The organism is Nonomuraea sp. NPDC004186 (assembly GCF_053603495.1).
This window is the reverse complement of record NZ_JBSGFQ010000050.1, coordinates 1-55052: the sequence shown is the minus strand read 5'-3', so window position 1 is coordinate 55052 and position 55052 is coordinate 1. Positions and strand designations below refer to the sequence as shown.

The following is a 55052-nucleotide window of genomic DNA, read 5'->3' as shown; positions in this document are numbered from 1 at the left end:
CTGCGGGCGGGTGGCGTGGCGGCGGAGCGTTTCCTCGAAGGAGATGTCGAGGTAGAAGAAGCGGCTGCGGCCGGGGAAGTCCTCGCGCAGGGACTGGAGCATCGGGGCGTACCTGCCGGCCGTGAGGATGCCCTCGAGGATGACGTGGTGGCCGTGGCCGAGCGCGTAGCGGGTGACGGTGTCGATGAGGCCGATGTTGACGCCGTCCGGGACGTCGAGTTCGCGGAGGATGTCGCGGCGCAGCACGTCCTGGCTCACCACCGCGAGGCCGCGCCTGCCGTACGCCTTGCGGAGGGCTCGGGCGACGCTCGTCTTGCCCGAGCCGGAGTTGCCGCGCAGGACGATCAATTGTGTGAGCATCGCGGCCAGCGTAGCCGCTGCTCACGGGTTCGTGCCGCGAATCTGATGGGTACGGTCGTCATATGCTTGAGCGCATTCACGAGATATCGGGAGTCTTGCTAAGTGCGGACGGATATCTTGACGATTTCTGGCCGAATTTCCGGAACATTGATGACGTGTTCTGGAAACTCCAGCGTATTCAGCGCTTCGAGGCCGGGGAGCCGAGCTGGCTCGCGATGATGGACTGCGACTGGGAACGCTCGCTCAAGCTGGTCGACGACACGGGTGACGGAGGCCGGAGCAGGGCCTATCCCTGCCGGCGGATCCGGATCGTCGAGCAACCCGTCACGCCGTACCTGCAGTGGGAGATGCACGTGCTGGCGCTGCGGGTGGGGGTGGCCGAGCAGGTGCGGGTGCTCGACGCGGCGGAGGTGTCCGACCTCGAGATCGACCGGCGCCTGCCGGAGCTCGTCGTGCTGGGGTCGTCCGTCATGTACGAGGTGACGTACGACGCCTGCGGGACCCACAGCGGCGCGAGGCGGATCGACGACCCTGATGTGATCGCGGCGTGCCGGGGCGAGCTCGACAAGCTGTTCGCGGCCGGGGAGGACTTCCGGGCCTATTACGAGCGGGAGATCGTGACGATGCCGGCTCCCCGGGTGACGACCGTCTGAAGCCGCCCCGGGTGACGACCGCCCGTCACAGGGGGAGGCCGCCGGTGGCGGAGTTGGTGGAGCCGGTGGCCCGGTAGGCGGCGATGGTGCGTTCGGCGATGCGCATCTGGTGGATCTCGTCGGCGCCGTCGGCGAAGCGGGCCCAGCGGGCGTGCTGGAACATGCCGGCCAGCGGCGTGTCCGTCGAGTAGCCGAGCGCGCCATGCACCTGGATCGCCCGGTCCACGATCCGGTTGAGGCTGTTGGCCACGAAGTGCTTGGCCATCGACACCTCCGTACGGAAGTCCTCACCCTTGTCGATCTTGGACGCGGCGTGCAGGACCATCAGCTTGCACTGGTACAGCTCCATGGCCGAGTCGGCGATCATCCACTGGATGCCCTGCTTCTCGGCCAGCAGCGAGCCGTGGCTGTAGCGGTTGAGCGCGCGCTCGACCATCATGTCCAGGGCCGTCTCCGCCTGGGAGATCCAGCGCATGCAGTGGGCGAGCCGGGCCGGGCCCAGACGGTACTGGCCGAGGCGGTGGCCGTTGCCGCGTCCGCCGAGGATCTGGCTGTCGGGCACGCGGAGATCGGTGATGACGATCTCGCTGTGGCCCGTGGAGCCGTGCATCGTCTCGACCTCGCGCACGTCGTTCCAGCCCGGGTCGGGCAGGTCGACGAGGAAGGCGGTGTTGGCGCCGCGCGAGCCCTCCGGCACGTCCGGCTCCGTCCGCGCGATGAGGATCGCGAAGTTGGCCCGGCGCGCGTTGGAGATGAACCATTTGTGGCCGTTGATCAGCCACTCGTCCCCGTCCCGGACGGCCGTGGTGCGGATCAGGGTGGGGTCGGAGCCCGCCACCTCCGGCTCCGTCATGGCGAAGCAGGACATCTGCGTGCCCTCCAGCAGCGGCCGCAGGTACTTCTCCTTCTGCTCGTCCGTCGCCCAGTGCAGGAGGGTGTGCATGTTGCCCTCGTCCGGGGCCATGCAGTTGAGCACCCAGGGCCCGACGCGGGTCTTGGCCGCCTCCGACTGCACCATGGCCAGCTCGACGTGGCCCAGCCCCATGCCGCCCCACTCCTTCGGCATGTGGGGCAGCCACAGCCCCTCGGCCTGGGCCTGGGAGCGGAGCCGGAAGATCGTACGCAGGTAGTTGTCCCGGTCGGCCTCCTTCACCTCCTCCACGGCGGGAATGACGGTCCCCTGGATGAAGGCGCGGACCCGCTTGCGGATCTCCTCGTGCTCGGGAGCGAGGGTGAAGTCGATGGCCATACCCGCCACCGTGTCACGGCCGGCGGAGCGGCGTGAAGGCCCAGGACATGCGCGGCTCCACGGCCCAGTGGAAGAGCTTGCGCACCGGCGGCGTGCAGAGCAGGGTGGCGGCGGCCACGCCGAGCAGGATCGACAAAGGCACGCCCAGCTCGAACCGCTCGGCGACCTTGACCACGAATCCGTGGAGCAGGTACGCGTACATGGTGGCCGAGCCCAGATCGCTGAACCACGTGTGCCGCGCCGGGGTCACCGCGAGAAACGCCGCCACCAGCACCGCCCCGGCCACCAGCAGGCCCAGCCGCACGGCCGTGCCGGTGAGGTCGTCCACGTGCAGCGCGGAGTTGGACAGCCGCCATCGGATCCACTCCGTCGGCACCTGGTCGTGCACGAGCAGCGCCGCCGCCAGCCCCAGCCCGAGCGTCAGGAAGCCGGTCAGCCGCATGTACGGCCTGCGCAGCCACGCGAAGTGCTCCGGCTTGAGCATCAGCCCGAGCACGTAGAACGGCAGCAGCGCGAACGTCCGGTTCATGGCCAGCTCGTCGGGCAGCGCGCTCATCCCGGTCAGCAGCGACAGCACGACCGCGACCGCCAGCGGCCACCTGAGCTGCTGCCACACCGGCGTCGACAGCCGCCACAGGAACAACGACAGCAGGAACCAGGTCAGGTAGTACGGATCAAGCAGGGTCAGCTCGAACTTCCCGTAAAGGATCAGCCGCGGCAACGAGTACGCCACCTCGAAGATCAGGTACGGCACCGCCAGCGTGGAGATGAGCTTGCGCGCCTTCCCCGCCGAGAACGTGAACCGGCGCGACAGATAGCCGCTCAGCACGATGAACAGCGGCATGTGGAAGACGTAGACGTAGAAGTAGAGCGCGTGGGCGATGGGGTGGTCCCGCTGGTCCTCGATGAGGTGACCGCACACCACGAGCAGGATGGCCAGGTATTTGGCGTTGTCGAAGAACGGGTCCCTGGCGGTCACGGGCCGGGTGTCCACAGTGGCGGCTGCACTCACAGATCACGCACCCTAGCCACCGAACGCGTAACCGCCAGGAAACGCCGAGTGAGGGCTTACCGAAGGGCCGGTGTCGCTTCGCGTACCGTGTCCGCCAGCGCGGACGCGGCGGCGGCGTCGAGCCTGCCGTCCACCACCGCCGTCACGACCCGCCTGGTCAGCGTGTCCTCGACGACGAGCGGCCGGTCCCAGGCCAGCGCCTGCCCGACCCCCGGATAGTGCTCGACCCGCACGAACCACGGGTCGCCGTCCGACTGCACGAAGACGAGCGTCCAGTCCCGCCCCTCCGGTGTGGTGCCGGCCAGGGCGACCCAGGGGTCGCGGCTGCCGTGCACGGCCTCCTCGTCCCCGGGGAGCGCGATCCGGGCGGTGGAGGTGCCGGGGGCGCGCCAGAAGAAGCCGCCGTACCCCGCGCCCACGCGCCCCTTGGTGGCCGAGCTCCGGACCTCCAGCGGCGCGCCGGTGAGGTTGGTGAGCGTGAACGCGAAGTCCAGCGCCCAGAAGTCCCCGAACGGCCGGGCCGTCACGGTCCGCTCCTCGCGCGCCACCAGCCGCCCGCCGGGCCCCGCCCACTCCAGGTGCTCGACGAAGCCGGAGTCGTCGAGCCGGGAGAACGACAGGTGCCGCTGAATGCCGTGATCGTCCAGCCAGGCGGGCCCCTGGTCCTTGACGTACGTGCGGCCGCCCCAGAAGTTCGCCCCGCCCAGGTCGGAGATCGCCACCCCGACCCCGAGGTGGTGCACGTGGTCCTCGGGACGCACCTCGGTGACCTCGACGCCGCCCAGCGTCCGCACCCCGTGGAGGTAGGGCCGCGGGGAGTCGGTCGCCGGCAGGTCGGGCCGCAGCTCGTACGAGGCCACCGCCCGCCCGGAGGCCAGCAGCTCCACCCGGGTCCAGGGGACGTCCAGCTCCGAGTAGAGCGACAGCGTCTCGGCGCTGCGGGCCGTCAGGTCGGCGACACCCGGCAGGAACCGGTGCGTGACCTCGCCCGACGCGGCGTCCCGCCTGACGTCCTGGTAGCGCTCCGGGATCGGCAGCGGCTCGGGAGCCAGCCGCACCGCGTCCAGCACCTGCGTGAACGTCTCCGTGGCGGACAGCGGCACCATCAGCTCGGCGCCCGTGCGGACATGGTCGATGAGGTTCTCCAGCAGGTCGGTGCGCTCGTACGCGGTCGTCGTGACCGTGCCGTCCGGCAGCTCGACCTTGAGCCGGTCCTGCGTGTAGACGAGCGTGGCGCGGCCCGCGTCGCCGTGCACGACCAGGTACGGCTCGCTCCGGCCGGTCGCGCAGAGCGTCACCGCGATCGTGATCACGAAGCCGTCGTCGAGACGGATCCGCAGGCAGGACGTGTCGTCCGACTCGATCGGATGGGCGTGGTAGAGCTCGGCCTCGATCTCCGCGACAGGGCCGTCCACCAGGGCGAGGGCGGTCGCGACGGCGTGCGCGAACGGGTTCGTCAGCGCGCCGTCCACCACGTCCACGCCGTCGAGCCGGCGCTTGCCCGACCAGGCCGACCTGGTGAAGTAGGACGAGGGCCGCTCCCAGGCGCCCGCGCCGCCGATGCCGCGCACGCGCCCGATGGTGCCGTCGGCGATCAGCGAGCGCAGCGCGGGGACCGCCGCCGAGCCCAGCGACTGGAAGCCGACCTGGCAGGCCAGCCCCGTCTCCGCCACCGCCGCGGCGATCCGGGCGTGCGCGGAGGGGCTCGCCGCGGGCGGCTTCTCCAGCAGCACGTGGGATCCCGCGTGCAGGGCGGTCACCGCGAGGTCGGCGTGCGTGTGGATCGGCGTGCAGATGACCGTGATCTCCGCGCCGGTCTTCGCGAGCAGCTCGCCCAGGTCGGGCGACTGCAGCGGCGAGCCGAAGTCCACTTCGACGGGCACCACGTCGCAGATCCCGGCCAGCTCGATCAGCCCCTGGTCGGCCAGCCTGCGCAGATTGCCCAGATGGTGCCGCCCATGGCCGTGCGCACCAGCGAGTACCACCTTCATCGCGACCACCTCAGTCCGAGCCCCGCGTGCGCGCCCGCCCGCAGGACCCCGTCGGAAATCTGCACCGGGTACGGCTCCGCCAGCAGCCCGAGGGCCGCGAACGAGGCGTCCTCCACGTCCTCCGCCATGACCGGCAGCGGCAGGGCCAGCGCGAGCTGCCCGGACACCTCGCTCAGCAGATGCGGATAGACCGGCACGTCGTACGTCCTGGCCAGCTCCACGATCCGCAGGAACGGCGTGATCCCGCCGACCCGCACCACGTTCGGCTGGACGATGTCGCACGCCCCGGCCGCGAGCAGGTCACGGAAGCCGTAGGTGGTGTAGACGTTCTCCCCGACCGCCACCGGCACGTCGATGGAGCGCCGCAGCTCCACGTGCGCGGCCACGTCGTCGGCGGGCAGCGGCTCCTCGATCCAGTGCAGCCCGAACTCCCGCAACGCGGAAAGAGCCCGCCTGGCCCGGTGCAGGTCCCACCGCTGGTTGGCGTCGATCATCAGCAGCCGGTCGGGCCCGATCACCTCGCGCACGGCGGCCACCCTGGCCACGTCCTCCGCCAGGTCGGGCCGGCCCACCTTGATCTTGACCCCCCGGTACCCGGCCGCCACCCAGCGCCGCGCCTGCTCCACCAGCTCCTCCAGCGGGTAGTGCAGGTTGACGCCGCTGCCGTAGACCGGGACCTCGTCACGCCGGCGGCCCAGCACGTCGGTCAGGCCGCTGTCACCGCAGCGCAGGTCCCACAACGCCAGGTCGATCCCGGCCAGCGCGATCGTCGTGATCCCGCCGGGCCCCGCCTCGCGCAGGTGCCGCCACAGCCGGTCCCACACCACCTCGGGGTGCGCGGGCAGCCCGATCAGCGCCTCCCGCAGGTCGTGGTCGAGCAGCGCCCGCACGGCGTGCGCCCCGATCTGCGGCGTCCACGAGAACCCGGTGCCGGTCCGCCCGTCCTCCAGCGTGACCTCGCACACGACCACGTGGTTGGCCGGCACGTCCGCGCCCCAGGGCCGCGGCAGCGGGGCCGTCCGCAGCGAGGTACGCAGGTCGGCGATCGTCATGACGCGGCCAGCTCCAGCCCCGTCTTGATCAGCGCCTCCAGCTCCTCCAGGTGCTCGTCGGTCGGCTCGACCAGCGGCGGGCGGACGGCGCCCACGTCCAGGCCGCGCAGCCGGACCCCGGCCTTGACCAGGGCGACCGGGTAGCCGGGGACCTTGCCGCGCAGCCGTACGAGCGGGGCGTAGAACCCGGTGAGCAGCCGCTCGTCACCGTTCAGATAGGCCAGCGCGATCTCCGGCGCGAACGCGAACACCGCGCTGGAGTACAGCTCGACGCCGATGCCCCGGTAGGCGGGCATGGTCAGCTCGGCCGTCGGCAGCCCGTTGAAGAACAGGAAGTCCGGGTACGCCTCCCGCACCGCCAGCACGATCCGCTGCATCCGGTCGATGTCGCCGACGCCGTCCTTGAGCCCGATCACCCCGGGGATCCCGGCCAGCTCCACCACGGACTCCGGCTCCAGCACCACGGAGCCCCGCTGGTAGACGATCACCGGCAGCTCCGCGGCCACCGCGGCCACGTAGGCGGCGAAGCCGTGCCCCGGCCCCTGGGCCAGGTACGGCGGCATGAGCAGCAGCCCGTCGGCGCCCGCCTCGCGAGCCGCCCGCGCCTGGTTCAGCGCCGTGCCGAGCGGGCCGCCCGCGCCCGCGAACACCGGCACCCGCCCGCCCACGACCTCGGCCGCCACCCGCACCGCCCGCGCGTGCTCGGCCTCCGACAGCGCCGAGAACTCGCCGGTGCCGCACGCCACGAACACGCCGCCGGGGCCGTGCTCCATGCCCTGCCGGATGTGCTCGGCCAGCACCTCCTCGGCGAGCCGGCCGTCGGCGTCGAAGGGGGTCACGGGGAAGAACAGCACACCGCTCAGGTTCATTCAGCTTCCTTCAGTTCGGTACGCCAGCTCCGCTTGGGCTGCCAGCCGAGCAGGCGCTCTGCCTTGGTGATCGAGAAGGCGGGGGTGGTGCCGGTGAGACCGGCGGCGAACGGTGCGGTGCCGGGCACGACCTGGGGCAGCAGGTCGGCGAGCGGCTTGCGGGCCAGCGCGTCCGCGGCCCCGGCGAAGAACACCTCGCCGTTGGGCAGCTCGGGCAGCGCCGCGGCCAGCACCGTGATCATGTCGGCGCAGTCGCGGGCGTCGATGTAGTTGAACAGCGAGACCCCGCCCAGCTCCGGCCGGTCGAGGCGCTCGCGCACCGTGTGGCCCGACTGGGTGGGCGCGCCCGCCCACTCCTCGGGCGGGATGACGAAGCACGGCCTGATCGCGGCCATCTTGGTCGTCCCGGCCAGCGCGAACGCCTTCATGGTCTGCTCTGCCGTGACCTTGGACAGGTTGTACGCGTTCCACGGGCGCACCGGGTGGTCCTCGTCGATCGGCAGGTACGCGGGCGCCCAGCCGCCGGGGGCGCCGTACCCGATGACGGTGGGGCTGCTGGCCACCACCACGCCCGGCACGCCCAGCGCGACGGACGCCTCGCAGACGTTGAACGCGAGCTGGGTGTTGACCTTGAAGATCACCGATTCCGGGAGGCTGAACGGGGTCGCGATCGCGGCCAGATGGATCACGGTTTCGGGCCGGAACCTGGCGATGACCTCGAAGGTCTCGCCCGTGTCCGTGAGATCGGCCGGTAAGGCCATCGCGGCCTCGGATGGCGTGCCGGGCGTTCGGTCGACGCCGATGACCTCGTGCCCGGCCGCCGCGAGCGTGGTGACCACGCTACGGCCGAGGCGTCCTGCGCTTCCGGTGACGAGGACTCTGCTCACCGTGAGGGCTCCTTCAAGACTGCAAACAGTTGCACTAAACCTTTGTGTCCTCAGGCCGAGGTCGTCAAGGGGTGATTTCGCCCCCCTCGCTGGAGCAGGGGTTTCCTGATGCAACGGGGCGGCAAGCGCTTTCATGGTACTCAGGGATTCTGCAAGCGGTTGCGTTAGGGTGGGCGACTGTGACAGTGACGATTCGTGATGTGGCCCGGGCTTCCGGTGTCCATGTATCGACCGTGTCGCGGACGTTCTCCGCACCGCACATGGTGAACGCGGCCACCCGTACCAGGGTGCTCACGGTGGCCGAGGAGCTGGGATACCGCCCCAACCGGGCGGCCAGGGCGCTCACGACGGGCCGCACCCACAACCTCGGCCTGATCGTGGCCGACATCGCCAATCCGTTCTTCCCCCCGCTGATCAAGGCGGCCCACTCGGCGGCCCGGCAGCGCGACTACCACCTGTTCGTGGCCGACACCGACGAGGAGGCGGCCACCGAGGAGGAGCTGGTGCAGGCGTTCTCCAAACAGGTGGACGGCCTGGTGCTGTGCAGCCCGCGCTCGTCCAACAAGGCGCTGGAACGGCTGGCCGCGCGGGTGCCGTTCGTGGTGATCAACCGGCGGCTGCGCGGCGCCGCCACGGTCCTGATGGACGTCGGCCACGGGGCCAGGCTGGCGGTCGAGCACCTGACCGGGCTCGGGCACCGCCGCGTGGCGCTCGTGTCGGGCCCGGCCGGCTCGTGGACCAGCGCGGAGATCCGTACGGCCGCCGAACAGGTGGAGGGCGTCGAGCTGGTCGCCATCGGCCCCAACGCGCCCACCGAGCGGGGCGGGCTCGCCGCCGCGCGGCGGGTGCGGGACTCCGGGGCGACCGGCGTGCTCGCCTACAACGACCTGGTGGCGATCGGGCTCATCGAAGGGCTCGGTGACCTGGGGCTGAGCGTGCCGCGGGACGTCAGCGTGGTCGGGATCGACGACATCGTCTCCGGACGGCTGAACCGCCCCAAGCTCACCACTGTCGCCATGCCCACCGCCGCGGCCGGCCGGCTCGCCGTGGATCTGCTCATCCAGGAGGTCACGGCCACCACCTCGCTGGAGACGCGCCTGGTGATCAGGGACTCCACCGCTCCGCCACGGTAGCGGGTCGGCTGCAAACGGTTGTACTAACTGAGCAGCGAATTCATCTGACTTCTCGGACAGGCAGGCTCTCTACCTGGGAAAACGTCGTAACGATATATCGGTAACGGCTATGTAACGTCTGCAAAGGGTTGACGTAACTTTCCCGCCAGCTATAGGAAAGCGCTATCCATTCACATCTCGCCGGAAGGTCCGTGAATGACGAATGAGTTCCGTCATGGCTGACACGGTGGCGGTGAAGACCCGAGCCCCGCGCGAACCGGCCACGCAGGCCGGCGGAGGCGGACCCCGCTCCCTACGCGCCCGCCGCGAGGCCAGGGCCGCCTACCTGTTCCTGGCGCCCTGGTTCGTCGGCCTGCTTGTCATCACGGTCGGCCCGATCATCGCCTCGCTCTACCTGTCCTTCACCGACTACAGCCTCCTCAAGGAGGCCAAGTGGGTCGGGCTGGACAACTACGTCAAGATGTTCACCGAGGACGAGAGGTTCATGTCCTCGCTGAAGGTGACCACGATCTACGTGGTCGTGTCGGTCCCGCTGCAGCTGGCCTTCGCGCTGGGGCTGGCCCTGGTGCTCGACCGGGGGCTGCGCGGGCTGTCGTTCTACCGTTCGATCTTCTACCTGCCCTCGCTGCTGGGCGGCAGCGTCGCGATCGCGATCCTCTGGCGCAAGGTCTTCGGCGCCGACGGCCTGGTCAACGCGGCGCTGTCGATCTTCGGCATCCAGGGGCCCGGCTGGGTCGGCGACCCCGACACGGCGCTGGGCACGCTGATCCTCCTGCACGTGTGGACGTTCGGCGCCCCGATGATCATCTTCCTCGCCGGGTTGCGCCAGATCCCCAGCAGCTACTACGAGGCGGCGGCGGTGGACGGCGCCGGGACCCTGCGCCAGTTCCGCTCGATCACGCTGCCGCTGCTGACGCCGATCATCTTCTTCAACCTCGTGCTCGAGGTGATCAAGTCGTTCCAGTCGTTCACGCAGGCGTTCATCGTCAGCAACGGCAAGGGCGGCCCGGCCGACTCCACCCTCTTCTACACGCTCTACCTCTATCTGAAGGGGTTCAAGAGCTACGACATGGGCTACGCCGCGGCGATGGCGTGGATCCTGCTGCTCATCATCGCCGCCCTGACCGGAGTGAACTTCCTCGCGTCTAAGTATTGGGTCTTCTATGGCGACACCAAGTAGGCCGCTCCCGGTGCTGTTCCGCCCCCTCAAGGGCGGGCCGGTGGTCAAGCACATCCTGCTGATCGGCTTCGGCCTGGTCATGCTCTATCCGCTGCTCTGGATGATCTCCAGCTCGCTCAAGCCGGAGGAGCTGATCTTCCGGGAGCCGGGGCTGTGGCCCAGCCAGGTCACCTTCGACAACTACACCGAGGGCTGGACGGCGCTGAAGCACCCCTTCGGCTACTACCTGTGGAACTCCGCGGTCGTCACCGCGCTGTCCGTGGTGGCCAACCTGGTGGCCTGCTCGCTGGCGGCCTACGCCTTCGCCCGGCTGAACTTCCCGCTGAAGAAGCTCTGGTTCGCCATCATGCTGGGCACGATCATGCTGCCCCACCACGTCGTGATCGTGCCGCAGTACATCATGTTCTCGAAGCTCGACCTGATCAACACGATCTGGCCGCTGGTGATGCCCAAGGTGCTGGCGACGGACGCGTTCTTCGTCTTCCTCATGGTGCAGTTCATCCGTACGCTGCCGAGGGAGCTGGACGAGGCGGCCGAGATCGACGGAGCGGGCTATTGGCGCATCTTCATCAGAGTGGTCATGCCGCTCTGCCTGCCCGCGCTGGCCACGACCGCGATCTTCACGTTCATCTGGACGTGGAACGACTTCCTCAGCCAGCTCCTTTACCTCAACAACCCGGACAACTTCACCGTCCCGGTCGCGCTGCGCACGTTCCTGGACGCCAGCAGCGACTCGCAATGGGGACCCATGTTCGCCATGTCGATCATCGCGCTCGGTCCCATCTTCGGCTTCTTCCTGGCCGGCCAGAAGTACCTGATCCGTGGCGTGGCCACGACGGGGCTGAAGTAGCTCCATCCACCCCCCAACAAGAGGAAACCCCTAGGAGGTAGAGCCGTGAGCTCTGGCAAGAAGGTGTGGTCGGCGGCATTGCTCGCCACCGCGATGCTGGCGGTCACCGCGGCCTGCGGCAGCGGCAGCGGCGGCGAAAGCGCCGATGGCAAGGTCAAGCTGCGCTTCTCCTACTGGGGTAGCGCCGCGCGGCAGCAGATGACCGAAGAGGCGATCAAGAAGTTCGAGGCCAAGAACCCGACCATCGACGTCGAGGGCGAGTTCTCCGACTTCGCGGCATACTACGAGTCGCTGTCCACCAAGGTCGCGGCCAGTGACGCGCCGGACGTCATCACCCTCGAGATCCGCGGCCTGCGCGAGTACGCCGACCGCGGCACGCTGGCCGACCTGGCCAGCTCGGTCAACACCGGCGACATCGACCCCAAGGTGCTGGCCACCGGCGCCATCGACGGCAAGCAGTTCGCCATCCCCACCGGCGTCAACGCCTTCTCCCTGGTCGTCAGCCCGACCGAGCTGGAGGCCGCGGGGCAGAAGCTCCCCGACGACACCAAGTGGACGTGGGACGACTACGTCAACCTGGCGTCGAAGGTCAGCGAGAAGAGCGCCGGGAAGATCTACGGCACGCAGCAGAGCTTCAACCCGGCCTACCTGCAGATCTTCGCCGCGCAGAAGGGCGAGCCCTTCTACAACGGCAACAAGATCGGCGTCTCGCCCGAGACGATCAAAGCCTGGTGGGCCACTCACCAGAACCTGATCAAGACCAAGGGCTCGCCCGACGCCGCCAAGACCGCCGAGATCGGCGCCCAGAGCGTGGACCAGTCGCTGCTGGCCACCGGCACCGGCGCGATGGGCATGTGGTGGAGCAACCAGCTCGGCGGCATCGCCAAGAAGTCCGGCAAGGACGTGGACCTGCTCCGGATGCCGAAGCTGCCGGGCGCCACCACCGGCGGCATGTTCCTGCAGCCCGCGATGTTCTACACCGCCTCGTCGAAGTCCGAGCACGCGGCCGAGGCCGCCAAGTTCATCGACTTCATGATCAACGACCCTGAGGCGGGCGGGATCATCCTCAGCGACCGCGGCCTGCCGGCCAGCTCCAAGGTGCTGGCGGCGGTCAAGGACAAGCTGCCGCCCACGGACAAGAAGACGCTGGAGTTCCTCGACAAGGTCAAGGGCGAGCTGGCCGACCCGCCGGCCGCTCCGCCGAAGGGCGCCAGCGCCATGGAAGACATCCTCACGCGCTACTCCGAGGAGGTCCTGTTCGGCAGGATGACCCCCGACGACGCCGCGCAGAAGTTCATCACCGAGGCCAACGCCTCGATCGCAGGCTAAAGGAGAGACATGAAGTACGCGTTCGTCGGGCTCGGGCATCGTGCGCAGATGTATGTCGACGCGCTGCTCGGGGAGTGGCGCGACGCCGGCACCATCGTCGCCCTGTGCGACACGAACCGGACCCGCATGGACTACTACGTCGAGCGGATCGGTCACGAGGTGCCGCGCTTCGCGCCCGATGAGTTCGACAAGGTGCTCGAGCTCGCCGACGCGGTCATTGTCACCACCGTCGACGCCACGCACGCCCGGTACGTGTGCGCGGCGCTCGACGCCGGGCGTGACGTCATCGTGGAGAAGCCGCTCACCATCGACGCCGAGGACTGCGCGGCCATCGCCGAGGCGGCCGAGCGCAGCAGCGGCAAGCTGATCGTCACGTTCAACTACCGCTACTCGCCGCGTAACTCGGCCGTGCGCCGCCTGCTGCAGGAGGGCGCGATCGGCCGGGTGACGTCCGTGCACTTCGAGTGGACGCTCGACACCATCCACGGCGCCGACTACTTCCGCCGCTGGCACCGCGAGCGGATCAACTCGGGCGGGCTGCTCGTCCACAAGTCCACCCACCACTTCGACCTGGTCAACTGGTGGCTGGCCGCCGCCCCGCAGACCGTCTTCGCCCAGGCCGACCTGCGCTTCTACGGCTCGGAGAACGCCCGCGAGCGCGGCGTCACCGACCGTCCGGTGCGGGGCCAGGGCGCCCCAGGTCTCGGCACGGACCCGTTCATCCTGGACATCTCCAAGGACCCCCGGCTCAAGCGGCTCTACCTGGACGCCGAGCACGAGGACGGCTACCTCCGCGACCAGGACGTCTTCAGCGACGGGATCACCATCGACGACACCATGTCGGTGATGGTCCGCTACACCAACGGCGCCGTGCTCACCTACGCGCTGAACGCCTACGCGCCCGCCGAGGGCTACCGGGTGGCGTTCAACGGCACGGGCGGGCGGCTGGAGCTGGAGGTCGTCGAGCGGGCGTGGACCCCGCCGCACGCGGCCATCGACCCGAGCTCCGCCTCCAAGAAGCACAAGGCCGACTCCTGGGAGAAGCTCACCCTGCACCGCCACTGGAGCGAGGCGGAGGAGGTGCCGATCGAGAGCGGCGCCGGCGGCCACGGCGGCGGCGACCGGCTGCTGCTGAACGACGTCTTCCGCGGCCCCGGCGACGACCCGCTGGCCCGGCAGGCCGGCTACCGCGACGGGATCCGCAGCGTGCTGACCGGCCACTCGGCCAACGTGTCGGCCGCGACCGGCGAGCCGGTGCACCTGGTGGACGACGGCACGCGTGTTCGCTGAGCTGGCCGAGGTCGCCGCCGCGCAGCTTGGGCCGTACCCGTCTCTTCCGGGGCCCGAGCTGCGGCGGGCTGCGCGCGCCGCGATGGGGGTGCTCGACCTGGCCGCCGGTGACGTGCGGGTCGAGCGCTCGTGGACGGACGGGGATCTCGCCGGGGAGGAGCTCTCCTGGTCGGTGGGGTTCGGGCCGCGCACCCACGCCTACCTCCTGCGCCCCAGGGACGCGGCCGGGCCGCTGCCCGGGGTCGTGGCGCTGCACTGCCACGGCGGGATGAAGTGGGTGGGCAAGGAGAAGATCGCCGACGGTCCCTCCGGTCCATCCCTCGAGGTCCAGCGGGTCCGCGAGCGGCTCTACGGCGGTCGCGCGTACGCGAACGAGCTGGCCCGGCGAGGGTTCGTGGTGCTGGCCCCCGACGTGCTCACCTGGGGCAGCCGCCGCTTCCCGCTCGGCGTCGACGAGCCCGGCGCTTACGACGCGGCGGCCAGGGATCACGAGCACGTGGTCGCCAAGTACTGTGCCGCGCTCGGCACATCCTTCGCGGGCGTGGCGGCGGGCGAGGACCTGGCCGCGGCGGCGTACCTCCGATCGAGGCCCGACGTGGGCACCGTCGGATGCGTCGGGCTCTCCGGCGGCGGCCTGCGGGCCGCGCTGCTCGGCGCGTTCGACCCTGACATGCGGGCCGTCGTGGTCGCCGCGATGGTCTCCTCCTACCGCGACATGATCGACGGGTACGTCGAGAAGCACACCTGGATGCTCTGGCCGCCGGGGCTGCCGCGCCTGGGCGACTGGCCCGACCTGGTGGCCGCCCGCGCGCCCGAGCCGCTCATGGTCCAGTACGCCCTGCGCGACGAGCTCTTCCCCGAGCCGGGCATGCGCCGGGCGCACACCATGATCGAGGAACGTTATCGCGAGGCTCCTGACGCCTACGAGGCGGTGTGGGCAGACGTGCCCCACAGCTTCGACGTGACCAGGCAGGAGCAGGCCTTCGACTGGCTGGCTCAGCGGTTGAAGGCCTAGGAGAATGCCGCCGCCCGGGACCTGCCCCCGGGCGGCGGCGCTCCTGAACGGCGCTAGTTACCCGACTTCCACGTGGCGATGAGCTTGTCGTAGTCGAGCGTCTCCGGCTTGCCCCGCTCGTCGGCCAGCTTCGGCGCGGGCGCGCCCGGCTGGTCGAGCCAGTACTGGGCGGGCCGCTCCGGGTTCAGCTTCGGCGCGCAGTTGCCGCCGTAGCCGCGCCGCTCCAGCCGGGCCAGGATCTCGTCCTGCTGCTTGGCCAGGTTGTCCATCGACTGCTGGGCGGTCGTCTCACCGGTCACCGCGGTGGCCACGTTCTGCCACCAGAGCTGGGCGAGCTTGGGATAGTCGGGGACGTTCGTCCCGGTCGGGGTCCACTGCTTGCGGGCCGGCGAGGCGTAGAACTCGATGAGCCCGCCGTACTTCTTGGAGTTCTCGGAGAAGAAGTCGCTGCGGATGTCGGAGTCGCGGATGAACGTCAGGCCCTTGATCGACTTCTTCAGCGACACCGACTTCGACGTGACGAACTGCGCGTACAGCCAGGCCGCGGCCCGGCGGTCCTGCGGCGTGTTCTTGAGCAGCGTCCACGAGCCGGCGTCCTGGTAGCCGAGCTTGTTGCCCTGCTTCCAGTAGGCGCCGTGCGGGCTCGGCGCGATGCGCCACTTGGGTGTGCCGTCGCTGTTGACGACCGGCAGGCCGGGCTTGGTCATGTCGGCCGTGAACGAGGTGTACCAGAAGACCTGCTGGGCGATGTTGCCCTGCGCCGGGACCGGGCCCGCCTCGCTGAAGTTCATGCCCGCGGCCTCCCGGGGCGCGTACTTCTTCAGCCAGTCCACGTACTTGGTGAGCGCGTAGACCGCCGCGGGGCCGTTGACGTCGCCGCCGCGGGTGACCGATGAGCCGACCGGGCGGCAGTTCTCGACTCTGATGCCCCATTCGTCCACCGGCAGGCCGTTGGGGATGCCGGGGTCGCCGTTGCCCGCCATGGACAGCCAGGCGTCGGTGAAGCGCCAGCCCAGCGACGGGTCCTTCCTGCCGTAGTCCATGTGGCCGTAGACCTTCTTGCCGTCGATGGTCCCGTTGCCGTTGATCTTGTTGGTGAAGAAGTCGGCGATGTCCTCGTAGGCCGCCCAGTTGACCGGGACGCCCAGGTCGTAGCCGTACGCGGCCTTGAACTGCTTCTTGATCTCCGGGTCGGTGAACCAGTCGTAGCGGAACCAGTACAGGTTCGCGAACTGCTGGTCGGGGAGCTGGTAGATCTTCTTGTCGGGGCCGGTGGTGAAGCTGATGCCGATGAAGTCGTCCAGGTCGAGCGTGGGTGAGGTGACGTTCTTGCCCTCGCCCGCCATGTAGTCGGACAGCGGGAAGACGTAGTCGCCGCGCGAGTGGGTGCCGATGAGGTCGGAGTCGTTGACGTACGCGTCGTAGATGTTCTGGTTGCCCTGGATCTGGGTCTGCAGCTTCTCGATGACGTCACCCTCCTGGATCAGATCGTGCTTGATCTTGATCCCGGTGATCTCGGTGAACGCCTTGGCCAGTGTCTGAGACTCGTACTCGTGGGTGGTGATCGTCTCGGAGACCACGTTGATCTGCATGCCCCGGTACGGCGCCGCGGCCTTGATGAACCAGTCCATCTCCGCCAGCTGCTGGTCCTTGGACAGGGTGCTCGGCGTGAACTCCTCCGTCACCCACCGCTGCGCCGCGGCCTTGCCGTCGGACTCCTTGAAATCACTCGTGGGCTTCTTCGCGCCCTGCGTGCAGCCGGCCACTACCAGGACGAGCGCGGCCAGACCTACCGCCGCGGACCTGCCTGCCCGATGCCTCATCGCTCGGCTCCTCCTCTGTTAGCCCCATATCCCGATCACGACCGCCACCAGCAGCGCGCAACCGAGTGCGAGCCACATGGACAGGTCGGTGACAGCTATCCAGCCGGCCAGCACGACGGCCGCGCTGATCAGGCCGATGTAGAGCCGGTCGCCACGGTCGGTCTCGATGCGCAGGAAGCCGCGCCTGGCCACGGGAGGGGAGACGCGGGCCCAGACCGCCATGACGACCAGCAGCAGGGCGAGCCCGGCGAACACCAGGGCCGTCGGGACGGTCCAGACCATCCACTCCAGCATCCCTAGACCCTCCCCATGGTGAATCCCTTGGCTATGTAGTTGCGGACGAACCAGATGACGATCGCGCCGGGGACGATGGTGAGCACGCCCGCCGTCGCCAGCAGCGCCCAGTCCACGCCTGCCGCGCTCACCGTCCGCGTCATCGTGGCGGCGATCGGTTTGGCGTTCACCGAGGTGATGGTCCTGGCGATCAGCAGCTCGACCCAGCTGAACATGAAGCAGAAGAACAGCGTCACGCCGATCGCGGACCGGATCATCGGCAGGAATATACGAATGAAGAAACGCGGCAGCGAATAGCCGTCGATCGCCGCGGTCTCGTCGATTTCCCGGGGAATTCCCGACATGAAGCCCTCGAGTATCCACACGGCGAGCGGCACGTTGAAGAGCATGTGCGCGATGGCGACGCCGAGATGCGTGTCGAAGAGCCCGACACTCTGGTAAATCTGGAAGAACGGCAGCAGGAACACCGCCGGCGGCGCCATGCGGTTCGTCAGGAGCCAGAAGAACAGATGCTTGTCCCCGGCGAAACGGAACCGCGAGAACGCGTACGCCGCCGGCAGCGCCACGACGAGCGACATCACCGCGTTCATCGAGGTGTAGATGATGGAGTTCAGATAGCTCGAATACCAGGAGGAGTCGGAGAAGAAAGTGGCGTAGTTGTCGAACGTCACGCGCTGCGGGATGAGCGAGAAACTGCCGAGGATGTCCTCGTTCGGCCGGATCGACATGCCGAACATCCACAGCAGCGGCAGCATCAGCGTGGCCACGTACAGCCAGAAGACCGTCCGTGCCCAGGGCAGTCGCCGCTCGGTGCGCCTGGCCATCGGGTCACCTCCCCGACCTGGTCAGCACGGTGAAGAAGACGTAGCAGAGGATCTGCACGATCAGGAAGTAGAGCAGCGAGAACGCGCCCGCCGGGCCCAGGTCGAACTGCCCGACCGCGATCTTCGACAGCAGGATGCTGAGGAACGAGGTGGCGTTCCCCGGGCCCCCGCCCGTCACCACGAACGGCTCGGTGTAGATCATGAAGCTGTCCATGAACCTGAGCAGGATCGCGATCGTCAGCACCCCGCGCAGCCTGGGCAGCTGGATGTGCCGGAACGTGGCCCACGCCGACGCGCCGTCGATCTGCGCGGCCTGGAAGTACGGCTCCGGGATCGAGCGCAGGCCCGCGTAGGCCAGCAGCGCCACCAGCGGCGTCCAGTGCCAGATGTCCATGATCAGGACCGTGATCCAGGCGTCCGTGGAGTCCAGCGTGTAGTTGAAGTTGATCCCGAGGACGTTGTTGATCGTCCAGCCGCCCAGCCCGATGTCGCCGCGGGCGAAGATCTGCCAGATCGTGCCCACCACGTTCCACGGGATGAGCAGCGGCAGCGCGACCAGCACCAGCGCCACCGACACCCAGAAGCCGCGGCGCGGCATCACCACCGCGAGCGCGACCCCGAGCGGGATCTCCAGCAGCAGCACCTGCGCCGAGAACAGCAGCGTCCGCACGAACGCCGAGCGCACCTCGGGGTCGCGCGAGATCTCGCGGAACCACTCCAGGCCCACGAAGATCCGGTCATTGGGGTTGAAGACGTCCTGCACGGAGAAGTTGACCACGGTCATCAGCGGGATCACGGCGGTGAACGCCACCGACACGACCACCGGCAGCACCAGCAACCAGGCCCGGTTGTCCTTCCGCTTCAGGTCCGCGGCCCGCGGCTCCTCCTGGACCTCGGTCACGCCGTACCCCTTCCGTTCAAGGGCGCGAGGGAGCCGCACCTGACCTCGTCCCGGAACAGGAACGTCCGGTCCGCGGGGAAGTGGAGGAACTCGACCGAGTCGGGCCGGTACGGGGAGCCCGCCTCGGTCCTGGCGATCATCGGGTGCTCGCCGACCCTGGCGTGGACCAGGTCGTACGCGCCCATCCGGTCGATCCCGGTCACCGTGGCCGGTACGCCCGGCGACCGGCCCGCGCCGGTGATCTCGACGAACTCGGGGCGCACCCCGATCCTGACCGGCCCGGGAAGCAGCTCACCGGAGACCTGGCCGACGTCCGCCTGGCCGACGCGTACGACGTCGCCGACGATCTCGGCCGGGAGCATGTTCATGCCGGGCGAGCCGATGAAGTGCCCCACGAACTCGTGCGCCGGCGACAGGAACAGCTCGGCCGGCTCGCCCGCCTGCACGATCGCCCCGTCGTTGAGCACCACGACCTCGTCGGCGAACGTCAGCGCCTCCGTCTGGTCGTGCGTGACGTACACGAGCGTGTGTCCGGTGTCGCGGTGGATCTCCTTGAGCTTGCTGCGCAGCGTCCACTTCAGCGCCGGGTCGACCACGGTGAGCGGTTCGTCCAGCAGCACCGCCGCCACCTGGGAGCGCACCAGGCCGCGGCCCAGGCTGACGATCTGCTGGCGGCCCGCGTCCAGGCGGCGCGACCTGCGGCCGAGCAGGTGGTCGAGGCCCAGGAGCCGGGAGACCTCGCGGACCCGCTCGTCGATCTCCTTCTTCGGATATTTCCGGTTCCGGAGGGGGAAGGCGAGGTTGTCGTAGACCGACATCTCCTCGTACAGGACCGGGAACTGGAAGACCTGCGCGATGTTCCGGCCCGAGGTGGGCACGTCGGTGACGTCGCGGTCGTCGAAGAAGATCCGGCCCACCGTGGGGGTGAGCAGGCCGGAGATGATGTTCAGGAGCGTGGTCTTGCCGCAGCCGCTCGGGCCGAGCAGCGCGTACGCCCGGGAGCTCTGCCAGGTCCAGGTCATCGGCTTGAGCGCCCAGGTCTCGCCGCCGTCGTAGCTGTGGCCCACGCCTTCCAGGCGGATGTCAGCCATGCAGGTCGACCTCCGCGGCGCTGGTGGCGAGCAGGCGCCCGCCGTCCTCGTCGAAGACGAAGACATGGGCCGGGTCCACGTACGCGACCGCGGACTCGCCGGGCGTGAACAGCCGGGTGCCCGTCAGGTGCGCGACCAGGTGCACGCTCCCCTGCAGGAGCAGGTGCACGAACGTCGCGCTGCCGGTCACCTCGGCCAGCCTGATCTCGGCGGGCAGCTCCAGCGCCCCCGGGCCGGCGCGCTCGATGCTCACCTGGTGGGGGCGGATGCCGAGCATGACCTCGCGGCCCGACGCGTGCGCGCGGGGCGCGGGGAACGACGTGCCCAGGACCTCGATCCGGCCGTCGCGTACGACGCCGGGCAGCAGGTTGAGCGGGGGGTCGCTGAGCGTGGCGGCCACGGCCAGCGTCGGCGGGTGCGCGTACATCTCGGCCACGTCGCCGACGTGCTGGATCCTGCCCTCGCCCAGGACCACGGTCGGGGCGGCGAACGTCAGCGCCTCGTTCGGGTCGGCCGTGGAGTAGAGGACCACGCCGGGGGAGTCGGCGAACATGGTCTTCAGGTCGGCGCGTAACTGCTCGCGGAGCTTGAAGTCCAGGTTGGCCAGCGGCTCGTCGAGCAGCAGCAGGTCAACGGGGCGGGCCAGCGCCCGGGCGATGGCGGTGCGCTGCTGCTGGCCGCCCGACAGCTCGGCGGGGCGGCGGTCGAGCAGCCCCGCGATGCCCATGAGCTCGGCGACCTCGCGCACCCGGCGGTCGATCCCCGCGCCCCGGAACTTCGGGTCGAGGCGGAGGGGAGAGGCGATGTTCTCGTGGACGGTCAGGGACGGGTAATTGATGAATTGCTGATAGACGAAGGCGACCGAGCGTTTCCGCACCGAAATCGCGGTGACGTCTTTTCCGTCGACCAGGACGCGGCCCGAATCCGGCGGTAACAGTCCGGCGGCGACGCGCATCAATGTCGTTTTTCCCGCGGTCATCGGGCCGACGAGTGTGGTCATTCCGTTGGATAATTCCAGGCGAACGTCGTCAAGCCAGGTCTCCCCGCGCTGCCGTACGAAGACGCCATCGAGAATCAGCGTCACTGTGCCGGTCCTCTCTGCTCGCCTCCATCTAACATGATCTGTAACTGTGTGCAAAGAGGGCATGTGGTGTTGCTGTGCAGAATGTGACGGATGAGTAATCACGATTCGATGTCGGGACAGCCGTGAACGGCCGGGCCTATCACTCCGGCGGCTTTTTCCCTGCTCATCGCCGTTATCTGAAGATTTTCGTGATCAGCTCGTGGAGTCGCTCCCGCTCGTCCGCCGTCAGCGGCGCCAGCGTCTCCCGTTCCACGCGCTCCACCAGGGCCCGCCCCCGCTCCAGCGCGTCGCGGCCCGCGGGCGTCAGCGAGACCCGGTAGCGCCGCCGGTCGGCCGGGTCGCGGTCGCGTTCGGCCAGCCCCGCGCCGATCAGCTCATCCATCAGGCGCACCATGTCGCTCGGATCGAGCCCCAGCCGGCCGCCGATCTCGCGCTGGGCGGCGGGTCCGGAGTCGGCCAGGGTGGCCAGCACGGCGAACTGCCACAGGCTCAGCCCGGCCTCGTCCGCCAGCCGGGCCGCCACGGCGCGGCGGCTCCCCACCCCGACCTTGTGCAGGACGAAGGTCGTGATCGCGAGCAGGGTGGGCGGCAGGTCCATGCCCCTAGTGTAGGTTGTCACCAATAATTGGTAGTTACCCACTATTTCTCGCTGGAGGCTTCCGATGGACGCGCTCTACCCCCGCCTGCTGGTGCGTGACTTCCCGGCCAGTGCCGCCTTCTACCAGGCCGTGCTCCGCGAGCTGCTCGGCGTCGAGCCGGTGAAGGTCCTGCCCGGATACGCCAACTGGGACATCGAGGGGCAGGCCGGGCTGGTCCTGTTCGGCCGGGACCGGCTCGCGGCCGCTGTCGGCACCGCGGACCTGCCCCAGGCTGCTCAGGACACGGCTCAGGACACGGCTCAGGACACGGCTCAGGACACGGCCATGCTGGTCATGAAGGTGGACGACGTCGACGCGGCCGCCGACTGCCTGACCCGCCACGGCGCCACGGTCGTCGCCCCGCCCCAGGACCGCCCCGACTGGGCGCCCACCCTGCGGACCGCGCACCTGCGCGACCCGGAGGGCAACCTCATCGAGCTCCAGTCGTACTGATCATGGAAGATCTTCAGGGGAGATCTTCGGAGGAGGTCTTCACGGGAGGATCGAGTCCACGTAGCCGCCGTCCACCCGCACCGCGCCGCCCGTGGTCGCGGAGGCGAAGGGCGAGCTGAGGTAGACGACCATGTTCGCGATCTCCTCGGGCTCGATCAGGCGCTGCAGCAGCGACTGTGGCCGGTGCTCCCGCATGAACGCCCGCTGCGCCTCCTCCCACGGCAGGTCCTTGTCCACGAGCTGGTAGACGAACTCCTCCACGCCCCCCGTGTGCGTCGGCCCGGCGAGCACCGAGTTGACCGTCACCCCCGTGCCCGCCGCCGCCTTGGCGAAGCCCCGGGAGACGCCCAGCAGCGCGGTCTTCGTCATGCCGTAGTGGATCATCTCGACGGGGATGGCCACGGCGGAGTCGCTGGCGATGTACTGGATCCGCCCCCAGTCGCGCTCGATCATGCCCGGCAGGTACGTACGGGTGAGCCGGACCGCGGCCAGCACGTTGACCTCGAAATAGCGCCGCCACTCGGCGTCGTCGATCTCGAGCGCGGGCCTGGCCCCGAAGATCCCCAGGTTGTTGACCAGGATGTCCACCTGCGGCAGCGCGTCCAGCACCGCCGCGCAGCCCTCGTCCGAAGTCACGTCGCCTGGAGCCTCGATCAGGTCGCCGACGCCGATCTGCTCCATCGCCATCGCGACGGAGCTCTCGGTGCGGCCGTTGATCCCGACGCGGGCCCCCGCCAGCGCCAGCCCTTCGGCGATGGCCGCCCCGATGCCCTGAGTCGAGCCGGTGACCAGCGCGGTCTTGCCGCTGAGATCGATGCGCACCATGTCATTGTCGGTGATCAGGTGCCGGAGGTCACGCCGGGACACGTGCACGGCGCGCCGGATGCGTAGGCTTGGGGTGGCGTGGAAGGGGCGTGGGTGCACCGGATCATCCTGTGGCTGGTCGTGGCGGGCGCCTTCGCGGCGAGTCTGGTCGTGCCCGGCGACTCCTCCGGGGTGGAGGAGTGCCAGTCGCGCGACACCCGGGTCGTCGCCCCGTACGCCGTCACCGGCTACTGGGTCATCCCCCGCGCCGATCCGTGCGTGACGCGGCGCATGGTCGAGGCCGTCCACGCGATCGGCGGCGACACGCTCATCACGTTCGGGCCGAGGTTCAGCGCCCGCGAGGATCCCGTCTTCGCCGACTGCCTCGTGGACGGGCGGCCGTGCGCCGAGGTGCCCGGGGTCCGTCACGTCTACACGTACGTGACCAGCGAGGAGTTCGGGAAGGGGCTGCTGCGCTGCCCGGGGCTGGACCGGCGGATCGAGAGCCGGGGCCGGATCTTCTACCGGGTCTCGCTGGCCGGGTCCTGCGCGGACCCCGTCCAGGATCTCGTGCTCGTCTCCACGGACGGCGACGGGCTCGGCAACCTGATGACCGAGGCGGCCGCGTACGGGATGACGGTGTTCCCCGGGCTGCCCGCCGCACCGCAGCAGGAGGGCAAGCCGTGGGAGCCCGACAGCGCGCACACCCCCGCGCTGAGCGCCTTCACCGCGCGGGTGCTGGCCGACTACCGGGAGCGGTTCGGGAGGTCGGCGGCGTTCGGCGGGGTCTACCAGTCGTTCGAGCTGGCCATGCGGGGGCGGGGGTCGAAGGATCCGATCATCGAGCTGTACGCGGCCCAGCACGCGGTCGTCGCCGCGGCCCTGCCCGGGAAGAAGATCGTGGTCAGCCCGTACATCGACGCCCGGAGGGGGCGCGGGTTCCCGCCCGGGCAGGTGGAGAAGGGGCTGGCGGACATCGCCGCGACCCGGGCCGGGGCGCCCATGGCCGTCGCCGTGCAGGACGGGCGGGGGACGGGGAAGGTGCCGGTGTACGGGGTTCATGAGGAGGAGGCGCACGTCGCTCCGCGATTGGCGCCGGTGGTCGGGGATGTGAGCAATGCCCGGGCGTACTACGGGTCCACGCGCGACTACATCGAGGCCGCGGCGCGGCGGGTACCGTCCGGGGTGGAGCTGTGGGTGAACGTGGAGGGGTTCGAGCCGACGCCGGTGGACGGGGAGTGCGGGCGGGTGGATCCGCTGCCGTTGCGCGGGCGTACCACGAAGGGCCGGATCGATACGCAGGTGATGGCGGCGGGGACCTACGCCGGAAAAATCATCTCTTATGGGTGGGACCCGTTCTTCACCTGCCAGGCCCGCTACGACACACCTTCGCTGGCCGACGACATCGTGAACGGCTGGCGGCAGCCGATCATCGTCGGCGCCACCCGCAAGGAGATGAACGGGCGGCAGGGCATCCTCGTCGAGGGCTACAACCTGCGCGGCGGGACGCTCCGCTTCGACCCGCAGGGGGCGGTGGTCAGGCAGGAGTGGTACGGGCGGGGGCGGCTGGAGTCGGCGTGGGCCCCGTACGTACCCACGGGCCCCTGGACCTCGATCACCGCCACGAACGAGACCGGCCACTCCAGCACGAGCGGCTACACGATCCGTTAGGCCGTTAGGCCGTTAGGTCAGCCCCTTAGGTCAGCGCCTTAGGTCAGCGCCGACACGAGGATGTCCGCCAGGAGGGCGGCCTGGCTGCCGTCCTCGTCCAGGTCGGGATCGAGGATCGTCACCTCCAGGCCGGCGGCTCCCGGCAGCTGCGCCAGGCCGCGGATCAGCTCCGTGAGCTGCGCGGCGTCGAGCCCGCCCGGGGTGGGGGAGTCCACGGCGGGCAGCACGGACGGGTCGAGGACGTCGGCGTCCACGTGGATCCAGAACCCGTCGAGCTCGTCACGCGCCAGCACCTTGCTCGCGTCGTCGAGGGAGATGTCGGTGCCCGGAAGGTGCGCGATGCCGCTGTCCGCGATGTCCCGCAAGTCCTCTTCGTCCCGGACCCCGATCACGATCACGTCCTCGTCCCTGACGTACGGACGCAGCCCGTCGATGTCCGCCAGGTAGTCGTCACCGCGCCCGGTGATCAGCGCCAGGTCCTCCCCGGCCGCCGACCCGACGTGCGGGCTGTTGCCCAGGTGCCGGAAGTCGGCGTGCGCGTCCAGGTACGCCACCCCGTACCGCCCGCTCCTGCGCAGGGCGAGGGCGGGGCCGAGCAGGATCGAGCAGTCCCCGCCGAGCAGCACCGGGAACCCTCCCGCCGCCCGGATGCCGGTCACCTTGTCGGCGAGCCTGCGGGCGTACGAGGCGATGGCTGGGCCGTTGCGCACGCCGCTCCCGGGCGCCCATGTGGCGACATAGCGGGGCGGGACCAGCGTCCCCGCGTCGGCGGCGCCGAGCCGCTGCACGAGGCCCGCGTTCCGCAGCGCCCAGGGGGCTTTGTAGCAGCCGGGGATGGTGTCGGGGGCGAGCGGGCGCAGGCCGAGATTGGACGGGGCGTCGAGGATCGTCAGGTGCCTGTCAGGGGTTATTCTGTTCATAGTCGTGACGGTAACAGAGGGGGGATGGATGCGCCAGTTCGCTGAAACGGGTCTTGTGGCACTGGATCTGGCCAACACGTGGGACGAGTACCTGGACGACCCGGAGCGCCTGCCCGACACGGCGGCCCTGCACCGCTTCTGCCACGAACTGCACCTTTCACCGGAGACGCGGGCGAGGGTGCTGTCGGTGGGGGAGCCGCTCAGTGGTGCGCCGAGCGAGGACTCGGCGGGAACCGGCGGGCCGGACGCGGGGGACCTGCGGGCGGTGCGGGCAGTCCGGGAGCGGCTGCGTTCCGTGCTGTCCTGCGACCCTCCCGATCGGACGCGCGCCCTGGCGGAGTGGGCGGGCGAACTGCCGATCCGGGTGGCGGTGGAGGACTCGGACGGTGCACCCCGACAACGCCTCACCGCCCCGGAGGGAGCCGACCTCGCCGAACGGCTCGCCGTACGATCCGTCGCCGAGCTGCTCGACCTGTCCGCCTCGGGCGACTGGGAACGGCTGCGCCTCTGCGCGGCCGACCCCTGCAAGGACGCCTTCGTGGACCACAGCCGCCCGGGCAAGCGCCAGTTCTGCTCGACCCGCTGCGCCAACCGCGCCCACGCCGCCGCCTCCCGCGCCCGCCGCCGCTGAGCCTCGGGCGTACGGCGATATCCCGGCGACCGGCACGTGTACCGGTCCGGCGGAGATCTGGCCGATCTTGCGCTGGATCTTCTACGGGGGAGCGGGATGATGTCGGGCGCGAACGCCTCCATGAGGTCCGCTGGAGAAGGTCGTCTGGTCGCGCCGCCCGCTCATCGCGTTGTCATGGCGCGTCGCCGGATGTGCAGGGGTGCCGTTGGCGTGAGTGGCTGGGCTGACGCGGTGCCGGTTTCATGCAGGGCGTGATGGAGGGGGTTCAGCGGTGGGGCTTCAGCTGAGCCGGATCTTCAATCGAAGAGCTCTTCGGCGGTGGTGGCCTTGAGTGATCGGACGAGCCAGCTCTCAAGGAGGGCGAGGTCGGTGCATGCCAGGACTCTCTCCCGGGTGGAGTCCGAGACAGGTATGTTGCGCTGCTCCAGGATCTTCAGCACGGACTTCGCTTCGCCACGAGCCTCACCTTCGGCCCGTCCTTCGGCACGTCCTTCGGCCCGGAGCATCTCCGCGAACTCGGATTTGAATCGATAGTTCTGCATGGCCATCAGAGATCTCCAGATTTGCCGGGCTTTAGTGTTTCCGAGGCCTATTTCCGTTTGTTCGGCGAGGTATGCGGCGGTGTCGGTGTCGACCGCGGTCAGCGCGACGTCCAGGGCCTTCAGTATCGCATTGACCTTGGGTGAACGCGCATGGGTGAGTGCCGAGAACATGGTGAGCACCGCGTCTTCGCACGCTTCGGCCGGGTCGATGATCTGAGGCACGTTGTCAGGGCCGAGCGCTATGGGATGGACGATCAAGCACGGGCAGCCGGGCAGGCCGATCCGTTTCGGCTCGCGGGCCCATGTGGCCGTGGCCTCGTCCTGGCAGGTCACGAGGAGCATGACGGGACAGCGGAACTTGATGTGCGCGTGGCTGAGGTAATAGGCCCACGCAGACGCCTTGTCGTCGTCTATGCGTGACTGTGACTCGATGATCACCACGGTTTTGGACCCCCACCGGGAGGTGAACATCATCACCGTGTCAGCGCGCCGCTCAATCGGCACTATTTCCGTCATATCGGTATCGACTACAGCGACCTCGGAAGGGGTCGGGAAGTCGATGTCGAGGATCTTGAAGGCATGAGCGAACAGCTCTGGGATCCGGTCGCATGCGGGCGTGGGCGCGCGGCGTCCCGCGCCCGCCGCCGCTGAGCCCCCCGCTATCGGTGCTGCCCCCCGCTCCCGAAGGCCGCTGCCCCCGCGCCCCCTGCGGCGGCGTCCCGGGCAGCGGGAATTGTCGGTCCGGGTCGATAGCTTTCGATCATCCCCCGACGATGGAGGTTGGTCGATGTATCGACAGGGCGACATCCTGATCATGCCCGTGCCGGAGGAGTCCGCCCCGCGCACGCTGCGGCCGGAGCCGCGGGACGCTCGCGGGCGGCTGGTGCTGGCCTATGGCGAGGCCACCGGACACTGCCACGCGATCCCCGGCCCCGGCACCCTGGCCGGCGGCTTCCTGCACCTGCCCGAAGGCGGGCGGCTCGTGCACGAGGAGCACGCCGCGATCTCGCTGCCCAAGGGCTGGTACAGGGTGATCAGGCAGCGTGAATACGTGCCCGGCTCCTACCGGGTGGTGGCCGACTGATGACGACCTTGACGTGGGAGCAGGTGGCCGTGGCCACCGGGCCGGGCGAGGATCCGGAGGCGGCCGTCCGGCAGGCGTACCGCGAGGCCGGGCTGGCCGAGCCCGAACACGTGCTGGTGCTGCCCTCGCCCGCGGCCGGTGCCGTCGCGGCGGCCTGGCTGACGGGCGGCGACGCGGTACGCCGCGCCCTGGAGGAGGCCGGGTTGGGGGTCCTGCCGGACCGCTCACCGAGCGACGGCGGCTCGCCGACCGGGTCAGCGAGCGGGGACGGCTCATCAACCGGGTCGGCGGGCGGCGGCGGTTCACCGACCGGGTCAGCGAGTGGGGACGGCTCGCCGACCGGGTCACCGAGCGGCGGCGGCTCGCCGACCGGGTCACCGAGTGGGGACGGCTCGTCGGGGGATGGCCGCGCCGTGATGCGCGATCCGCGTGGCGAGAGCAGTTCCGACGAGCAGGAGCCCGGTGACCAGGGCGTTCCAGAGCTGCGCCGGGCGGTGGGTGAGGCGCTCAGGTCGTGGGAGTCGTACGGGGATCCCGGCCGGTCGGTGCGGGACGCGGTCCGTACGGTGCCATGGGAGCGGGCCAGGGCGGCCGCCCACGCCGAGCTGGGCCCCGTCGGCTGGGCGGCCTTGTGGGACGAGACCGGCGGACGGCTCTGGCCGCAGGTCAACCGGCTGGTCAACGACATCCGCCGGGGCATCGCCGAGCTCGGCGGCGGGGGCGGCGAGGCCGGCGGGGGCGGCGAGGCTGGTCAGGTCGGTGTGGCGTTGCGCCGGGTGACGCTCGACGCGGTGCTGGGGCAGCACGACGCCCCCTGGCTGTCGGCGTTCGACGGGCTCGACGGGCTCAAGCGGACGGCCGAGCGGACCGGTTGGTGGTGGCCGTTCGAGCGGCTGGCGATCGTCACGGAGCGCCCCGCCGAGCTGCACCTCGACGAGGTGGGGCGGCTGCATCGGGCCGTTGGCCCGGCCCTGTCCTACTCCGACGGGTTCGCGTTGCACGCCTGGCACGGCATGCCCGTTCCGGCCGACTTCGGCGCCGCGATGCGCGAGCTGACCGTCGAGCGGATCCGCGAAGAGGAGAACGCCGAGCTGCGCCGGGCCATGCTGGAGCACTTCGGCCTCGACCGCTACCTGGCCGAGTCGGGGGCCAAGCCGGTGCACTCCGACGAGACGGGCGTCCTGTGGCGGGTGGAGCTCTCCGACGACGAACCGCTGGCCATGGTGGAGGTCGTCAACTCCACGCCCGAGCCCGACGGCACCAGTCGCACCTACTTCCTGCGGGTGCCGCCGTGGGTGGAGCGGGCGCGGGAGGGCGTCGCGTGGACGTTCGGGGTCACTGAGGAGGACTACCGGCCCGAACGCGAGACCTGAGGTCAGGGCCAGACCGCCGGGATGCGTTCGAGGATGCCGCCGGTGAAGACGTCGTAGAGGCCGAGCGGCTCCAGATGCACGTAGCCGATGTGGCAGTCGCAGGCCGCGGCGGGGCAGGGCCGGGGCCGCAGCGCCGCGCGGTAGGAGCCGTCGTACAGGTTGCCCAGGATCTCCGGGATGAAGTGGCAGCGGCGCACGGTGCCGTCGCCGTTCACCGAGATCACGCTGTCGCCCGTCCGGCACGGCAGCCCGGCGCTCCGGTGCGGGAAGCGGCTGACGTGGAAGAGCGGGTCGATCGCCGACCATTCGGCCGCCTCCTCGTCGGTGTAGAGGCGGCCCTCCTCGGCGTTCACCCACAGGTACGTCTGCTCGGGCAGGTCCGACCGCAGCCGCCGCGCGTGCGGCAGGTGCGCGGGGTCGCCGACGATGCCGACGCTGTGGCGCACCGGCAGCGAGCGGAGCTTGCCCAGGAAGCGGTCGTACGTGACCTGCGTCGGGTGATACGTCACCCACAGCGCGGCCCGGTCCGACGCCTCGGCGAGCCAGTCGGTACGGCAGCTCAGGTTCGTCTGGATGGCGACCTTGGCGACGTTGGGTAGCCAGGAGAGCTCCACGAGGGCCCGGCGGTACCACGACCTGACCAGGCCCTCACCCCACGGCGTGAACAGCACCGACACCTCGAACGGCTGCTCGCCCACCCAGCCCGCGAACCGCTCCAGCGCCTCCCGGTCGGCCCGCAACTGCTCGGGGCTGTCGCGCCGCTTGGCGAACGGGCAGTAGGCGCAGTCGTAGTCGCAGCTCGCGAGGGGCCCGCGGTAGAGGATGGTCAGCATGCCGCGTACCCCTCCATGAGCCTCCTGACCTCGGGCGAGAAGAGGGCGGGCCCGATCGCGTCGGAGTAGGCCAGCCCCTCCGGCGTCAGCCGGACCGTCGCCGGGTCCGCCAGCAGCCACTCGCCGAACTCGTCCAGGGCGAAGTCGGCCAGCACGTCTCCGCCGAACCGCTCCGCGTACAGCCGCCGCGAGAGCCCGTCGCCCTGCAGCAGCGACTGGATGAGGTGGCGCCGCTTGCGCTCCTCGAGCGGCAGGGAGAAGCCCACGTTGGCCACGTCGAACTCGTCCTGCCGCACGTAGTCGTCGATGATCGAGCGCACGTGCCGCGCCCCCACGGCGTACTCGAACGAGTAGTGGAGCTCGCTCGTGTACGAGCGCGCCCCGCACCCCAGCCCTACCATCCCGTCGGTCTGGCAGCAGTAGCCGGTGGTCGAACCCGTGCCGGGCAGCCGGAACATCCGCATCGAAACCTGCTCGTACCCGGCGGCCAGCAGGTGCTCGCGCCCGGCCCAGTACAGTTCGAGCCGCTGGTCGTCCCATGCCCGGCCCTGCTCGCCGAGCCCCGTCAGCGGCCGGACGTAGAGCGGGTACAGGTACAGCTCCTCGGGCCGCCACCCGAGCGCGGTGTCCAGCGAGTACAGCCACGACTCCGGCGTCTGCCCGTCGATGCCGTAGATCAGGTCGATGTTGAGCACCGGCACGCCCGAGGCCCTGATCGCGTTGAGGGCCGCGTCCACCTCGGCCCGCTTCTGCGGGCGTACGGCGGAGCGGGCCTCGGCGTCGACGAAGCTCTGCACGCCGATCGAGACGCGGGACGTGCCGCGCTCGGCCAGGACGGACAGGCGGTCGGGGGTCGCGGTGGCGGGGGAGGTCTCCACCGAAAGCGGGATCCGGGCGAGATCCACCCCCATCGTGCGCTCAGTCAGGTCGAACAGCCGGGTCAGCTCGCGAGCACTGAGGTACGTCGGCGTCCCGCCACCGAACGCGGCCGTGGTGAACGCGGTCTCCTCCAGCGCGTCCCGTACCTGGACGGCCTGCCGCTCCAGCGCGTCGAGGTAGGCCGCGACCAGCTCCTCCGGGGCGCCGGTGCGGGTGAAGAGGTTGCAGAAGCCGCAGCGCATCTCGCAGAACGGGATGTGTACGTACAACGCGCCCGGCCGTTCCCCGGCCCACACCTCTTTGAGCCGCGGTCGCGGATCGAGCGGCCGGTAGGCGGTCTTGTGCGGATAGGCGTAGACGTAACCCTCATAAGGCCGCATTGCTCTCCAGAACGAACTCGGTGTAGGGGACCGTCCAGACCACCTCGTGGCCGATCCGGTGGCCGACGTGGCCGTCCTCGCCGTACGCCGTGCCGTGGTCGGAACAGACGATCACCAGGCAGGGACGGCGGCGGCGCATCAGCGCGTAGAGGCGTCCGATGTGCCGATCGACGTACCGCAGCGCCGCCGCGTGGCTCTCCAGCGAGTCTCCGGCGGCTCCCGGCAGGTAGAAGTGGTTCGGCTGGTGCAGGGCCGACACGTTGACGAACAGGAAGACCGGTTCGCGCCGGTCGGCCAGCACCTCCTCGGCGCGGTCGATCTGGCGCTCCAGCGACGACGGGTTCGTCACGCCGAAGGCCGGCTCCCAGTGGCTCTCGGCGAACAGGCTCGGCAGCGTGGACCCGAGCGGGGTCAGCTTGTTGAAGAAGCCGACGCCGCCGACGCACACCGTGTGGTAACCGGCCCGCGCGAGGCCGGCGGGCAGGTCGGGCGCGTCGAACACCCACGTGCGCCCCCCGGTGGTCTCGCTGCCCGGGAACGTGGCCGCGAACAGCCGGGGATGCGGCCCCGGGGTCACCGGAGTGGGCAGGAACCCGGCGAACATGGCGGCGTGGGCGGCGTACGTGAAGCTGCCCGGGCTGTGCCGCCGCTCCCAGGACGCGCCGGGCGGCAGGAGGTTCGGCAGCAGCCCGGCAGCCTCGAGCGCGACCGCGACGTCGTGGCGGAGCGTGTCGAGCGTGACGAGGAGGATGTCGTGGCTCCCCACGATCCCGTTCATGTCGAACGCCGGCTCGCCTGTGCTCACCGCGCCCCCGCCAGGACCGCGCGTACCTGCTCGGCGTACGTGTCCCGCCCGTTCCCCGCGAGATCCCCCAACCCCGGCAGCAGATCCCCGAACGCGTTCACCTCGGCCACCGCCACCGACCGCCAATCCGCTCCCACCATGACGTCCACCCCCGTGCTGAGGCTCCGGGGAAAGCAGGCCGCCGCCCGCGAGCACGCCTCCAGCACCCGCTCCCACAGGTCCGGCCGCGACCGTACGGCGTCCAGATCACCCCGCGACCCGCCGAGGTGCAGGTTGGTCATCGGGCTGCGGCCGGCCCGCAGCACCGCGTGCGTCGGGACCCCGGCCACGGTCACCACCCGCAGGTCGAACACCCTCCCGCCGGTGGACGCCTTCGGAAACCACCGCTCGACGTGCAGCCCGTCGCCGGCGAGGAAGTCGACGATCCGCCGCACGTCACCGGCGGAGGTGTACGTGCGCACCCGCAGCGAGTTGCACAGCACCCCGTCGACCCAGGCCGCCGACGTGACGGCCCGCACCCGGTCGCCGTGCGCCTGGAACGCGATCACCCCGGACGCCGACGAACCGTGCGCGGGCTTGACGAACACCCGGGACCAGCCCCGGCGCTCCATCTCCGCCCGCAGCCCGTCGTACGAACCGGCCTCGAACGCGGGCGGCACCGGCACCCCCGCCCCGGCCAGCACGGCGTGGCAGCGCCGCTTGTCGAACATCACCGCGATCTCCTCGACGTCGCCGAGCAGCCGCACACCCGGGATGGCGGCCACCCGCGACAGCCCCGCCGTGAACGCCTTGAACCAGGCCGCCCCGCCACCGACCCGCGCGGGATCCCCGGGCCCGCGCAGCAACTCGTCGGCCCCGGCGTCCTCGCCCGGCGAATCCACGCGCAGCAACGAACCCTCGGGCGCGCCGATCTCCCGCCCGGCCAGCACGTCCCGCCACGGGATCACGTGGGGCTCCGCCAGCCCGGCGGCCACCGCGGCGTCCCGGAACATCGTCACCCGCCGATCCCCGGGCGTCCCGACCACGGCGAACCGCACGCCACTCACTCCGTCACGGCCACGTAGCCCGTGCCCGGGCCGGACAGGTCGACGTCTACGCCCGGCAGCGCCGCGGTCAGGCGGGCCCTCATCTCGGGGCCGATGTCGTGGTGAGAGAGGTCCAGCCGGCGCAGGTGGGTGAGCGGCTGGCCGCTGAGCAGCGCCTCCGCCCCGGCGTCGGTGAGCCCGCCCATCGCCAGGCTCAGCGTCTCGAGCCCGGCTACGATCGGCGCGGACGCCACGGCGGCGGCGAGCTCGTCCTGGATCTGGCTGTTCTGCAGCCCCAGGTGGCGCAGCCGGGGCAACCGCTCCCCGCCCAGGATCCCGGCGACGTCGCCCACTGTGGCGTCACCGCCGTACGTGTCGACCCCGAACCACATGTCGAGGTGCTCCAGCGCGGGCAGGTCGCACGCGCCGACGCCGCGAACCGCCTCTCCCGGCAGCCCTCCCGTCTCGAACCGCAGCACCTTCAGCGACTCGTGCCGCACCGGCGAGAACCGCAGACCGGTGCCGCCGCGCACCTCCAGCCGCTCCAGCTTCGGGTACGCCTCCAGCAACGGCGTGATGTCCGACTGCGTGATCCAGGAGATCTCGCAGTCCTCCGGCGACATCGCGCCCAGGAAGAGCGAGCGCAGCTCGGGCAGCCTGCCGGCCTCGTCGGCCAGGCGGCGGACGAGGTGACTGCTGTCGCCGTCGTAAGGCTCCTCCCAACCGCCGATCACGACGGCGGTGACCTGCGAGGTGTCGATGTGCTCGAAGAACCAGTCGAAGCACTCGGCGATGTGGTCGGGGAGGTCGTCGTCGTAGGCGTGAGCGCTGAGCCGCCAGGCCGCGGACCCGGCCTCGGGCGGCTTCTCGTCGTCGCCCTGCCAGGGGACCTCGGCCACCGGCAGGCCGACGTAGCTCTGGTCGTAGGTCTCGTAGTGGCTGGGCTGCTCGTCGAACTCCCGCATCACTCGTCCACCGCCACGTAACGCCACGTCTCGCCGTCCTCTTCGTCCACGTCCGGCTCCTCGTTCTCGGACACGTCGACCTCCACCCCGGGCAGGGCCTCGGTCATCCGCCGCATCATCTCGTCGGACATGTAGTGGTGGTGCAGGTCGAGCACGCGCAGATGGGTCAGCGGCTGGCCGCTGAGCAGCGCCTCCGCCCCGGCGTCGGTGAGCACGCCCATCGACAGGCGCAGCGTCTCGAGCCTGGCCACGATCGGCGCGGTGGCCACGGCGGCGGCGAGCTCGTCCTGGATCTCGCTGTCCTGCAGCCCCAGATGACGCAGCGCGGGCAGCCGCTCACCCCTGAGGATGGGGTCGACGTCGGAGACGTTGCTGTCGCCGCCGTACTCGGGGACGCCCAGCCAGAGCTCCAGGTGCTCCAGCGCGGGCAGGTCGCTGGCGGCCACGGCGCGGACCAGCGAGCCGTCCAGGCCGCCCGACTCGAACCGCAGCTTCTTCAGCGCCTCGTGCCGCACCGGCCGCATCCGGAGCCCGGAGCCGCCGCGCACCTCCAGCCGTTCAAGCTTCGGGTACGCCTCCAGCAGCGGCGTGATGTCGGACTGCTGGATCCAGGAGATCTCGGACTCCTCCGACGAGATCGCGCCGAGGAAGAGCGAGCGCAGCTCGGGCAGCCTGCCGGCCTCGTCGGCCAGGCGGCGGACGATGGATGCGCTGCTGTCGCTGTAGCAGTCTTCCCACGCGCCGATCACGACGGCCGTGACCTTCGCGGTGTCGACGTGCGCGAAGAACCGGTCGAAGCACTCGGCGATGCGGCCGCCGTCCCAGCCGGCGCTGAGCCGCCACGCCACGGAACCGGGGTCGGGCTGCCACCCGTCCTCGTCCCTGGGGACGTCGGCCACGGGCAGGCCGGCGTAGGTGCCGGTGTAGCGGTCCGAGCAGCTCGGATTGTCGTCGTCGGTCACGGATGATCCTCGGGTCGGGGGGCCTGACGCGTCCTGTCCTACCAGAACCGGCCGACACTTCCGTCCCACCGGCTATGGTGCGCCGTACCCGATTTGATCTAGGAGCGCGCCGATGAACGTGCGGGAGCCCGACTGGGCGTACGTGGCCCGGTCCCTCATCAAGGTCCTGGCCGTCACCACGGCGCTGTACCTGGCCTTGAGCGCGTTCGACCGGCTTCTGTGGTTGTTCGTCGACGACGAGCGGACGGCCTTGGTGTACGGCACCGCCGCCCGCGTCGCGAACCCGGACAAGCGCCTGTCGGGCGGTCACGACGACCCCGGATGGCTGCTGAACACCACCTACACCCTGCGGGGCGAGCCACGCCTGGCCGGTCCCGGCGGTGGGGGGAAAGAGTACGAGATCGTCCCGAACTGGTTCGGCACCGTCCGGGCCCCCTCCCTCGACGGGCCGTCCGGCAGCTTCTCCTATGCGATCTCCGTCCTGGAGGCGGACCCCGAAGTCGTCCCGGCAGACGTTCGGAAGACCATCGACGCGCTTCCCCAGACGCTCGACGTGGTCGCGGTCGTGCAGTTCGCGAAGCCGATGACCAGCGAGCGGCTCATCGCCTTCAACCGCAGGCACAAGATCTGCGGAGGACGGGACGTCTCCTACGTCTACGCCCCGTCCTGGTTCCAGTACGACGACTCCAGCAACGATCCCCCGTTGAACGCGGTCGTCTGGAACCGCGACATGACCGAGGACCTCATCCAGGGCGAACTCACCTACCAGTGCGAAACCGAGCCCGAGCCGGCGCTGGCGGAGTTCCGCAAGTGGGTCGGGCAACTCGGCGAGGGGTACGACCTCAGCGCGTTCATGCTGGACTACAGGTGGCTCGACGGGGCGGCCAAGGAAGGCCTCGTGTACGGGCTTGTCGTAGACAGCTGGAAACTCGCCGACGTGCGCAAGCTCCTGGACGACTCGGAGGTGCGCACGGTCCGGCTCGCCGACGTCGCCTTCGACCTCGACGGGGATGAGTAGCGTGAAGGTGCACGTCCTGTGGCATGTCCACCACATCGCGGTAGACGAAGCCGGAAACGTTCCGCACTTCGACAATGGCGAATTCTTGAACGTTTCGACCCCAGACCCGCCCAAAAGGCAGGACCTGTTCACCAGTTTATCCGACCGGCTTCAAACTTGGTACGGAAAGGGATCAGTGCTGCCCCGACTGCAGGAGATGATCGAGAGTGAGGAGCGGTGACAAGCGGATTCTGTCAGAACAGAACTATGCGGGTGAGGATTACTTGCTGGTTCTTCCTGTCGATCCGATACTCCGCGATGCCATACCCTTTAGGTATCAAGATCTCCCTCCAGTCGAGATCGGCACCGACTTGCTCGCTTCCAGTCAGCCATGGGTCCTCACAGATCGCGACCGTGAGTGCCGCCACCGTCGAGAAGACCTCCGCTGAGACCGACGGGTCAGCAAGCGTGTCAGCCACGATCTCTGAAGGCACAACAGGCCATAGATCGTCGTCCTCGCTCACCGGGTGCCGCTCTCCCGCCGTCGACGGAGGACCTCATCCATGGTCATGGTCGGCAGGGTTCCGGCTTCGGCCGCCGCGCGTACCCGATCCCGGTCGGGATCGGTGTCGAGCATCGCGCGACCCCACCAAGCGGTCAAGACCCCGTCTAGCTCAGGGCCCTGCTGAGCTTCCAGAAGCTCGGCGAAGAACTGAGCGCGGCGGCTTCCGCGCAGCGCGTTGGAGATGCCGCCGATCGTCTTCGGCACTCTCGGATGGTCTACCGGGCCACTGCCAACGGGCTGAGCACTCATGACACCGCCTTTCATGGTCTTCAGGGTACGACGTGAACGCGATTGCTCGCAGAGTTCCTGCAGCACGGGCGAACTCCTCCCCTATCGATGTCATGTTCAGCGAGGAATCATGCGGCCCAGCCGATCCGAGGCCATCATCCGGTGGGCCGCCATCGCCGGCCTGGCCCGCCGCCTCACCCGCGGAAACTCCACTACACACCAGCAGCGGTACGTCCTTGACCGGCCGACCTACCAGCCCTCCTGAACCCGCGCTCAGTCGTCAGCGGCGACCAGGAGCGACAAGATCTTGGCGGGGCGGTCGATGAAGACCAGCTCGTGAAAGTCGATATGAACCCCACCCCAGTCGTGAAAGGCCTCATGACCGAGATCTGAGAGCCGGTATCTCTCCGTGGCTCCTGCGACCAGCGGATGAACCTCGTGCTCCAGCCGGGCGGACAGAGCCACAGGAAGAGGGCCGGACTGTGCCGCCCAGTCGCGCAGCATGGCGTTCGCGCCCATCTCGTCCATGCGCACGTATGCGGCCGGGCTCACGTTCCGCAGCCAGTAGGGGCCATGGCGAAGCCCATCGGCCTCGACTCCCCCTCCGGCATAGTCGTCCCGGAACTGCTCATGGCCGATCAGCTCCGTCAGTATGTGGGTATCGCCGACATTCGAGTGAGACATACCGAAGCGCTTGATGTCGACCCAGCGACGTGCGTGATCCTCGAAGAGGAACTCACGAAAGTTGATGAATGTCTGACCTAGATACGTGAGCGCCTCTTGCACGCCTCAACGGTAAGGGCATGCTTCAGGTGAATGATCGCATCGGTATCCCGCCTCCGGCGGCAGAAAGTGGGGAAGTGGTGTTCGGCTGGCATGGATGTGGTTACGGTCGGGCTGAGGCCTGATCGTCCGTGACCTGGGCTATGAAGCGTCTCAGCGCGTACGGATTCCGGATCATATGCAGCTTCGCATCACCTGCGTGAGTCGCGACCGCCGTGAGGAGAAGCGGTCGACTTCGGCGTCGGTAGGCCCATACCCACAACCAGAAGTCGGCGCGTTCTCGAGAGCGTCGGATCGCTCGCCAGGCGCAGCGCCAGAACGAGAAGTCCAGCAGGATGACGGTGTCCGCCGCTTGGAGCCGGACGTCCAAGACGTCGAAGGGACCGAGGTCGCCGTCCATGATCCAAGTCTCGGCCCGAACGAGTTCACCTTGGATAGCAGCCCACTGATCGGGAGGCGTCGCTTCAAGACCTGGTCGCCAGAAGTGCTTGTCCAGCTCGATGACGGGGAGTCCGGTGATTGTGCCCAGGCGGGCCGCCAGCGTCGACTTTCCTGAACCGCCACGCCCCAGGATCACGACTCGTTTCATGGCCGTCATGGTTCCAGGCTGGCTCCCAGGACGTACAACCATTAACGGAGCGGTGGCGTCGGGCCGTTCTGCGAGGTGGGTGCGATGATCGCACACCAGCGACTCAGGCAGATCATGGTGCGCGTCAGGCGCGCCCCAGGAAGGCGACCGAGCGGCAACGAGGACCGCTGGTGGTGGAGGACGCGGGTGGAGTACCACGCCAGCGGCTCACCGCTCCGGATGGTGCCCGACCTGGCTGAACAGCTCGCCGTACGATCCGTCGCCGAGTTGCTCGACCTCGCCGCCACGGGCGACTGGGGACACCCGCGCCTCTGCACGGCCGACCCCTGTGAGGACGCTTTCGGGGACCACAGTCGCCCGAGCAAGCGCCAGTTCTGCTCGACCCGCTGCGCCAACCGCGCCCGCCATCGCTGAGGGTGCCCGCCAGGGCGCATAGGCCCGCAGTGGCTGAGGCTCCCCACCGCCGTTGAAGGTCCTGCCGGCACCTCCACCGAGCTCGTCGCGCTCCCGGCGGCAGCGAGACCCTCAACCGCCCGGCGCGTCAGCATGCCCTCCCATCCGGCACCGTCACCGCTGCTCGCTGGCTTCCGTTCGAAGGATGGGCAGATCTCGGCACGGAGCCAGGAACCTCTCGAGATACCAGCCGAGATCGACGAACTCAGGCAGGTGCGCGATGGCGCGGTAATCCAGTAGGGGGATCAGCCAGACCGACGTCCTTTTCTCGTGGAACAGCACGTTCGCGAAGGTCTCCTCATCGGGCAGCCTGGCCGTGATGCTCACTGCCTCCCCGGCCTCGTAAGCGGTACGCATGTCGCGCTTCGCCTCGTCCAGGCGGGCCAGTGGCAGAACTTTCCAGTCGGAGTCGGTCGAGTACCAGATGGAGTCCTCTTCGCGGAGGAATTCCCAACCGGCCCGAGCGAGCCGATCGAGGATTTCCTCGAAGTCGATGTCGCGCTGGAACTCCAGGCCGACGGAGACGTCACGACTCATGTTTCCTCGTACCAGGTCGGTGGAGGGGGACGCCGGCTCCATCCGTACCCGTGACCCCGCCATGCCACAACATCCGTGTATCCACAGTAAAAGAGTATGGAACGCCGCCTCGGGCGGCTGGCAACGCCTCCACCTCTGTGCGGCCAGCGCCTGCAAGGGCGCTTTCGCCGACCGCGGCCGCCGGGCAAGCGGAATTGCGGATAGTCCCAAGGGCTGCCCTTATCCAGCAACGGACCAGAGGCTGTCCGTACGAAGGGCGAGTAATGGCGGCAGGCCGGGAGGCGATAGTGACTCTCGTGGTGTGCTCAACAGATCTGGGCCACCGGCTCGGCTCCAGATCCGCCCGCCCCGCACAGGGAAATACGTGCTTTGGCGCGCTGACCTGGCTATTCCTTCTCGGTCGTGTTGCCGAGCGTCCACAAGGACGCCATGGGGAGCGCGCGCAGCCTCTCGCCGAAAGGCAGGACCTGTTCGCCGGTATAGAGGACGAACCCAGCGCGAAATCTTGCTCCGAGCCTGTCGGCCAGGTGGCGCAGTCCACGGAAGTCGTCGCCTCGGACGGTTTCGGCGGCTTTGATCTCAATGCCGATCACTTCGCCGGATGCGTGCTCCAGGACGATGTCCACCTCCACTTTGTCGCGGTCTCGGTAGTGGAACAGCTGGACGGGTTCGTTGGCCCAGGTGAGCTGACGTGCCACCTCACCGATCGCGAAATTCTCGAGCAGTGGGCCAACGGGGGCGGTGACGTCTCTAGCGCGTTCTGGTGACATGCCGATGAGCTGGCCGCCGAGTCCGCTGTCTGTGACGAGCAGCTTGGGCGTGGAGATGGCGCGGCGAGTGAGATTCGACGACCAGGCAGGTATGCGTTTGATCACGAAGACCAGTTCCAGGAGGTCCAAATAGCGGGAGAGCGTCATCCGAGGAAGACCCACGTCGCCGGCGATCGACTGGACCACCGCCAGTCCTCCCATCCGGGCCGCTATGACGCTGAGAAGCCTGCGCATCTCTGCCGGACGCTCGATGTCGGAGATCTGGCGGACGTCTCTGGTGATCAGATCGGTTATGTAGGAGTCGAAGAACCTGTTGCGCCGGCGTCCCGGGTCCCGCCGGACCGCCTCCGGGTAGCCGCCGCGCAGCGCCCTGTCCACGTAGTCAGGCTTACGCAGCGAGCAGGGACGCATGGAAACGTCGGCGCCATGTGTGAAGACGTAATCCACGAAGCCATCCGGAGCGCTGTCGATCTCCCCCTGGGACAGTGGCCACAACTCGATGGTCTCCGTCCTGCCCGGCAGGGCGTCTGGCAGATCGCGTAGGTCCAGTAGGCGTGCGGAACCGGTGAGGAGATAACGGCCTGCTCGCGGATCCCGATCAACCTCGTGCTTGATCGGCAGGAGTAGTTGCGGGGCACGCTGGATCTCATCGATCAGCAGAAGTGCGTCGTGCCGGACGAAGCCGACGGGATCCTCTTCGGCTGCGGCCAGGATCGCAGGGTCATCCAGGTAGAGCTGGCGGGCGTTGTCCACCTGGCTGGCGATCAAGCTCGCCAGCGTGCTCTTTCCAACTTGCCGAGCGCCGTTGACGACGACCACCCGCGTGTCCGCCAGTGCTTCCAGGGTCATGGCTTGGGCGCGGCGAGAGAACAGAGCTGGCTGTGTCACACTGACGGAGATTACCGGAGGTCAACCGGTTTTGTGGGCAGTTTGCCGCTAGCTATGTGGGCGTTCTGCCGAATATTACGTGGACGTTCTGCCACATGAGGCGTGGGCGTTCTGCCGATGCCTATGTGGGCGCTTTGCCGAAGAGCGTCCCAGCGAAGGGGTCGGGGCTTGGCCCGACTGGAAGCATCGCCTGAGCCCCGTGCGCGAAGCGCCCCCTTGCGAAGGACCATGCGCGCTCCAGGAAGGCGACCGAGCGGCAGCGAGGACCGCTCGGGGTGGGCTCCAGGAGGCCCACCCGGTGACCGGGCAACGGGCGGGCGATGGCGCCGCGAGGCGCGGGGGTTGCGCCGCCAGGCGCCCAAATGAGGACGCCTGAGCCCCGAGCGCGAAGCGCTCCCCGCGAAGACCTTTGGCCCGGGGCGGGGTCCAGCAGGCCCACTTGGTAATAGGGGCAACGGGTGGGGCGGCGGCGCGCAACCTACTGCTGGCTATCCGAAGAGGGTGCGGCCCCAGTAGTCGCCGGCGTCGCGGACCCCGGGTGGGCAGGCGAACAGGCCGCTGGAGACGTGTTTGATGTACTCGTTGAGGGCGTCGTGCTTGGCCAGGTTCATCTGTACCGGTACGAACTGCTTGCGCGGGTCGCGCTGGTAGGCGATGAAGAACAGGCCCGCGTCCAGGCGGCCGAGGCCGTCGGAGCCGTCCACGAAGTTGTAGCCGCGGCGCAGCAGGTGCGCGTTGCCGTTGGAGGTCGGGTGGGCGAGCCGTACGTGGGCGTCGTCCTTGATGTTCGGCTGCCCGTCGGCCCCCTTGGACGCGAAGTCCACCAGGTCGAACTCGGCCTTCCTGCCCAAGGGAGCCCCCTCGCCCTTGTCCCGGCCGAAGATCTGCTCCTGCTCCACGAGCGACGTGCGGTCCCAGGTCTCGATCGCCATCCGGATCTTCCTGGTCACCATGTACGAGCCGCCCGCCATCCAGTCGCTGCCGTCCTGCGCGGCGGCCCACAGCTGGTCGCGGAGCAGGGCGGCGTCCTCCAGCTTGAGGTTGTTGGTGCCGTCCTTGAAGCCCATCAGGTTGCGGGGGGTCGTCTGGGAGCGGGACGTGGACGACGTACGGCCGAAGCCGAGCTGCGACCAGCGTACGGAGACCTTGCCGAAGCCGAGCCTGGCCAGGTTGCGGATGGCGTGCACGGCGACCTGGGGGTCGTGGGCGCACGCCTGCACGCAGATGTCCCCACCGGAAATTTCCGGAATGAGCTGCTCTCCCGGAAATTTCGGCAAGTCGGCGAGAGCGGCCGGCCGCTTGTCCTTCAGCCCGAAGCGCTCGTCGAACAGCGACGCCCCGAACCCGATCGTCAGCGTCAGCCCCGACGCGGGCAGCCCCAGCGCCTCGCCCGTGTCGTCGGGCGCGGCCTCCGGCGCGCCGCCCACCGCACCGTACGACCCGGCCTCCTTGCCCTGTGTGAGCCGCGCGGCCGCCGCCGTCCACTCCTGCAGCAGCTCGACCAGCTCGGCGCGCTTGTCCGTGGTGACGTCGAACGCCACGAAGTGCAGCCGGTCCTGCGCCGGAGTGACGATGCCCGACTGGTGCTCGCCATAGAAGGGGAACGGGTCGGAGGTCGAGGAGGCGTGCGCGACCGGCGGCTCCTCGAAGAGTGTGTTCGCGGCCACGACCCCGGCCCCGACCACGGCGGCGCCCGCGGCTCCCAGCCCGAACAGCCCCCTGCGGCTCACCCGCTGGCTCATTGCCGTCACCTCCCGCTACTTGGTGATGACCGGCGCGATCTTGCTGATCGGCTCGGCCAGCGCGTTGATCGCGTCCGACAAGGTCTTCAGCTCAGCCTTGGACAGCTCGTTGTGCAGCTGCCAGCCGTCGCCCTTCTGGTGCGCGTCCAGCGCCGCCTCGGCCGCCGTGAACTTCTCGTCCAGCGTCTTGACCAGGTCGGGAGCCCGATCCTCCAGCACCGGCCTGAGCGACTGCACGGCCGCCTTGGAGCCTTCGAGGTTGGCGTCGAAGTCCCACAGGTCGGTGTGCGACCAGATGTCCTCCTCGCCGGTGATCTTGCCGGTGGCGACCTCGTCGAGCAGTTCCTTGGCGCCGTTGGCCAGGTTCAGGGGGGTCAGCTCGGCGGCGTTCGACTTGTCCACGATCGTCTTGACGTCGGCGATCAGCTTGTCCGCGATGGCGCCGTCCTTGCTGATGTCCTTCTTGATCCACAGGTCCTTCTCGATCCTGTGGAAGCCGGTCCACTCCTCGCCGTCGGCCAGGTCCGCCTCGCGGGCGTCGATGGCCGGGTCGAGGTCGCCGAAGATCTCGGCCACCGGCTCGATGCGCTCCCAGTACGTACGCGCGACCGGGAACAGCTCCTTGGCCTGGTCGATCTTCCCGCCCTTGACCGCGTCCACGAACTCCTGCGTCTTGACCAGCAGCGTGTCGCTCTGCGACTTGATGTAGCGCTTGTAGCTGGCGACCGCGTCGGCGAGCTTGGCGTCCTCGGTGAGCGCCTTGTGCTCGCCGGTCACCTTGAACGCGTTGCGGATGCCCTTGCCGACCATGCCCGGCTTGCACGCGGTCTCGTACGCGCCCGCCGGAAGTTCGGCGATGAGCTCTCTGGTCAGCCCGGGAACGATGTTCTCGACCTCGGCCATGACCCGGTCACCGGGGGCGAACACGTAGAACTCGGTCACCTTGGTGCCGCCGTTCGTGATCGTGAACGTCGTGGTGCCCGCCGCGACCTCGGACGCGCCGACCTTGCACTCCGTGTCGGACGCCGCCACGGTGACCTTGCCCGGCTTCGCGGGGGCGGAGCCGGAGGCGGGGGAGGCAGCGGGGGTGTTGCCCGAGCCGCAGGCGGCCAGCGTCGCCAGGGCGAGCGCCCCGAAGGACAGGCGGATGGGGGTGCGCATGATGCTCCTGTTCAGGCCGCGGAGGAAGCGGGCGACGGCGTGGACTTCACCCGCGTGTTGCGCAGGAAGAAGAAAAGGGTGGGGACGAGGTAGCAGGCCCAGGCGATGACCTCGGCGACGCTGGGCTGGGGCGTGATGTTCAACATGCCCGACAGCAGGGTGCCGTACCAGGAGTCGGCGGGGATGACGCTGCTGATGTCGAAGGCGTACGTGCTCAGGCCGGGCAGGATGTTGGCCTCCTGCAGGTCGTGCACGCCGTACTTGAAGATGCCCGCGGCCACGAGGATCAGCAGCAGCCCCGTCCAGGTGAAGAACTTGGTGAGGTTGATCTTCACGGCGCTGCGGTAGAGGCCCCAGCCGATGAGTACGGAGGTGAGCAGCCCCAGGCTGATGCCGATGAGCGGCTCCGGCGTGGTGACGGCGCCCTGCACGGAGGCGAAGAACAGGATCGCCGTCTCCAGCCCCTCGCGGGCGACGGCGAGGAACGCCATCACGACCACCGCGATCGAGCCGAGCTCCAGCGCGTCGGAGAGCTTGCCCCGCAGCTCGCCGGAGAGCGCGCGGGCCGCCCGCCGCATCCAGAAGATCATCCAGGTGACGAACACGACGGCGAGCAGCGAGGTGATCGCGTCGAACAGCTCCTGCCCGGTGTGTCCCAGATGGGCGGCGGTGAACGTCAGCAGTGCCCCGAACCCCACGGACAGCGCGACGGCCGCGCCGACTCCCGTCCACACTTGCGGGAGCTTGTCCTTGCGGTCACTTTTGACCAGGAAGGCGACCAGGACTGAGACGACGAGTGCCGCCTCGAGACCTTCGCGCAGTCCGATGAGGTAACTGGCGAGCACCGTCACTCCCGTTTGCTGAGGTTTTGCTTGGCATTCCCTGAGGAAAGGCTTACCTAAATTAGGGCAGGCGAAGCATACCTAGCGCAAGAGCTGGAAGCGACAGTGTGCGGCGAGTCACGTTCGCAGGTGGAAGGTGATCACCCCTTCGTCGCGCCCGCGGTGAGACCGCCGACCAGGTGACGTTCCGCGACGGCGTAGAAGCCGAGCGCGGGCACCATGGCCAGGACGAGATAGGCCAGGATGCGGGCGGTGTCGGAGGCGTACTGGCCCTGGAACTGCTGGATGCCCAGCGGCAGTGTCCAGCTCGACTCCTCGTTGAAGACCACGAGCGGCAGCATGAAGTTGTTCCAGCTCCCCACGATGGCCAGCACCGAGACGGTGGCGATGGCGGGCCTGGCCATCGGCAGCAGGATCCGCCAGAAGAAGCCGAACGGGCTGCAGCCGTCGATGATGGCCGCCTCCTCGATCTCGCCCGGGATGCCGCGGAAGAAGCCGCGCAGAATGATGATCGTCAGCGGCAGGCCGAAGGCCGCCTGCGTCAGGATCACGCCGAGCGGGTTGCCCAGCAGCCCGAACGTGCGCAGCAGCACGAAGATCGGCAGGATGGCCACCGCGAACGGGAACATCAGCCCGGCCGTGAACAGCGTGAAGTACAGCTCCCTGCCGCGGAAGGCGAACCTGGCGAAGACGAACCCCGCCAGCGCCGACACCCCGACGGTCAGCACGGTCGTCACGACCGCGATGAACGTGCTGTTCCACAGCTGCAGCCAGAACGAGCCGGAGCCGATCACGTCGGTGTAGTTCTCTGTGGCCCAGGTGTTGGGCAGCCCGAGCGGGTTGGTGGACAGCTCGCTGGTGGACTTGAAGCCGCCGATCAGCGCGTACACCACCGGGATGATGATGAACAGGCCGACGACCCACGCGATCGGATGCAGCGGCAGGGTGTTGCGCCGCGGCGAGGACTTCTTGCGATGGATCATCGGCGCTCTCCCATCGAGGTGGTCGCGCCCTCCAGGTCGCGGCGCATCACGAACCGCTGGTAGACGAGGGCGAAGACGAGGCTGAGCGCGAACATCACGACGCTGATCGCGCTGGCGTAGCCGACCTGGGAGCGCTTGAAGCCCCAGTCCATCATCGTGACGGCCATCGTCTCGGACGAGTGCGACGGCCCGCCCTGGGTGAGGATCCACACCAGGTCGAAGAGCTGGATCGTGTAGATGACGGACAGGAAGACGCTGATCCGGATCGTCGGCCCGAGCAGCGGCAGCGTGATGTGCCGGAACGTCTTCCAGCTCGTGGCCCCGTCGATCTGGGCGGCCTCGATGAGCTCGTTCGGGATGCTCTGCCGCCCCGCGAGATAGATCATCATGTGGAAGCCGAAATATTTCCACATCATCACCAGGAAGAGCGACGGCATCACGGTGTCGGGGTCGGCCAGCCACTCCGAGTCGAGCCCGAACACCGACAGGACCTGGTTCGCCATGCCGGACTCGGGCGAGAGGATCAGCGAGAACAGCACGCCGGTGATGACCTCGGAGAGCACGTACGGCGCGAAGAACACCACCCGGTACAGCGCCCGCCCGCGGATGCGCTGGTTCAGCAGCATCGCGATGGCCAGCGAGAACGGGAGCTGGACGCAGACCGACAGCAGCACGAGGACCAGCAGGTGCCACAGGTCCTGGCCGAAAATTTCGGTGCCGAAGAGCCGGGTGAAGTTGTCGAGCCCGATGAAGTTGGTCGGCAGGCCGCCGAAGCCGTTCCACCTGAACACGCTGGCGTAGAACGCCACGAGGATGGGTGCGACGACCAGCAGCAGGAAGAGGACCAGGGCGGGGAGCAGGAACAGGGCGATGGTCACCCAGCGGCCGCGCCGCCTGGCGGCAGGGGAGGGGGCCGGACGCGTGACCGCCTCCGGCCCCTTGACGAGGGTCGTCATCCTTCGCTCTTGGCCACTTCGGTGATGGCCTTGCCGACTTCCTCCGGCGTCTTCGTACCGGCGATGAGTTCGGCGACGCTGTCGTTGACCTGCTGGCCGACGGCGGGCGGGTAGGCCTGGTCGAGGTAGAGCTGGTAGCCGCCGGCCGCGGCCAGCTGGGTCGCCACCTGCTTGAGGTTGGGGTCCGTGACCGCGCTCTCCTCGCCCTTGAGCACCGGCAGCACGCCGCCGGCCGCCACGGCCTTGGAGTGGTTGTCCATCTCGGTCATGAACTTCGCGAACTGCACGGCCTCCGCGGGGGCGTCCGCGCCCACGGCCAGGCCGCCGCCACCGCCGAACGCGTCGGAGATCGAGCCCTTGCCGCCCTCGACCGCGGGGAAGGGGAAGAAGCCCAGGTCGTCGCCGAGGCCCTTGCCGGCGTCCTTCTGCACGGCGGGCGCCCACTGGCCCATCAGCTCCATGGCGGCCTTGCCGTTCGCCACGGTGGCCGCCTGGCCGTCCGGGGTGCCGTACCCCGCGCCGAGGAAGCCCTTCTGGAACGGCTGCAGGTCCGCCAGCGCCTTGACCTGCTGCCCGGCGGCCACGAAGTCGGGCTTGGTGAAGTCGTGGTCGACGGCCGCCTGCTTGAGCGCGTCGAGGCCGGCGATGCGCATGGCGAGGTAGGCCCAGTAGTAGTGGCCCGGCCACTTCTCCTTGCCGGCCAGGGCGATCGGGGTGACGCCCGCCGCCTTGAGCTTCTTGACGTCCTCGAGGAACGCCGACCACGTGGCGGGCGGCTGCGTGACGCCGGCCTTGGCGAAGAGTTTCTTGTTGTACCAGAAGCCGACCAGGCCGATGTCGGTCGGGAGCCCGTACGTCTTGCCGTCGACCTGGTACGCGCCCAGCGCGGCCGGCGTGAAGCTGGGCAGGACGTCGGCGACGTCGGAGGAGATGTCCTTGACCAGCCCGGCGTCGATCTGCTGCTTGAGCACGCCGCCGCCCCACGTGGCGAACAGGTCGGGAGCCTTGCCCGACTGCGTGATCGTGGTCAGCTTGGCCTTGTACGCGTCGTTCTCCAGGACGGTCGCCTTGATGGTGACGTTGGGATGCTTGGCCTCGAACTCCTTGGCCCGCTGCGCCCAGAGGGACTTGAGCGGCTCCGTGGTCGACAGGTGCCACCATTCAAGAGTGACCTTGGCGGCCGAGCCGCTCTGCTGGGGGGCCGTGCTGCTGCCCCCACCGCCCCCACCGCCGCAGCCGGTCATGAGCACTGCGGTCGCGATCAACACCAGACTGCGTTTCATCAGGGGTCCTTCCCTCAGACTGGCTCGGCCTGCCGTACGGACCCCTGCACGTGATTCGCGGGACTCAGCGTGACTCATGGGGCACAGTGCGGCGCACCGTGCGAAAATTTCGTTATCTCCCCGATAGTTTCGCTGCCTGGATCGTAGGTAAACGCTGCGTAAAGCGTCAACACCTCGGGTGGGAGCGATCCCAAACCGAAACTTTCGGATACACTCCCGAACGTGTCAGCGAAGCGGCGGGTGACGATCGCACTGATCGCGGAAGAGGCCGGGGTCTCCATTCCGACGGTGTCCAAGGTCATCAACGGACGTCCAGAGGTCGCTCCGGCGACCCGCCATCGAGTCGAACGACTCCTGCAGGAACACGGCTACCAGCGGCGCATCAGCCAGGACGACACCCCGGCCGGCCTGGTCGACCTGGTCTTCGCCGAGATCGAGTCGCCGTGGGCCATGGAGATCGTGCGCGGCGCGGAGGGGGCGGCCCACGAGGCCGGGGCCAGCGTGGTCATCTCCGTCCTGCACACCCATGCCGGACCGGGCCGCGACTGGCTCGAACGCCTGGCCGCCCGCCGTACCGACGGCGTGGTCATCGTCGCCTCGCGCCTGTCCACCGGCATCCAGGCCCAGCTCAGCGCGCGCTCGCTCCCGTTCGCCGTGGTCGACCCGGAGGGCGAGCCCGCCCCCGGCGTCGTCTCGGTCGGGGCCACCAACTGGAACGGCGGCCTGGCCGCCACCCGCCACCTGCTCGAACTCGGCCACCGGCGCATCGGCATGATCAGCGGCCCCACGGACATGCTGTGCAGCCAGGCCCGCGTGGACGGCTACCGCGCGGCCCTGGAGACGGCCGGGGTGCCGATCGAGCCGGAGCTGATCCGCCGCGGCACGTTCCTGGTGGAGTCGGGCCACGACGAGGGCCACGCACTGCTCTCCCTGGACACGCCCCCGACGGCGATCTTCGCCGGGAGCGACCTGATGGCCTTCGGCGTGTTCGAGGCGGCCCGCCAGCGCGGCCTTCGCGTCCCCGAGGACCTGAGCGTGGTGGGCTTCGACGACCTGCCCCTGTCCAAGTCGGCCTGGCCACCCCTGACCACGGTACGCCAGCCGCTGCAGGAGATGGCCGCCCTCGCCACCCGCACGGTCCTGGCCATGGGCCGCGGCGAGGTCCCGGAGACCAAGCGGGTCGAACTGGCAACGGAACTCATCGTCCGAGACAGCACGGCCCGCCACGAGTAGGCATCCGGGTAGGTGGGCCAGGCTCGCCCACCCGTTGCCCATCCGGGTGGTGGGCCTGCTGGACCCCGCCCCGCCCGCCGAAGGCCCCCGTGGGCCTGCCGATATCCCTGAACAGGCGAGACACCAGCAGACATCCCCGAGTTCGGGCCGGAGCCGGTAACTCGGTGTGCGACAGGAGCTGGTTTCGGGAAAGCCGGTGCGGTTCGCGTGCACCACGGTGGTGCCGGCGCTGACCGTCCGGTCCTCGCCCTCGGCCTGGTCGCGTCCGGCGGCCGGCCCCTGCTGGACGACGACCAGGTGTGCCACCTCATGACATTGGTTCCTCGCCGTCAGGCTTGGCGGGCGTAGGACGCGAGGTGATCGGCAAGCGCGATGACGCGGTCGCGCAGTTCGTCGGGGCGCTCGATGACGAACGGCCGGCCGAGTGCGGCGAGTGCCGGAGGCAACCAGTCGAGCCGCTCCACCCGTAGCTCGACGCGCAGCCAGCGCTCGCTCGCCCGGTCCTCGCCGGCCGCGGGCTCGTGCTCCTCCAGGCTCGCGACGCTGGCGGGAAGGTGGGCGCGAATCTGCTCAACTGTCCCGTGGATCCGCAAGGTCACCTCATGCCGGTACTCAGCCGTGGCGAACCCTGACAACACGCGCTGTGCCGGACCCGGACCTGCGGGCGCGTCGAATGAGCCGGGCAGGGCCCTCGCGTCCGCGATGCGATCGAGCCGGAAGGTCCGGTCCTCGCCGATCCGGGCGTCGTTGCCGGTGACGTACCACCGGCCCGAATGGGCGACGATCCCGTACGCGTGCAGCGTGCGTTCGCTGAGCCGCCCGTCGCGGTCGGTGTAGCGGATCGAGACCGGTCGGCGGTGGCGTACCGCATCGGCGATGGTGAGCAGGATCCCGGCGTCCGGGGCGGCGAACTCGCCGGGCTGATCCGTGAAGGCGAGAGACTCCAGGAGTGTGTCGAGCCGGCGGGCGAGGTGCTTGGGCAGCACCCGCCGGATCTTGGCCGATGCCGTCTCGCTGGCCGTGTGCTGCGTCGTCATCAACCCTGCTCGGCGGCCGGCGACCAGGCCGAGCAGCACGGCCAGCGCCTCGTCGTCGCTGAGCATGAGCGGCGGCAGGCGGTACCCGGGAGCGAGCCGGTACCCGCCGTAGCGGCCGCGCACCGACTCCACGGGCACGTCGAGATCGATCAGTTGGTCCACATACCGCCGCACGGTACGTCCTTCGACGCCGAGCCGGTCGGCGAGTTCGGCCACGGTCCGGATGCCGCCCGACTGCAGCAGCTCCAGGAGTGTCAGCACGCGCCCAGTGGGTCGAGGCATGTTCGCAGCCTATGCGAATACAGGACCGATTCTGTCCACTATTTCTCCTAGTCTGCGAAGCGCACGACACCAGCACAGCCAAGGAGCTCCCCAATGAACTTCGTCTCGATCCGGATCATCACCAGCGACGTCGCGCGCCTCGTCGAGTTCTATGAACGAGCCACAGGGGTGCGTGCGGTGTGGGCCACCGAGGACTTCGCCGAACTCAGGACCCCCAAGGCCACCCTCGCGATCGCCGGCACTCGCACCGTCCCGCTGTTCGCCCCGGGCTCTGCCCGCCCGGCGGACAACCACAGCGTGATCACCGAGTTCCTCGTCGACGACGTGGATCGCGTTCACCGGAACCTGACCGGCTTCGTCACCGACTTCGTCAACGAGCCCACCACGATGCCCTGGGGCAACCGGTCGCTGCTGTTCCGCGACCCCGACGGCAACCTCGTCAACTTCTTCACCCCCGTCACCCCGGCGGCTGTCGAGAAGTTCGCAGGTTGACGCCACGCACCGCCGAGCACGAACGCCCCACCCTGCCCACGAGAACCGAGGGGTGGCCGTCGATCATGCGGTTCCCGATGACCTCGCCCTTCTCCGTCTTCTCGCGCCACTCGTGCAGAAGCGGCGTGCCCTGCGTCTCCCGGACGATCGTGGCGATGTTGAGCGGGTGACTCGGGTCAGCCCCGCGCCGGGCCGGCGCTCCGCGACAAAAGGCGCATAACTGGGGTTATCGAGAGGGTTGATCGCTCAAGGCAGTGACCAGGCGGGCGACCAGCGCGCGCGTCTCCTCGAAGGAGGCGTCGCTCAGGGCGGGGCTGCCGAGGAGCGAGCGCATCACGCCCATGCCGAGCAGCAGCGCGCCCACCATCTCGGCCCGCAGGGCGGGGTTCTCGCCTCCCATCCTCTCGGCGAAGTCGGGCAGGTAGCCCTCGCAGATCTGCGTACGCAGCTGTTCGCGGATGGCCGGGCGTCCCGCGGAGCGCAGCATCACCAGGAGCGGGTGCTCGCCGGCGAACTGCTCCCAGTCGGCGAAGACGACATCGTGCAGCAGCGTGTCGGTGATGTGGGTGAGCGGACGCGCCGGATCGTCCGTGAGGCCGGCCGGGATCTCCACGCGTACGGCCTCCTCGTGGAGTTGCTCCTTCGAGCCGAAGTAGCGGAAGACCAGGGCCGGATCGACGCCCACGTCGGCCGCGATTTCACGTACGCCGGTGCCGTCGTAGCCCTGGCGGGCGAAGCGCAGGCGGGCGGCGTCGAGCAGCTTGGCGCGGGTGGCGGCTTTGTCGCGGCGTTTCGGCTGGTCCATGCAAATCATCCTAAGTCATCGTACGTTGACTTAACCATCCACCGGGCCTAGCATTCTTGTCACCGATCGATGACTTGAGAGGGCTCGGGAATGCGTACATACGTGATCACCGGCGGCACGGACGGCATGGGCAAGGGCCTCGGGCTGCATTTCCTGGGGCGCGGGGACAGCGTGATCGCCGTGGCCAGCGGGGAGGACAAGGGGCGTGCCTTCCTCGCCGAGGCGCACCGGCTCGGCGCCGAGGGCAGGGCCGTGTTTCTCCGGGCCGATCTGAGCACCGTCGCGGGCATGCGGCAGGTGGTCGAGGAGGTCAAGGCGACCACCGAGGCCGTGGACGGGCTGGTGTTCGCGGCCCAGCGGTTCCGGCCCAAGCGCGAGGAGACGGCGGACGGGCTGGAGTTCACCTTCGCGCTCGCCTACCTGAGCCGGTTCGTCATCGGCCACGGCCTGATGGGGCACCTGGAACGCGCGCAGGCGCCCGTCGTGATGAACATCGCCGGACCCGGCGGCCTGCCGGGCCGCGTCAACTGGGACGACCTCCAGTGGCGCGACGGTTACACGGGGATGCGCGCGGCGATGCAGTCCTCGCGCTGCAACGACCTGCTGGGAGCCGGCTTCCCCGCTCGCCACCCGGCCGCCCGTACGCGTTATGTCCTCTACAACCCCGGCTTCGTGAACACCGGCATGGCCGACCCGCTGTCGCAGCCCAGGCGTGCCGTCACCAAGGCGCTCGCCCGGTTCTTCGCGATGCCGGTCGGCAAGGCGATCGTGCCGATCGCCGCACTGCTGGACGCCGCGCCCGGATCCGCCGTCACCGCCTACATGCGCGGCAAGCCGTTGCCGATGACCGGCAAGGACTTCGACCCGGACGCCGCGGCCCGCCTCGACCGCGTGACGACGGACCTGCTCGGACAGATCGCCGCAACTCGGTAACGCACCGCGGCGGTCCCGCAGCAAGCGCAAGGAGCAGGCCGGGTCGCCGCGGAGGCTGGGGGCGTGCGGGGGACCGGGATGCTTGATGATGAGATGGTGGTGGTGATCAGCGCAAGAAGTCCACCACCTCGGCCTGGCCGGCGAACTGTGCCCACTCCAGCGGCGTGGCGTCGTAGTCGTGCTCCCGTCCTGACGGGTCGGCTCCCAACTCCACCAGCGTTCGCACCATCGGCAGGTCGCCTGCCCGCGCCGCCTTGTGCAGCGCCGTCGCCGGGAGGCGCGCGTTCACGTCGAAACCCAGCCCGCAGGCCAGCCGTACGGCAGGCACCCGGCCGTACTCCGCGGCCCTGATGAGCAGATCCCGCCGCCGCGTCACGAGTTGCCCGGCCAGTCCGGGATCGGCGCTCAGCAGGTGCCCGGCCTGCTCCCGATCGCCTCGCATGATCGCGGCCTCCGCGGCGTCCAGCCCGCGCAGGGTGCCGGAGGCCCCCGCGTCGGACAGGAGCCGCGCGACGTCCGTATGCCCGCCCAGCAGAGCGAGCTCCAGCGCCGTGTGCCCGCCGAAGAACGGATGCCCGTCGCTCTTGGCGTCCGCGGGCGCGCCGTGTGCCAGCAGGCATCGCATCCGGCCTGCCTGGCCACGCAACGCGGCCGTCAGCACCGTGTTCGCCAGCATGCGGGCCGGGGAGTCCTGTACGCGTCCCAGCCTGGCCGCCCATGGCCCGCCGTCCCCGCCGCCGAGCCCGAACTCCAGCAGCAGCTCCAGGTAGCCGGTGTCGTCGCCCATGACTCCGCGGTTGTACAGAGCCTGGCCGTCGTTGGCGTCCGCCCCGGCCTCCAGGAGCACCCGGGCCAGTTCCAGGTCCCGCGGATGCGGCGGCTGCCCCAGCTCCCCGCCGCCCAGCGCGCCCGTCAAGGCGGTGAACGGCGGTCCGAGCCCTTCTGGCAGGTAGCCGGCGTTCGGATCGGCTCCCGCCTCCAGCAGGACCCGCGCCGTCCCCACGGCGTCGGCCTGCGCCTCCCGTGAACAGGTCAGATACAGCAGCGGCTCCCAGCCGAAGGGGCCGCCGGAGGCCCGGGCCGATGCGGGGTCGGACGCGACCGCGCGGGCCGTCCCGGCGGCGTCGCCGAGCGCCGCCATCGTCCACACCGACGCGCCGGCCGTCTCGGGACGCCTGTCCAGCAGCCGCGCCGCCGCCTCGGTCCTCGCGGGTCCGTGGTAGGCGAGGCCGGACAGCCGCAGGAACTCGGTCGCGGGGTCGGCCGAGGGGCCCACCTCGTGCGGCCGGCGCGCGAACCTGCCCAGCATCGCCAGGTGTGCCCGCAACTGCGGCCAGCTGGTGAAGCCGTACTTGCGGGCGACCACCAGTTGCGCGTCGGCCAACCGCAGTTCTGACGGCGCACCCGGATACCACCCGCCGACCGTCGCGAGTGCGCGGAGCTCGCCCGCGCGTACGCCGCGCAGCAGTTGCTTGGCCTCGTTCTTCAGGTGGTCGAGGCTGGGGTTTTCGGGCAGACGGTTCGCCACGAAGACCTCCCTTCCGGTTATGCCCGACGTCCGCATCTTCGGGCCGAAAAGGAGGAACTGCACCATGACTGAACACCATGAAGATCGGGTGGGCTGAGCCCTTTCCGCGGACCGGTCGCGTCCCGAAACGCCAGCCACAGCGTACTCCCTCCACGTGTTGTGATAGCTTCGGCGGCGCCGTGCATCGCCGCGAACTCGAGGAGGTGAGACCGATCAACGCTGTGACAGGTCGGGGCTCCCTCCCACGCATGGTCTAGGGAGCGCCCGCAGAAGGCCTCCCGAAAGGCTTGAAACGCCATGCGCTTCATCTCCCGGACGTCGTCGGACGGCGTCACCGAACAGCTCTTCACCCTCGGCGAGATCCCCGGCGTGCTGTGGACGCCGGAAGCCGCCCCGAGCACTCGTCCCCTGATCCTGATGGGACACGGCGGCGGGCAGCACAAGAAGGCGCCCGGCATCCTGGCCCGCGCGCACGACTTCGTCGCCGAGGGCGGGTTCGCGGTCGCCGCGATCGACGCGCCCAACCACGGCGAGCGGCCGAAGGGCGAGGAGTTCGGCCGGATCGCGACCGAGATGCGGGCCCGCGCGGCCGCAGGCGAGGACGCGACCGCGCAGGTCCTCGCCATGCACAGTCTTCTGGCCGGTCAGGCCGTCGCGGAATGGCAGGCGGTCCTGACCGCGCTCCAGCAGCTCGACCACGTCGGCGCAGGTCCGGTCGGTTACTGGGGTGTGTCGATGGGTTGCGGGCTCGGCGTCCCGTTCGTCGCCGCGGAACCCCGCGTCGGCGCCGCGGTGCTGGGCCTGCTCGGGGCGACCACGCTGGCCGAGAGCGCGGCGCGGATCACCGTACCGGTGCAGTTCCTGCTCCAGTGGGACGACGAGCGGGTGCCGCGGGCCGAGGGCCTGGCGTTGTTCGACGCCTTCGCTTCGGCCGAGAAGACGCTGCACGCCAATCCCGGCAAGCACGGGGATCTGCCGCGGTTCGAGACGGACAGCTCGCTGCGGTTCTTCGCCCGGCATCTGGGCTGACACCCGTCCGTAGTCGGCGCCGCGCTGGACGACGACACCGTCCTGCTCGCCGTCAGCGAGGTGACCAGCAGGGAGGGACAGCGG

The 55052-nt window shown here is 69.4% G+C and carries 58 protein-coding genes (1 of these 58 running past the window's edge); 20 read left to right on the top strand and 38 right to left on the bottom strand.

Features of this window, described 5'->3' with window-relative positions; genetic code table 11:
- A protein-coding gene (locus ACWEPL_RS34455) for a kinase (RefSeq protein ID WP_452438666.1) crosses the window boundary here: on the bottom strand, window positions 1-360 show its 5' portion. The gene continues 201 nt to the left of window position 1, outside the view; 360 of the gene's 561 nt are visible here — the first part of the coding sequence; its start codon is at window positions 358-360; its stop codon lies off the left edge, out of view.
- A gap of 62 nt (window positions 361-422) precedes the next feature.
- Here ACWEPL_RS34455 and ACWEPL_RS34450 point away from each other — a divergent pair, with 62 nt between their 5' ends.
- Entirely contained in the window at window positions 423-1013 is a 591-nt protein-coding gene (locus ACWEPL_RS34450; protein ID WP_363962662.1) for a DUF6879 family protein, read from the top strand.
- Window positions 1014-1038: 25 nt separating this feature from the next.
- On the opposite strand, the gene ACWEPL_RS34445 is transcribed toward ACWEPL_RS34450, so the two are convergent.
- From ACWEPL_RS34445 to ACWEPL_RS34420, 6 genes are read right to left on the bottom strand one after another with little or no spacing between them, the layout of a single operon-like run.
- Entirely contained in the window at window positions 1039-2262 is a 1224-nt protein-coding gene (locus ACWEPL_RS34445; protein WP_452438665.1) for an acyl-CoA dehydrogenase family protein, read from the bottom strand.
- Window positions 2263-2275: 13 nt separating this feature from the next.
- Window positions 2276-3274 (bottom strand): acyltransferase family protein, encoded by a 999-nt coding sequence (locus ACWEPL_RS34440; RefSeq protein ID WP_363962664.1) that lies wholly within the window; start codon window positions 3272-3274, stop codon window positions 2276-2278.
- Window positions 3275-3330: 56 nt separating this feature from the next.
- Window positions 3331-5265 carry a DUF6807 family protein gene (locus ACWEPL_RS34435; protein ID WP_452438664.1) on the bottom strand — a complete coding sequence of 645 codons (1935 nt, stop codon included), beginning with the start codon at window positions 5263-5265 and terminating at the stop codon, window positions 3331-3333.
- Window positions 5262-6317, bottom strand: a complete 1056-nt coding sequence (locus ACWEPL_RS34430) for a mandelate racemase/muconate lactonizing enzyme family protein (RefSeq protein WP_397373463.1) — start codon at window positions 6315-6317, stop codon at window positions 5262-5264. The genes ACWEPL_RS34435 and ACWEPL_RS34430 overlap by 4 nt, the downstream gene beginning before the upstream one ends.
- Window positions 6314-7186: a 5-dehydro-4-deoxyglucarate dehydratase gene (locus ACWEPL_RS34425; protein WP_452438663.1), complete on the bottom strand. Its 873-nt coding sequence runs from the start codon at window positions 7184-7186 to the stop codon at window positions 6314-6316. The genes ACWEPL_RS34430 and ACWEPL_RS34425 overlap by 4 nt, the downstream gene beginning before the upstream one ends.
- Window positions 7183-8073: an NAD-dependent epimerase/dehydratase family protein gene (locus ACWEPL_RS34420; RefSeq protein ID WP_363962668.1), complete on the bottom strand. Its 891-nt coding sequence runs from the start codon at window positions 8071-8073 to the stop codon at window positions 7183-7185. Before ACWEPL_RS34420 ends, ACWEPL_RS34425 begins: the two co-directional genes overlap by 4 nt.
- A 179-nt stretch (window positions 8074-8252) precedes the next feature.
- Between ACWEPL_RS34420 and ACWEPL_RS34415 the strand changes: the two genes are divergently transcribed.
- The 6 genes from ACWEPL_RS34415 (at window position 8253) to ACWEPL_RS34390 (ending at window position 14870) form a co-directional block, all read left to right on the top strand.
- The gene (locus ACWEPL_RS34415) at window positions 8253-9206 is read left to right on the top strand and encodes a LacI family DNA-binding transcriptional regulator (protein ID WP_363962669.1); all 954 of its coding nucleotides are present in this window, start codon (window positions 8253-8255) and stop codon (window positions 9204-9206) included.
- A gap of 214 nt (window positions 9207-9420) precedes the next feature.
- Window positions 9421-10386, top strand: coding sequence for a carbohydrate ABC transporter permease (locus ACWEPL_RS34410; protein ID WP_363962670.1), 966 nt, complete (start codon window positions 9421-9423; stop codon window positions 10384-10386).
- Window positions 10370-11236, top strand: coding sequence for a carbohydrate ABC transporter permease (locus ACWEPL_RS34405; RefSeq protein WP_355191184.1), 867 nt, complete (start codon window positions 10370-10372; stop codon window positions 11234-11236). Before ACWEPL_RS34410 ends, ACWEPL_RS34405 begins: the two co-directional genes overlap by 17 nt.
- Window positions 11237-11281: 45 nt before the next feature.
- The gene (locus ACWEPL_RS34400; RefSeq protein ID WP_355191186.1) at window positions 11282-12565 is read left to right on the top strand and encodes an extracellular solute-binding protein; all 1284 of its coding nucleotides are present in this window, start codon (window positions 11282-11284) and stop codon (window positions 12563-12565) included.
- Window positions 12566-12574: 9 nt separating this feature from the next.
- Window positions 12575-13855 carry a Gfo/Idh/MocA family protein gene (locus tag ACWEPL_RS34395; RefSeq protein ID WP_452438662.1) on the top strand — a complete coding sequence of 427 codons (1281 nt, stop codon included), beginning with the start codon at window positions 12575-12577 and terminating at the stop codon, window positions 13853-13855.
- Window positions 13845-14870 (top strand): dienelactone hydrolase family protein, encoded by a 1026-nt coding sequence (locus ACWEPL_RS34390; protein WP_452438661.1) that lies wholly within the window; start codon window positions 13845-13847, stop codon window positions 14868-14870. The genes ACWEPL_RS34395 and ACWEPL_RS34390 overlap by 11 nt, the downstream gene beginning before the upstream one ends.
- A gap of 53 nt (window positions 14871-14923) precedes the next feature.
- Here the strand turns inward: ACWEPL_RS34390 and ACWEPL_RS34385 are convergent, their stop codons facing one another.
- The 7 genes from ACWEPL_RS34385 to ACWEPL_RS34355 form a co-directional block, all read right to left on the bottom strand.
- The gene (locus ACWEPL_RS34385) at window positions 14924-16693 is read right to left on the bottom strand and encodes an ABC transporter substrate-binding protein (RefSeq protein ID WP_350728619.1); all 1770 of its coding nucleotides are present in this window, start codon (window positions 16691-16693) and stop codon (window positions 14924-14926) included.
- A gap of 18 nt (window positions 16694-16711) precedes the next feature.
- Window positions 16712-16987, bottom strand: a complete 276-nt coding sequence (locus tag ACWEPL_RS34380) for a DUF2160 domain-containing protein (protein WP_350728620.1) — start codon at window positions 16985-16987, stop codon at window positions 16712-16714.
- A 2-nt stretch (window positions 16988-16989) separates the two neighbouring features.
- Window positions 16990-17754 carry an ABC transporter permease subunit gene (locus ACWEPL_RS34375; RefSeq protein ID WP_435054265.1) on the bottom strand — a complete coding sequence of 255 codons (765 nt, stop codon included), beginning with the start codon at window positions 17752-17754 and terminating at the stop codon, window positions 16990-16992.
- Window positions 17755-17815: 61 nt separating this feature from the next.
- Window positions 17816-18712 (bottom strand): carbohydrate ABC transporter permease, encoded by an 897-nt coding sequence (locus ACWEPL_RS34370; protein WP_452438660.1) that lies wholly within the window; start codon window positions 18710-18712, stop codon window positions 17816-17818.
- The gene (locus ACWEPL_RS34365; RefSeq protein ID WP_452438659.1) at window positions 18709-19803 is read right to left on the bottom strand and encodes an ABC transporter ATP-binding protein; all 1095 of its coding nucleotides are present in this window, start codon (window positions 19801-19803) and stop codon (window positions 18709-18711) included. The genes ACWEPL_RS34370 and ACWEPL_RS34365 overlap by 4 nt, the downstream gene beginning before the upstream one ends.
- Window positions 19796-20950 (bottom strand): ABC transporter ATP-binding protein, encoded by a 1155-nt coding sequence (locus tag ACWEPL_RS34360; RefSeq protein WP_350728623.1) that lies wholly within the window; start codon window positions 20948-20950, stop codon window positions 19796-19798. The genes ACWEPL_RS34365 and ACWEPL_RS34360 overlap by 8 nt, the downstream gene beginning before the upstream one ends.
- Window positions 20951-21059: 109 nt before the next feature.
- Window positions 21060-21506 carry a MarR family winged helix-turn-helix transcriptional regulator gene (locus ACWEPL_RS34355; protein WP_452438658.1) on the bottom strand — a complete coding sequence of 149 codons (447 nt, stop codon included), beginning with the start codon at window positions 21504-21506 and terminating at the stop codon, window positions 21060-21062.
- 43 nt (window positions 21507-21549) lie between these two features.
- Here ACWEPL_RS34355 and ACWEPL_RS34350 point away from each other — a divergent pair, with 43 nt between their 5' ends.
- Window positions 21550-21978, top strand: a complete 429-nt coding sequence (locus ACWEPL_RS34350; protein ID WP_452438657.1) for a VOC family protein — start codon at window positions 21550-21552, stop codon at window positions 21976-21978.
- Window positions 21979-22017: 39 nt separating this feature from the next.
- On the opposite strand, the gene ACWEPL_RS34345 is transcribed toward ACWEPL_RS34350, so the two are convergent.
- Window positions 22018-22800, bottom strand: a complete 783-nt coding sequence (locus ACWEPL_RS34345; RefSeq protein WP_363963103.1) for an SDR family NAD(P)-dependent oxidoreductase — start codon at window positions 22798-22800, stop codon at window positions 22018-22020.
- 96 nt (window positions 22801-22896) lie between these two features.
- On the opposite strand from ACWEPL_RS34345, the gene ACWEPL_RS34340 reads away from it, so the two are divergent.
- A complete protein-coding gene (locus ACWEPL_RS34340) occupies window positions 22897-24453 on the top strand; it encodes a DUF4434 domain-containing protein (protein ID WP_452438656.1) in 1557 nt (518 codons plus the stop codon).
- A 38-nt stretch (window positions 24454-24491) separates the two neighbouring features.
- Here the strand turns inward: ACWEPL_RS34340 and ACWEPL_RS34335 are convergent, their stop codons facing one another.
- Window positions 24492-25373: an arginase family protein gene (locus tag ACWEPL_RS34335; protein ID WP_452438655.1), complete on the bottom strand. Its 882-nt coding sequence runs from the start codon at window positions 25371-25373 to the stop codon at window positions 24492-24494.
- Between the two features lie 55 nt (window positions 25374-25428).
- Here ACWEPL_RS34335 and ACWEPL_RS34330 point away from each other — a divergent pair, with 55 nt between their 5' ends.
- A complete protein-coding gene (locus tag ACWEPL_RS34330; protein ID WP_452438654.1) occupies window positions 25429-26004 on the top strand; it encodes a CGNR zinc finger domain-containing protein in 576 nt (191 codons plus the stop codon).
- 296 nt (window positions 26005-26300) lie between these two features.
- Here ACWEPL_RS34330 and ACWEPL_RS34325 read toward each other — a convergent pair whose 3' ends face one another.
- Window positions 26301-27062: a hypothetical protein gene (locus ACWEPL_RS34325; RefSeq protein WP_452438653.1), complete on the bottom strand. Its 762-nt coding sequence runs from the start codon at window positions 27060-27062 to the stop codon at window positions 26301-26303.
- A 271-nt stretch (window positions 27063-27333) separates the two neighbouring features.
- On the opposite strand from ACWEPL_RS34325, the gene ACWEPL_RS34320 reads away from it, so the two are divergent.
- On the top strand, window positions 27334-27630 hold the full coding sequence (locus tag ACWEPL_RS34320; RefSeq protein ID WP_350728630.1) for a hypothetical protein: 297 nt from the start codon (window positions 27334-27336) through the stop codon (window positions 27628-27630).
- Window positions 27630-29003, top strand: a complete 1374-nt coding sequence (locus ACWEPL_RS34315; RefSeq protein WP_452438652.1) for a DUF6745 domain-containing protein — start codon at window positions 27630-27632, stop codon at window positions 29001-29003. The genes ACWEPL_RS34320 and ACWEPL_RS34315 overlap by 1 nt, the downstream gene beginning before the upstream one ends.
- Before the next feature lie 2 nt (window positions 29004-29005).
- On the opposite strand, the gene ACWEPL_RS34310 is transcribed toward ACWEPL_RS34315, so the two are convergent.
- The 6 genes from ACWEPL_RS34310 to ACWEPL_RS34285 are packed head-to-tail and all read right to left on the bottom strand — an operon-like array spanning window position 29006 to window position 34852.
- Window positions 29006-29836: an STM4011 family radical SAM protein gene (locus ACWEPL_RS34310; protein ID WP_452438651.1), complete on the bottom strand. Its 831-nt coding sequence runs from the start codon at window positions 29834-29836 to the stop codon at window positions 29006-29008.
- Window positions 29830-31095, bottom strand: a complete 1266-nt coding sequence (locus tag ACWEPL_RS34305; protein WP_452438650.1) for an STM4012 family radical SAM protein — start codon at window positions 31093-31095, stop codon at window positions 29830-29832. Before ACWEPL_RS34305 ends, ACWEPL_RS34310 begins: the two co-directional genes overlap by 7 nt.
- Entirely contained in the window at window positions 31082-31873 is a 792-nt protein-coding gene (locus ACWEPL_RS34300; RefSeq protein ID WP_449953505.1) for an STM4013/SEN3800 family hydrolase, read from the bottom strand. Before ACWEPL_RS34300 ends, ACWEPL_RS34305 begins: the two co-directional genes overlap by 14 nt.
- Before the next feature lie 23 nt (window positions 31874-31896).
- Window positions 31897-32937: an STM4014 family protein gene (locus ACWEPL_RS34295; RefSeq protein WP_363962682.1), complete on the bottom strand. Its 1041-nt coding sequence runs from the start codon at window positions 32935-32937 to the stop codon at window positions 31897-31899.
- Between the two features lie 5 nt (window positions 32938-32942).
- Window positions 32943-33890 carry an STM4015 family protein gene (locus ACWEPL_RS34290; RefSeq protein ID WP_452438649.1) on the bottom strand — a complete coding sequence of 316 codons (948 nt, stop codon included), beginning with the start codon at window positions 33888-33890 and terminating at the stop codon, window positions 32943-32945.
- Window positions 33890-34852 (bottom strand): STM4015 family protein, encoded by a 963-nt coding sequence (locus ACWEPL_RS34285; RefSeq protein WP_452438648.1) that lies wholly within the window; start codon window positions 34850-34852, stop codon window positions 33890-33892. Before ACWEPL_RS34285 ends, ACWEPL_RS34290 begins: the two co-directional genes overlap by 1 nt.
- Before the next feature lie 112 nt (window positions 34853-34964).
- Between ACWEPL_RS34285 and ACWEPL_RS34280 the strand changes: the two genes are divergently transcribed.
- Together ACWEPL_RS34280 and ACWEPL_RS34275 are read left to right on the top strand one after the other, a co-directional pair.
- Window positions 34965-35870, top strand: coding sequence for a hypothetical protein (locus ACWEPL_RS34280; RefSeq protein WP_452438647.1), 906 nt, complete (start codon window positions 34965-34967; stop codon window positions 35868-35870).
- Between the two features lies 1 nt (window position 35871).
- Window positions 35872-36090 carry a hypothetical protein gene (locus tag ACWEPL_RS34275; protein ID WP_452438646.1) on the top strand — a complete coding sequence of 73 codons (219 nt, stop codon included), beginning with the start codon at window positions 35872-35874 and terminating at the stop codon, window positions 36088-36090.
- A gap of 13 nt (window positions 36091-36103) precedes the next feature.
- On the opposite strand, the gene ACWEPL_RS34270 is transcribed toward ACWEPL_RS34275, so the two are convergent.
- Complete coding sequence (locus tag ACWEPL_RS34270; RefSeq protein WP_363962686.1) at window positions 36104-36373, bottom strand: hypothetical protein; 270 nt, start codon at window positions 36371-36373, stop codon at window positions 36104-36106.
- Window positions 36370-36729 (bottom strand): hypothetical protein, encoded by a 360-nt coding sequence (locus ACWEPL_RS34265; protein ID WP_363962687.1) that lies wholly within the window; start codon window positions 36727-36729, stop codon window positions 36370-36372. The genes ACWEPL_RS34270 and ACWEPL_RS34265 overlap by 4 nt, the downstream gene beginning before the upstream one ends.
- A gap of 43 nt (window positions 36730-36772) precedes the next feature.
- On the opposite strand from ACWEPL_RS34265, the gene ACWEPL_RS34260 reads away from it, so the two are divergent.
- The gene (locus ACWEPL_RS34260) at window positions 36773-36907 is read left to right on the top strand and encodes a hypothetical protein (protein WP_452438645.1); all 135 of its coding nucleotides are present in this window, start codon (window positions 36773-36775) and stop codon (window positions 36905-36907) included.
- An 8-nt stretch (window positions 36908-36915) separates the two neighbouring features.
- Here ACWEPL_RS34260 and ACWEPL_RS34255 read toward each other — a convergent pair whose 3' ends face one another.
- Together ACWEPL_RS34255 and ACWEPL_RS34250 are read right to left on the bottom strand one after the other, a co-directional pair.
- The gene (locus tag ACWEPL_RS34255) at window positions 36916-37428 is read right to left on the bottom strand and encodes a hypothetical protein (protein ID WP_452438644.1); all 513 of its coding nucleotides are present in this window, start codon (window positions 37426-37428) and stop codon (window positions 36916-36918) included.
- Window positions 37429-37528: 100 nt separating this feature from the next.
- Window positions 37529-38014, bottom strand: coding sequence for a hypothetical protein (locus ACWEPL_RS34250; protein ID WP_452438643.1), 486 nt, complete (start codon window positions 38012-38014; stop codon window positions 37529-37531).
- Window positions 38015-38098: 84 nt separating this feature from the next.
- On the opposite strand from ACWEPL_RS34250, the gene ACWEPL_RS34245 reads away from it, so the two are divergent.
- Window positions 38099-38428: a CGNR zinc finger domain-containing protein gene (locus ACWEPL_RS34245; protein ID WP_452438642.1), complete on the top strand. Its 330-nt coding sequence runs from the start codon at window positions 38099-38101 to the stop codon at window positions 38426-38428.
- Window positions 38429-38581: 153 nt separating this feature from the next.
- Here the strand turns inward: ACWEPL_RS34245 and ACWEPL_RS34240 are convergent, their stop codons facing one another.
- The 8 genes from ACWEPL_RS34240 to ACWEPL_RS34205 all read right to left on the bottom strand — a co-directional run bounded on the left by ACWEPL_RS34240 (window position 38582) and on the right by ACWEPL_RS34205 (window position 47629).
- A complete protein-coding gene (locus tag ACWEPL_RS34240; protein ID WP_363962692.1) occupies window positions 38582-39004 on the bottom strand; it encodes a hypothetical protein in 423 nt (140 codons plus the stop codon).
- Window positions 39005-39390: 386 nt separating this feature from the next.
- On the bottom strand, window positions 39391-40623 hold the full coding sequence (locus tag ACWEPL_RS34235; RefSeq protein WP_452438641.1) for an ATP-binding protein: 1233 nt from the start codon (window positions 40621-40623) through the stop codon (window positions 39391-39393).
- Window positions 40624-41150: 527 nt separating this feature from the next.
- Window positions 41151-42404 carry an iron uptake transporter deferrochelatase/peroxidase subunit gene (gene efeB / locus ACWEPL_RS34230; RefSeq protein WP_452438640.1) on the bottom strand — a complete coding sequence of 418 codons (1254 nt, stop codon included), beginning with the start codon at window positions 42402-42404 and terminating at the stop codon, window positions 41151-41153.
- A gap of 15 nt (window positions 42405-42419) precedes the next feature.
- On the bottom strand, window positions 42420-43565 hold the full coding sequence (efeO, locus tag ACWEPL_RS34225; protein WP_449900817.1) for an iron uptake system protein EfeO: 1146 nt from the start codon (window positions 43563-43565) through the stop codon (window positions 42420-42422).
- An 11-nt stretch (window positions 43566-43576) separates the two neighbouring features.
- Window positions 43577-44410, bottom strand: a complete 834-nt coding sequence (efeU, locus tag ACWEPL_RS34220; RefSeq protein WP_350728642.1) for an iron uptake transporter permease EfeU — start codon at window positions 44408-44410, stop codon at window positions 43577-43579.
- Window positions 44411-44547: 137 nt separating this feature from the next.
- The gene (locus ACWEPL_RS34215) at window positions 44548-45390 is read right to left on the bottom strand and encodes a carbohydrate ABC transporter permease (protein ID WP_452438639.1); all 843 of its coding nucleotides are present in this window, start codon (window positions 45388-45390) and stop codon (window positions 44548-44550) included.
- Entirely contained in the window at window positions 45387-46346 is a 960-nt protein-coding gene (locus tag ACWEPL_RS34210) for a carbohydrate ABC transporter permease (protein ID WP_452438638.1), read from the bottom strand. Before ACWEPL_RS34210 ends, ACWEPL_RS34215 begins: the two co-directional genes overlap by 4 nt.
- A complete protein-coding gene (locus tag ACWEPL_RS34205) occupies window positions 46343-47629 on the bottom strand; it encodes an extracellular solute-binding protein (protein ID WP_452438637.1) in 1287 nt (428 codons plus the stop codon). The genes ACWEPL_RS34210 and ACWEPL_RS34205 overlap by 4 nt, the downstream gene beginning before the upstream one ends.
- Before the next feature lie 222 nt (window positions 47630-47851).
- Here ACWEPL_RS34205 and ACWEPL_RS34200 point away from each other — a divergent pair, with 222 nt between their 5' ends.
- Entirely contained in the window at window positions 47852-48862 is a 1011-nt protein-coding gene (locus ACWEPL_RS34200) for a LacI family DNA-binding transcriptional regulator (protein WP_397373491.1), read from the top strand.
- 329 nt (window positions 48863-49191) lie between these two features.
- Here ACWEPL_RS34200 and ACWEPL_RS34195 read toward each other — a convergent pair whose 3' ends face one another.
- Window positions 49192-50181, bottom strand: a complete 990-nt coding sequence (locus ACWEPL_RS34195) for a helix-turn-helix transcriptional regulator (protein ID WP_452438636.1) — start codon at window positions 50179-50181, stop codon at window positions 49192-49194.
- 93 nt (window positions 50182-50274) lie between these two features.
- Here ACWEPL_RS34195 and ACWEPL_RS34190 point away from each other — a divergent pair, with 93 nt between their 5' ends.
- Window positions 50275-50673, top strand: a complete 399-nt coding sequence (locus tag ACWEPL_RS34190) for a VOC family protein (protein WP_452438635.1) — start codon at window positions 50275-50277, stop codon at window positions 50671-50673.
- Between the two features lie 226 nt (window positions 50674-50899).
- On the opposite strand, the gene ACWEPL_RS34185 is transcribed toward ACWEPL_RS34190, so the two are convergent.
- Complete coding sequence (locus ACWEPL_RS34185; RefSeq protein ID WP_452438634.1) at window positions 50900-51478, bottom strand: TetR/AcrR family transcriptional regulator; 579 nt, start codon at window positions 51476-51478, stop codon at window positions 50900-50902.
- Window positions 51479-51568: 90 nt separating this feature from the next.
- Between ACWEPL_RS34185 and ACWEPL_RS34180 the strand changes: the two genes are divergently transcribed.
- Window positions 51569-52411, top strand: a complete 843-nt coding sequence (locus ACWEPL_RS34180) for an SDR family NAD(P)-dependent oxidoreductase (protein ID WP_452438633.1) — start codon at window positions 51569-51571, stop codon at window positions 52409-52411.
- Window positions 52412-52517: 106 nt separating this feature from the next.
- Here the strand turns inward: ACWEPL_RS34180 and ACWEPL_RS34175 are convergent, their stop codons facing one another.
- Window positions 52518-53939, bottom strand: coding sequence for an ankyrin repeat domain-containing protein (locus ACWEPL_RS34175; protein WP_452438632.1), 1422 nt, complete (start codon window positions 53937-53939; stop codon window positions 52518-52520).
- A gap of 297 nt (window positions 53940-54236) precedes the next feature.
- On the opposite strand from ACWEPL_RS34175, the gene ACWEPL_RS34170 reads away from it, so the two are divergent.
- Entirely contained in the window at window positions 54237-54968 is a 732-nt protein-coding gene (locus ACWEPL_RS34170; protein WP_452438631.1) for a dienelactone hydrolase family protein, read from the top strand.
- Window positions 54969-55052: the final 84 nt, after the last annotated feature.

Bases quoted from the DNA above. Each gene is read 5' to 3' on its own strand.
- ACWEPL_RS34170 (WP_452438631.1), top strand. From the start codon at position 54,237: ATGCGCTTCATCTCCCGGACGTCGTCGGACGGCGTCACCGAACAGCTC.
- ACWEPL_RS34235 (WP_452438641.1), bottom strand. From the start codon at position 40,623: ATGACCCTGGAAGCACTGGCGGACACGCGGGTGGTCGTCGTCAACGGC.
- ACWEPL_RS34305 (WP_452438650.1), bottom strand. From the start codon at position 31,095: ATGCGGCCTTATGAGGGTTACGTCTACGCCTATCCGCACAAGACCGCC.
- ACWEPL_RS34310 (WP_452438651.1), bottom strand. From the start codon at position 29,836: ATGCTGACCATCCTCTACCGCGGGCCCCTCGCGAGCTGCGACTACGAC.
- ACWEPL_RS34205 (WP_452438637.1), bottom strand. From the start codon at position 47,629: ATGAAACGCAGTCTGGTGTTGATCGCGACCGCAGTGCTCATGACCGGC.
- ACWEPL_RS34290 (WP_452438649.1), bottom strand. From the start codon at position 33,890: ATGCGGGAGTTCGACGAGCAGCCCAGCCACTACGAGACCTACGACCAG.
- efeO (WP_449900817.1), bottom strand. From the start codon at position 43,565: ATGCGCACCCCCATCCGCCTGTCCTTCGGGGCGCTCGCCCTGGCGACG.
- ACWEPL_RS34405 (WP_355191184.1), top strand. From the start codon at position 10,370: ATGGCGACACCAAGTAGGCCGCTCCCGGTGCTGTTCCGCCCCCTCAAG.
- ACWEPL_RS34335 (WP_452438655.1), bottom strand. From the start codon at position 25,373: ATGAACAGAATAACCCCTGACAGGCACCTGACGATCCTCGACGCCCCG.
- ACWEPL_RS34215 (WP_452438639.1), bottom strand. From the start codon at position 45,390: ATGATCCATCGCAAGAAGTCCTCGCCGCGGCGCAACACCCTGCCGCTG.
- ACWEPL_RS34325 (WP_452438653.1), bottom strand. From the start codon at position 27,062: ATGACGGAAATAGTGCCGATTGAGCGGCGCGCTGACACGGTGATGATG.
- efeB (WP_452438640.1), bottom strand. From the start codon at position 42,404: ATGAGCCAGCGGGTGAGCCGCAGGGGGCTGTTCGGGCTGGGAGCCGCG.
- ACWEPL_RS34195 (WP_452438636.1), bottom strand. From the start codon at position 50,181: ATGCCTCGACCCACTGGGCGCGTGCTGACACTCCTGGAGCTGCTGCAG.
- ACWEPL_RS34360 (WP_350728623.1), bottom strand. From the start codon at position 20,950: ATGCCCTCTTTGCACACAGTTACAGATCATGTTAGATGGAGGCGAGCA.
- ACWEPL_RS34185 (WP_452438634.1), bottom strand. From the start codon at position 51,478: ATGGACCAGCCGAAACGCCGCGACAAAGCCGCCACCCGCGCCAAGCTG.
- ACWEPL_RS34320 (WP_350728630.1), top strand. From the start codon at position 27,334: ATGTATCGACAGGGCGACATCCTGATCATGCCCGTGCCGGAGGAGTCC.
- ACWEPL_RS34385 (WP_350728619.1), bottom strand. From the start codon at position 16,693: ATGAGGCATCGGGCAGGCAGGTCCGCGGCGGTAGGTCTGGCCGCGCTC.
- ACWEPL_RS34240 (WP_363962692.1), bottom strand. From the start codon at position 39,004: ATGAGTCGTGACGTCTCCGTCGGCCTGGAGTTCCAGCGCGACATCGAC.
- ACWEPL_RS34190 (WP_452438635.1), top strand. From the start codon at position 50,275: ATGAACTTCGTCTCGATCCGGATCATCACCAGCGACGTCGCGCGCCTC.
- ACWEPL_RS34280 (WP_452438647.1), top strand. From the start codon at position 34,965: ATGAACGTGCGGGAGCCCGACTGGGCGTACGTGGCCCGGTCCCTCATC.
- ACWEPL_RS34315 (WP_452438652.1), top strand. From the start codon at position 27,630: ATGACGACCTTGACGTGGGAGCAGGTGGCCGTGGCCACCGGGCCGGGC.
- ACWEPL_RS34300 (WP_449953505.1), bottom strand. From the start codon at position 31,873: ATGAACGGGATCGTGGGGAGCCACGACATCCTCCTCGTCACGCTCGAC.
- ACWEPL_RS34410 (WP_363962670.1), top strand. From the start codon at position 9,421: ATGGCTGACACGGTGGCGGTGAAGACCCGAGCCCCGCGCGAACCGGCC.
- ACWEPL_RS34365 (WP_452438659.1), bottom strand. From the start codon at position 19,803: ATGGCTGACATCCGCCTGGAAGGCGTGGGCCACAGCTACGACGGCGGC.
- ACWEPL_RS34425 (WP_452438663.1), bottom strand. From the start codon at position 7,186: ATGAACCTGAGCGGTGTGCTGTTCTTCCCCGTGACCCCCTTCGACGCC.
- ACWEPL_RS34350 (WP_452438657.1), top strand. From the start codon at position 21,550: ATGGACGCGCTCTACCCCCGCCTGCTGGTGCGTGACTTCCCGGCCAGT.
- ACWEPL_RS34445 (WP_452438665.1), bottom strand. From the start codon at position 2,262: ATGGCCATCGACTTCACCCTCGCTCCCGAGCACGAGGAGATCCGCAAG.
- ACWEPL_RS34395 (WP_452438662.1), top strand. From the start codon at position 12,575: ATGAAGTACGCGTTCGTCGGGCTCGGGCATCGTGCGCAGATGTATGTC.
- ACWEPL_RS34260 (WP_452438645.1), top strand. From the start codon at position 36,773: ATGCGGCCCAGCCGATCCGAGGCCATCATCCGGTGGGCCGCCATCGCC.
- ACWEPL_RS34450 (WP_363962662.1), top strand. From the start codon at position 423: ATGCTTGAGCGCATTCACGAGATATCGGGAGTCTTGCTAAGTGCGGAC.
- ACWEPL_RS34435 (WP_452438664.1), bottom strand. From the start codon at position 5,265: ATGAAGGTGGTACTCGCTGGTGCGCACGGCCATGGGCGGCACCATCTG.
- ACWEPL_RS34245 (WP_452438642.1), top strand. From the start codon at position 38,099: ATGATCGCACACCAGCGACTCAGGCAGATCATGGTGCGCGTCAGGCGC.
- ACWEPL_RS34430 (WP_397373463.1), bottom strand. From the start codon at position 6,317: ATGACGATCGCCGACCTGCGTACCTCGCTGCGGACGGCCCCGCTGCCG.
- ACWEPL_RS34250 (WP_452438643.1), bottom strand. From the start codon at position 38,014: ATGAAACGAGTCGTGATCCTGGGGCGTGGCGGTTCAGGAAAGTCGACG.
- ACWEPL_RS34180 (WP_452438633.1), top strand. From the start codon at position 51,569: ATGCGTACATACGTGATCACCGGCGGCACGGACGGCATGGGCAAGGGC.
- ACWEPL_RS34380 (WP_350728620.1), bottom strand. From the start codon at position 16,987: ATGCTGGAGTGGATGGTCTGGACCGTCCCGACGGCCCTGGTGTTCGCC.
- ACWEPL_RS34210 (WP_452438638.1), bottom strand. From the start codon at position 46,346: ATGACGACCCTCGTCAAGGGGCCGGAGGCGGTCACGCGTCCGGCCCCC.